The sequence below is a fragment of the Sphingobium sp. OAS761 genome, from assembly GCF_024168485.1.
Lineage (GTDB): Bacteria > Pseudomonadota > Alphaproteobacteria > Sphingomonadales > Sphingomonadaceae > Sphingobium.
The window spans coordinates 1-55,523 of sequence record NZ_JALJVY010000007.1 but is presented as its reverse complement, the minus strand read 5'-3'; the positions used below and the strand labels follow the sequence as shown (position 1 = coordinate 55,523).

The following is a 55,523-nucleotide window of genomic DNA, read 5'->3' as shown; positions in this document are numbered from 1 at the left end:
CCCGCTGCGGCCCCTGTTCCGGCGGAGATGGCGCAGGCAGAGCCGGTCGCGGAACTGCCCGTGGCGGATGCCGCGACGCAGCCTGAAGCATCTCCGGTGCAACTTGCCGCTGCGACGCCGCAACCGGTGGTTCAGGCCGTGCCCGCCAGCAAGCCGGCGCCGCGCGATTTCATCATCGAAGAACGGCCCGGCAAGCCCGTTGCCGCCAAGCCGGCGGCAAAGCTGGCTGCAAAGGCGCCGGTCAAGGCGACGCCCGTCGCCGCAGCGTCCGCCGCCAAGATGCAGCAGGTCGCCTTCATCAAGCCGGTCGGCAATCCCAGCCAATGGGTCGTCCAGCTCGGTGCTTATGATACGGCGGCGATTGCCAAGGAAAAGTGGATGGTGATGGCCGGCCGCGATGCCATGCTGTCCGCCTTTCCGGTGATGACCAGCCAGGCGACCGTCAACGGCAAGACCTATCATCGTCTGGCGATCAACGGCTTTGCGGGACGGGCCGATGCCATGACGGCGTGCAAACTCATCAAGTCGCGCAACGGCCAGTGCTTCGTGCGTGAGAGCGCGCCGGGCGCAACGCCGCAGCGCTGGGCTGTCGCCGGCCGGGGTCGCCAGTTCGCGTCGCGCTGATCTTCCCCCTCTCGAAAGGCGCGATGACAGGCGCGCGGAGCGGCTTCGCTCCGCGCGCCTTCCCTTTTGCCGGGCGGCGGGCGGCCAGTTTCTTGGCCAGTCGGGCGCCCTCATTCTGGCGACGGAACTCGGTCATGCCGCATGACATGAACAATGTTCCCGGCGGGATCGAGATGCTTGGCAAGACCTTGTGCCTTGGGCACATGGCTCCGCAGCGGCAGTTCAAGGCATATATTTACCCTGTATCACGGTCCGCCGGAAGCCAGGAGCACTGCCGGACGAGATGGGCAGTGTTGGAGCTTGTAGCACCTCCGGCCTCTTCACCTGATCCGGCATCGCCATGCAGCAACGCTATTTCGGGGCGTAAGCGGCAGGGCGCTGAAGTGCAGCATGTAGAGTGCGTTTCAAAGCGGAACTGCGGTGGTATATTTCACCTGCGACAGCGCGAAGTGGGATGAGCCGGTCGCGACGGAGGCGTGCCGCAGCACCGTCCGCATCAGGAAGCGGTTATAGTCTTCCACATCGGCAACGAGAATCCGCAACAGATAGTCCCAGTCCCCGGACATCGAATAGCATTCGATGATCTCGTCGCGTGAGGCGATGAAGCTTTCAAAAGCTTCCGTCGTTTCGATGGAATGGTTCTTGATCTTGATGTGACAGATCACGTTGACGCCGCGACCAAGCTGCGCAGCATTTACGAGCCGGACCTGGCGGCCGAGCACGCCATCGGCTTCCAGTGCACGCATGCGGCGCCAGCATGAGGCTGTCGACGTGCCGACACGTTCGGCGAGTTCGGCATGGCTGACCGACGCATCGCGTTGCAGTTCATATAACAGCTTGCGGTCGATCGCGTCGATCCTGCGTTCCACCGTCATGCGCTCGCTCCGTCGGCATCCGGCTGGCGTTCGGGCGCAGCGCGGGCAAATGCATCGATTTCGCCGCACCGGGCATCCACCGCAAGCAGTCCTGGAAAATCGGCCAGGTCGACATGGAAGCGGCGGGCGTTGTAGATCTGCGGAACGAGGCAACAATCCGCCATCGTCGGCGTGTCCCCGAAGCAGAAACCCCGTCCGTGGTTGCGGACCATGACCTCGAGCGCCGCAAAGCCGTCCCTGATCCAGCGGGCGATCCAATCCTGTACCGCCTGTTCGGATGCACCCAGTTCCCGCCGGAGGGCTTGCAATACCCTCAGGTTGTTGAGCGGATGAATGTCGCAGGCGATGGTCGAGGCCATGGAACGCACCGCGGCGCGCTCCATCAGCCCGGCGGGCAACAGCGGCGGGGAAGGGTGGGCTTCCTCGAGCCATTCGAGAATCGCCAGGCTTTGCGTCAGACTGCCGCCATCGACTTCGAGCGCAGGCACGAGGCCGAGAGGCGCCAGACGGTGCAGCGCTGGCATTCTTTGCTCGCCCCGTCTCAGGTCGTAGCTGACCTGGTCATAGGCCAGCCCCTTCAGGCTGGCGGCCAGGCGTACCCGGTACGAAGCCGATGAGCGCCAATAGCCATGAAGGGTCATTGTCATTGCTTCACCTTCCGCCGTCGTGATGAGTCGCTCACTGCGGACGCGACCGTCACATGCATGTACGAAATAGGTGATGAATTCAAATCTGATAACGGCATTTGTCGATATATATCATTCAAAATATAGCTAATATAGGCGATGCATGAAACGATTTTTCGCTGTGATCTGATAAATTGTCATCATGGCAAACATCGACCTATTGCCGCCCGGTGCGGCCCCCGACTGGACCATTCCGCAGGACTGGGGCTCGTACACGGCGCAAGAGCATGCGGTCTGGGACCGCCTCTTTGCGCGCCAGGCCGCGATGTTGCCGGCGCGCGTGGTTCCCGCTTTCATGGAGGGACTCGATGTCCTTCGCATGTCGAAGCCGGGCATTCCCGACTTCGATGAACTGAACGAACGGCTGCATCGCGCGACCGGGTGGCAGGTCGTCGCGGTGCCCGGTCTCGTGCCCGACGAAATGTTCTTCGAGCACCTTGCCAATCGACGCTTCGTTGCCGGCCGGTTCATCCGCGCGCCCGAGCAGCTCGATTACCTGCAGGAGCCGGACATCTTCCACGACGTGTTCGGGCATGTGCCGCTGCTCGTTCACCCGGTGTTCGCCGATTACATGCAGGCTTATGGCGAAGGTGGCCTCAGGGCGGCCAAGCTCGGCATGATCGAGGCGCTGGCGCGTCTTTATTGGTACACGGTCGAGTTCGGGCTGATCCGCGATGGCGGCGATCTCAAGCTGTATGGGGCGGGGATCGTCTCGTCCTATGGCGAAAGCCTGTTCGCGCTCGACGATCCGTCGCCCCACCGGATCGGGTTCGATCTGGAGCGGGTGATGCGTTCGCAATACCGGATCGACGATTACCAGCAGAATTATTTCGTCATTGAGAGCTTCGAAGACCTGCTGCGGCAAACGCGCGATGCGGACTTGGGGCCGATCTACGAGCGCCTGCGCAGCCATGAGCCGATCGAGGTCGGAGCGCTGCTGCCGACCGATCGCGTCCTCCATGCAGGAACCCAGTATTACGCACGCTCAGGGGCCGGAGCATGATGGTTTCTTGTGACGCATTAGCGGGGCTGAAGCGGCATAAGCCGGAGGCGCTGCGGGCACTGATCGCGCCGTACCGCGCGGCCTCGCGTGCCGACAAGTTCGACATCGGCGTGGGCGTCGACCGCACCGCCTGACACCAGTTTGCGAGAGGAAAAGAATATGCCCCTGTTCGACAACCCCATCGGTCTCGACGGCTTCGAGTTCGTGGAGTTCAGCGCACCCGAAAAGGGCCTGCTGGAACCGGTGTTCACGGCCATGGGCTTTTCCCTGATCGCCCGGCACCGCTCCAAGGACGTGCAGCTTTGGCGACAGGGCGGCATCAACCTGATCGCCAACTACGAGCCGCGCAGCCCTGCCGCCTATTTCGCCGCCGAACATGGCGCGTCCGCCTGCGGCATGGGATGGCGGGTCAAGGACGCAAAGAAGGCCTACGAACTCGCCATCGAGCGCGGCGCAGAGCCGGTCGAAGTGCGCACTGGCCCGATGGAACTGCGCCTGCCCGCCGTGCGCGGCATCGGCGGATCGATCATCTATCTGATCGACCGCTATGAGGACGAGAATGGCGGCCTGTCGATCTACGACATCGATTTCGTCTACGAGCCCGGTGTCGATCGGCGCCCGGAAGGCGCGGGCTTCAAGATCATCGATCACCTGACGCATAATGTCTATGGCGGGCGCATGGCCCATTGGGCGCGCTTCTACGAGCGCGTCTTCGGCTTCCGCGAAATCCGATATTTCGACATCAAGGGCGAATATACCGGTCTCACCAGCAAGGCGATGACCGCGCCCGACGGCAAGATCCGCATCCCCTTGAACGAGGAAGGCAAGGCGGGCGGCGGCCAGATCGAGGAGTTCCTGCGCGCTTACAACGGCGAGGGCATCCAGCATATCGCGTTGCTGTGCGATGACCTCATCGCTGCATGGGACCGTCTGAAGGCGCTGGGCGTGCCGCTGATGGCACCGCCGCCAGCCACCTATTACGAGATGCTCGACGAGCGCCTTCCCGGCCATGGCGAGCCGGTGGGCGAATTGCAGGCGCGGGGCATCCTGCTCGACGGATCGACGCAGGACGGCGATCCGCGCCTGCTGCTCCAGATCTTTGCCCAGCCGCAGATCGGCCCGGTTTTCTTCGAGTTCATCCAGCGCAAGAAGGACGAAGGCTTCGGCGAAGGCAATTTCACCGCCCTGTTCCAGAGCATCGAGCGCGACCAGTTGCAGCGCGGCGCGCTGAATGTCGGAGAGCCGGCATGAGCACGACCGCGCCGGCGCTCAAGCGCATCCACCATGTCGCCTATCGTTGCAACGACGCGAAGGAGACGGTGGAATGGTATCAACGCGTTCTGGGCATGACCTACACCACCGCCTTCGCCGAGGACAAGGTGCCCTCCACTGGAGAGGACGACCCCTATATGCACGTCTTCCTCGACTGCGGCGGGGGCAATGTGCTGGCCTTTTTCGAGCTGCCGAACCAGCCTGCGATGGGGCGCGACCCCAATACGCCGGCCTGGGTCCAGCATCTCGCCTTCGAGGTGGAGGATGAAGCCGCGCTGCTCGCCGCCAAGGCGCATGTCGAGGCGCAGGGGATCGACGTTCTCGGCCCCACCTTCCACGGTGTGTTCCGGTCGATCTATTTCTTCGACCCCAACGGTCATCGCGTCGAACTGGCCTGCAATATCGGCACCGACGCGCAATATGCTGAACTCAAGCGCGTCGCGCCGCTGATGCTGGACGAATGGAGCCGGACCAAGCGCGCGCCCCGCCACGCCGAATGGCTGCACAAGGACCCCAGCGCATGAAGCTCGCCAGTCTGAAGCATGGGCGTGACGGCCGCCTGATCGTCGTGTCGGACGATCTGTCCCACTATGTCGAGGCCGGGGCGATCGTCCCGACAATGCAGGCGGCGCTGGACGACTGGGCAGCCGCCGAGCCGAAGCTCAAGGCGCTTGCCGATGAACTGGCGAGCGGATCGGTCGCCGGGCAGCCGCTGGATTCCGCCAGGCTCGCCGCGCCGCTCCCCCGCGCTTATCAATGGGCCGATGGCTCGGCCTATGTGAACCATGTCGAACTGGTGCGACGTGCGCGCGGGGCGGAATTGCCCGAAAGCTTCTGGCATGACCCGCTCGTCTATCAGGGCGGATCGGACAGGTTCCTGGGGCCTTGCGATGCGATCCCGCTCGCCGACGAGGGCTGGGGCTGCGACATGGAGGCCGAGGTTGTCGTCGTCACTGGCGATGTCCCGCAGGGTGTGTCCCCAGAAGCCGCGCGCGGCTTGATCCGGCTCGTCGGCCTCGTCAACGACGTGTCGCTGCGCAACCTCATTCCCGGCGAACTCGCCAAGGGCTTCGGCTTCTACCAGTCCAAGCCTGCCAGCGCGCTGTCGCCCGTCTTCGTGACGACCGACGCGCTGGGCGACCGGTGGACGGACGGCAAGCTGCACGGGACGCTGCAAGTCGATCTCAACGGCCAGCCGTTCGGCCGCGCCGATGCCGGCGTCGACATGACCTTCGATTTCGGGACGCTGATCGCGCATCTCGCCAAGACCCGCTCGCTGGGCGCCGGCACGATCGTGGGTTCAGGCACCGTCTCCAATCGCGATGCGGACGGCGGCCCCGGTCGGCCTGTCGCCGATGGCGGCCTTGGCTACAGCTGCATCGCGGAGGTGCGGATGGTCGAGACGATCCGCGACGGCGCGCCGGCAACGCCTTTCCTCAACTATGGTGACAGGGTCCGGATCTGGATGGAGGATGGTGCCGGTCAACCGCTGTTCGGTGCGATCGACCAGGGCGTGAAGGCTATCTGATGCAACGATTGACCGAGCAGGAACGAACCCAGGCGCTCTCGTCGCTTCCGGAATGGACGCATGAACCGGATCGCGACGCGATCGTGCGGACGTTCCAGTTCCCCGATTTCGTGACCGCTTTCTCCTTCATGACGGCCGTGGCGCTGGAAGCGGAAAAAGCCGATCACCACCCGGAATGGTCGAACGTTTACGGGCGTGTTTCCGTCTTGCTGACGACCCATGATACCGATGGCCTGTCGGAGCGGGACATCAATTTGGCTCGGAAGGTGTCGGCGCTCTCGTTCTGTATTAGGTCGTGAACCCATGAAGGTTGTTGCCGCCGCTGCCTGATGGCAAACTCCTTGGGCGACGGAGAGGACCGATGGAAGCACCCTTTGTAGAACGCCGATTTGCGCTTGATGGTAACGACCTGGTTGTTCGCTTCTATACGCCTGCGAAGGCGCCGGGCGGCGAATTCCAGTGCCGCTATTCCATAGGGTGGCCCGAGCGGGAAGTTCGCCGATATGCATGCGGTGAAGACGGCGTCCAGGCGCTCATGCTGGCGATGCGAACCGTCCATTCTGACCTTGCTGAAAGCGAAGCCTATAAGGATGGACGGCTGACTTGGTGCGATCAGGCCGATCTTGATCTGCCGCCGACGTGGGGCGTTGGACCTCTTTATGATGTTCCACCTCCACCAGAGTCATTGCCATCTTAAGGCTTTCCCGCGCGTCCGGTTTCTGATTCAGCGTCGGCATGAGCCGCTATGACCTGACCGACTTCGAGTGGCGTGTGATCCAGCCGCTACTACCCAACAAGCCGCGAGGTGTGCCGCGCGTCGATGACCGGCGAGTGCTGAACGGCATCTTCTGGGTACTGCGATCTGGTGCGCCATGGCGCGATCTGCCCGAACGCTATGGTCCACGGACCACCTGCTACAACCTCTTCGTACGATGGCGGAAAGCAGGCGTGCGGGATCGGCTGATGGACACAATCACCGCCGCGCATGACGGCGACATCCAGATGATCGACAGTACTTCCATCAGGGCGCACCAACAGGCTGCGACGGCAAAAAGGGGGATCAAGATCATTGTCTCGGTCGCTCCCGAGGCGGGCTCACCACCAAAATCCACGCGGTTGTCGATGCGCAAGGCCTCCCGATCCGGCTCGGCCTGACCGCTGGGCAGGCACATGATGGCCAAGTCGCCGGCGATCTGCTCAATCACCTTGGGCCGCACATGATCGTGCTCGCCGACAAGGCCTACGATGCTGATCGCATCCGCACGCTGATCGAGGAGCAGGGCGCGACGCCCAACATCCCGGGCAAATCCAATCGAAAGTGGAAGCCTTGCTTCAGCAAACGGCTGTATCGCGAACGCAACCTGATCGAGCGCTTCTTCTCCAAACTCAAACACTTCCGCCGCGTCGCCACCCGCTATGACAAACTGGCCGACAACTTCCTTGCTATGGTCCAACTCGCCTCAATGCGGCTGTGGTTGCGCGCTTATGAGTCTACGGCCTAGTCATCTGGAACTGAAATAAGCTACATTGTATATTCATCCTGTCGATAGCAGGAGGCATGGATGGTTGGTCGTCAGGCGGACGTTTTGGCATTGAGTGCTGCTGATCGGACGTTCCTTGAATCGCAGGTGCGGCGTCACAAGGCACCGCGTTCGTTATCGGACCGCTGCCGGATGGTCCTGCTGTGCGCGGACGGGTTGCAGAGCAAGGAGGTTGCCGAGCGGCTCGGAGTTCACGAGCACACGGTCGGCAAATGGCGGCGTCGTTTTGCGCAAGCTGGCATTGAAGGGCTGACCGACGAGTATCGGGCGGGCCGGCCGCGCACGGTGAGCGATGCACAAGTCGCGCGGGTGATCGAGCGCACGCTGAACACCACGCCCAAGGACGCCACGCATTGGTCGATCCGTTCGATGGCGGCGGAGGCTGGGTTGTCGCACACGACGATCCGTCGGATCTGGGGTGCGTTCGGCTTGCAACCGCACCGCTCGGAGACGTTCAAGCTGTCCACTGATCCGCTCTTCGTCGACAAGGTTCAGGACATTGTCGGCCTTTACCTGTCGCCTCCGAACCGCGCGGTGGTGCTGTGCGTGGACGAGAAATCGCAGATTCAGGCACTCGATCGCGAGCAGCCGGTCCTGCCCATGGCGCCCGGCATGCCCGAGCGGCGTACCCATACCTACGTGCGCAACGGCACAACATTGCTGTTCGCCGCGCTCGACATCGCCACCGGCGCCGTGATCGGCAAATGCTACAAGCGGCACCGCGCGACCGAGTTCCTCGACTTTCTCAAGCAGATCGATGCGGCGATGCCCCAAGGCCCCGAAGTCCACCTGGTGATGGACAACTATGCCACCCACAAGACCCCCAGGATCAAGGCATGGCTCGCCCGTCGGCCGCACTGGCATGTGCACTTCACGCCAACGTCAGCATCGTGGATCAATCAGGTCGAACGCTGGTTTGCCGAGCTGACGCGCAAGCAGTTGCAGCGAGGCGTCCACCGATCAACCGCGGAACTCGAAGCCGATATCGCCGCCTTCATCGCCGCCCACAACGAGAAACCCAAGCCCTACAAGTGGGTCAAATCCGCCGACGATATCCTCGCATCCGTCAAGCGCTTCTGCCAAAAAACAATGAGCCGAACTTTGGATTCAGGTGAATAGCGGCTTCCGGCCGCCAGGACACGAGGCTGAACTCGCGCGCCTTCTCAATCCCCTTGCACCAGATCGGCTTGCGGGTCGGTAATTACTTCCCGACCCGCTTGCTTTTCATATGCTCAGCATGACCATTTCGCGGGCTTCCCGCGGCTTGGCATCTTTGCTTCGGGTAACGACGAAATGGTCCATGTTGGGCTGCTGCATGGCGTGCCAGACGGTGGAATTGTGGCGCGGTGTTGCGATGACGATCCGGCCGCTTTCGTCATGGCGGTAATAGCCGTGCGCCTTGCCCTTGCGATACCAGGCCGTGTCGTTCAGCTTTTCCTGCGTCCATTCATTGTAGGCGCGCGTCGCCTCAACGTCCGGCTCGACCGAGCTGATGTCCTCCTCGACCATCGTTTGCAGCATTTCGATGATGTAATGCACTTGTTGCTCGCCGATCACCGCCGCGTTTGCCGTCAGGTTGCAGTTAGGCCCGTGGGTGATGAACAGGTTAGGGAAGTCGGGCACCGTGATCCCTTCATAGGCGAAGGGGTAAGGTGTGAAGGTTTCCTTCAGCGTCTTCCCGCTGCGGCCGACAAAGTGCATCGTGCTGTACCAGTCGAGGTAAAAGCCGGTGGCGAGCGCCACCGCTTCGCACTCGATCCGCGTGCCGTCCTCAAGCAGGATCGCTTTCTCTTCGAACCCGGCCAGTGCGCCTTCGATCAGATCGACATGCGGCTTCTTCAGCGCATCATAATAGCCGCAATCGAGGATGGGGCGCTTGCCGAACAACGGATAGGGCGGGGTAAGCTTGCGCACCATCTCTGGGTCGTCGGGAAATTTGCTGGCCAGATAGTCAAGGCTCATCCTGGTCATGGCGTCGTTCATCGGACCGAAGCCGCCGGTCTTTTCGTGCCATTCATGGTCCATCGCCATCATTCCGCGCATGTCCATCAACTGGCTGGCCAGACTTTGAAGCCGCTTCCACTGCGTTACATAGGGGATTCGCTCCATCGCCAGCCGCTCAAGTTCGGGCACGGACGCCAGAGCCTGGGGATTGGGCATGATATAGTCCGGCTGGCGCTGGACGGTGGTTACATGCGCGGCCTGTTCCGAAAGGGCGCGAGTGAGTTGGACGCCGCTGCACCCGGTGCCGATGACGGCCACGCGCTTTCCGGTGAGATCGACCGACTCGTCCCACGCTGCCGAATGCAGGATCGGGCCCTGAAACTTGTCCTGGCCCTGCACATTCGGCCAGCGCGGACGCGAGAGCACGCCGACGCTGAGGATCACGGCGTTGGCTTCGTAGGTCACCTCCTCGCCGTCCCGAACCGCCTTGACGATCCAGAGCTGACGGTCCTCATTCCACTCCGCAGATTGCATCGTCGTGTTGAGGTGAATGTTGGGGCGGATGCGGTGCTTGTCAGCCACTCGCTCCAGATATTCCAGGAACTCGTCCTTCATGGGATAGAATTTCGTCCAGGACGGATTGGGATCGAACGAGTAGGAATATTGGACGCTCGGCGTGTCGACCGCCGCGCCGGGATAACGGTTGATCGACCAGGTGCCGCCAATTTCATGCCGGCTTTCCAGCACTGTGTAGGCGAAGCCTGCCTGCTTGAGCTTGATCGCCGCGTTGATGCCGTGCATCCCGCCCCCGATCACTACGACCTTGAAATCAGCAGGCGGCAACACTTCCTGCTTCCGGATGCGGGTGTCGGTCGCAAAGCCGCCATGGTGGCGGGCCGGCCCAATCGACGCTTCGGGAAGTTCCTGGCCGAGCGCGAGCTTCAGCATCTCGCGGAACAACGCCGGGTCCGGTTCACCCAGCAGCGGTTGTGGGTTGTCGTGCATCTCGGTCAACAGCATCGCGCGGATCTCAGCCACGATCGCCGGATCGGCGCGCTTGTGCTCGTGCTCGCCGGTATCAGAGAAGGCAGAGCGCTGCTGGTCCTGTGTGCCCTCCAGTAGCGGCCCGTAATGATGAAGGAGATGGCGATCGCCCGTGATGTGGATCAGGCTGAGCAGGACGATGATCGGATCCAGGTCGTTTACAATCGTTTCGAGCGAAACGGCTTCCTCGCGACGATCGGCGTGGCCGATGTTCATGTGCATCTATCTCTCCTTCCGATACCACCGCCAAACTGTGGGTCGCGCCGGTTCGATTTCATTACAACGTACGTTGCACGAATATGCCGGGCTCGGAGCGAAGGCAACGATTTTATGACTATGTGGTCAAAAATAAGAGCGGATGGATGTGTGTTAGTTTTGAGGGAGCGCCAGTTCCGAGAAAGGCAGGCTTTGTAACGGCGCGCCGATCAAGCTGCGGGACTGGCTAACCCCTTGTAGAAGAAGGTAAAGGGCAAACTCCCAACTCCCCGGTTCAATGCCCCGGGCCAACATGTCGATATATGGAGTGAGCGTATTCGCCTGTCGCGTCGGCAATTGGGAAAATGCCGCTTGCAGACCCTCTTGATAGCTACGCGCCTTCTTCTTCATGGCGCGGCGATGCTTGCTGCCCGCAGCTGCGCCTATAACGAGATGCGATACGGCTGAACGCAGGAGCAACGCCTCTTCACCCGAAAAGCCATGCCCCGACAAAACATCGACCCACATGATTACGGATCCGACATCGGCCACCGGTTGCGGGCTTCCCTCGATCCAGGCTTCCAGCAAGTCACCATCCGCCGTCAGAATATCGAAAACTGCAGCGGCATATTGCAGGATCCAGACCGCCCATGGTTGCCCTGTGTTTTCGGGCATCTCCACCTTCCGGCTGGCGCGAGCCTGGGCCATACGCACCAGTTCTTCGCGACTGGTCACATAATTGTACAGCAGCGGCTTTCCCACGCCCAAATGATCGGCGACCGATTGCATTGTCATCTTGTTGATGCCGATCGCGAGCGCAGCATCGACCACCTGTTCTATCGTCAACCTGCGAGGCCGGCCCGCGCGTCGCTTGGTACCAAGGGTTCGTTTTGTGTGAACGGTGTCATTCATGCAGGTTTGCTAGTTGGCCCGCACTGATCAAGCAAGTTGACGAGGTTGCAGTCCGGGCTTCAATTGACGGGACTCTGCCGCCGTCAATCTCCGGCGAGGCGACAAAAGGATGGTGCGCCGACCACGATATTTTGATCGGCTTTGGCTGGTCCTTCCACGACGATCTGTGGGGCGGTTGTGCACAGATGGGCAGTGCTCCCCGATTTCAGCCTGTTCTGCTCGATCGTCGCGATTTCGACCCGGTTGCCGGTGAGGGATCCTTCGCCTTTCCCAATTGCGAAGGCTCCCGCGACGGTGATCCCGGCCTTGCTCGTGCCGAAGATGTTCTTCCGGATCGCTACGCCTCGGACGATGTTGCTCTCTATCCCGGCTACGCCCTTGATCTCGCCCGCCATCAGCAAGCCGCCCGCGACCAGGATACCCGTCTCGCCTCCCGAAATATTGTTGCCTTCAAAGGTCAGTCCGTCGATCCAGTTGCCGGAACTGACGCCGGGAGCGCCGACATTATATACCGCCGCAGCCATCGCTCCGACCTTGCAGTTGTCGATAATGTTGCCGCTGATGACAATGTTGCTCAGGCTCAAACCTTTGGCGGGCGGACCGTTCATTTCAGGAAACGCAGGGATCGCCGTGATGCCGAATCCGCATTGCGACCGGGCCGAGATATGGTTGTCGAGGATGCGCACATTATCCATATGAATGTCGGTAGATGGCGTCGTTCCCCCCAGCAGCGCCTCGGCGCCGACTATGTAAACAATATGGCCGTTGCCCTGTATGCGATTGTTCTGGATGAGGACGTCGGACACCTTTGCCTTTGAAATCTGACCATTAACGGCCACGCCGCCCCATATGTAGATGGCGGGGTCGGGCGCGTCGGCATCCAGCGAGATATCATTGCCGGTGATCTTGAGGCCGGTCAGCCGCCCTCCGCTGTTCGGGGCGAAGAGTGTCTGAAGCGGCTGGGCCTGCACGCCGCCGGCAAATTCCTTTATCACATTATTTGTCACTTCGAGATTTTCGAGGACGACGTCGCCCTTGTCGGCCGTGCGCGCGGCTTGGCCACCGGCGCCGACGAAGGATATCGCATTGTGCAACTTGCTGGGATATTCGCCGCCGAAGACGCGTGGCCCTAGAAACTCGTTGCCGCTGACGATGACGTTGCGCAGCGCACTGCGTTCGCCGTTGGCGGTGATGCCGCTAAAGCTCACGCCGCCGCCATTGTGAAAGCGATTGTTTGACAGGCGGATATTCTCCAGCGACCCCGCGCCTGAGGCAGGCTGGAAGGAAATGCTGTGGATGAAGCGCTCGAAGGTGACGCCTTCGATCAGCATGTTCGAACTTTGCACGACAAGCGCGGTGCCGCCGAGCGGCGCGCCCTTTTCATGATCCGCACTATTGGCCGTGTCAGCGGCACCCTCGGTTCCATTGATGAATCGTATCCCCTTGCCGGAGATTGCGTCGCCGTCATTGCCTGTCAGCGCGGCGATTTTCGACGTTGATGAAAGTACCGCAAATTCCTGGCTCGGCTTCGTCTGGACCTGGAGCGGGAAACGAACCACGCCGCCCGGAACGTCGAAACGGATCTGGTCGTGGCTTGCAGGGCCGGGCGTTCCGGTGACGCTGCGCTTCTCTCCTTCCGACAGCCTTTCTGGCGCAAGGGTGCCGTTGGCAAGGCCGATCGCTTCTACCAAGGACAGCTTGCCATCGCCGACGGTCCCGGTCGCGTCATCGTCAGTGACGATCAGCGTTGCCGCATAGGGCGCGCGGTCCGCCCCTGCGCCCAGCGAGTGGGGGGGCGCACAGCCGCCCAAACCCATTAACGAAGTTCCGCCGAGCAGAATGGCTGCGATCCTCACATATTTGTCCTTTTTGATTGTGGTTGCACCCGGCCTAACCGGCTGGGTCGGAGGCGCCAAAGACAATCCCGAAATCATGATTTTAGCCGCGATGCCGCCCGGTTGAGGGGGAGGGCGAAGTCTCGCCCTCCGAACGCCCCCATCGACTGACGTTCCGAGGAGCTTCGCTTAAAAAGCCTTCGTGGCCTGGATGGTCCAGGTGCGCCCATAAATGCTATGTACCCGAGCATCGAAGCCCGCATTGCCGTAGAGGACGACAGGCGGATCTTTGTCCGTCAGATTGCGGATGTTGAGATTCAGGCGCAGCCCACCCGCGATGCTCCCCAGACTTTCGGGCACCGTATAGCCGATGCCGAGATCGGCGGTCGTCCAGGAACGGATACGTGTGACCGGCAGTGCAGGCAACGGCCCGGCGGGGCCGGTGGGCGTGATCGGCAGGTCATTTACATAGGACGGTGTGTAGTTGACCGACAGATTGGCGGTCCATGGCCCGTTGGACCAGCCAAGGCGAGCGTTCGCGCGAAAGTCGAGCGGCTGGAAGATACGGTTGAGCGGTTCGGGTGTCGTTGTCCGGCCCTTCACCACCTCTTCGTGGATGCTGAATATCTTGGTGACGGACACCCCGGCGGAAAGGTTGTTTTCGCCCATCGCCCAAGTGTAATCGATGCTGGCGTCCAGACCCTGTTGGACGACTTTCGAGGCGTTTGCCCACCGGCCATCGAGGATCACGGTCGCGCCGCAGACGCCGTCCAACCGTGGTTCCCGTGGCAAAATGGCTTGAATTTCCGGTGCCCAACTGGCCGGATTTTGCGGGTTGCATCCCGGCGGGTTGGGATTGGCGACCACTTGGATGAACTCGCGGTAGAGCGCGCCATTTTCCGGGCTGGATATGAACGCGCCGACCGGCAGAGCCTGAATCTTGTCCTTATAGGCGATGTGATAATAGGTGCCGCTGATCTTCAGTCCAGAAAGCGGCGTAAGGTCCGCGCCGATTGTGAAGTTCTTAGACTTTTCCGGCCCGAGATTGGGGTTGCCCCCGCCGACAATGACCGCCTGAATAGGTCCGGTCTGACCGAATTCCGGCCCCGCATTGTTCGCACCGGGCCCCACATAACCGATGAAATTCGCGGACATTTCGATGAGGTTGGGCGCGCGGAAGGCGGTGCCCCAGGTGCTGCGCAACCTGACCGCATCGTTCATTTCCCATACGACGCCAAAGCGCGGATTGAAGGTCTGGCCAAAGTCGGAATAATCCTCATACCTCCCGGCGATGCTGAGTTCGAACCGCTGGACCAGCGGGCGTGCATTATCCGCTCCGACAAAGGGCAATAGAATTTCCGCGAACGCCGCCTTCACGTTTCGGCTGGCGTGACCTGAGCGGTCGGGGTTCAGTACCGGCGTACTGGGCAGGCAATTGTCGGTCAACACCACGCCTACGCAGGTTTGCTGCCCCTGCTCGGCATAATAATAATTGTTGGAAAGGTCCTGATATTCAACGCCGAACGCACCTTTGATACTTCCGCCCGCGATATCGGCGATCGTGCCGTTCAGGCGCAGATTGGCGATCAGGCTCTTGCTATTGGAATAGCTGCCGCCCTGAACGTCTCCCTGATAGGTGGCGGCGGCGCGGGTCGCGTCATCCAGCCCAAGGAAAGGATTGAAACGCCCGCCCCGGATGAGGAAGTTCAATATGTCCTGATCAGGATAGCGGCTGTCGACACCCGCAACCTTGTTGCTGGACTTGGAGAAGCTGACATAGCCTTCGCTGGTCCAGTTGTCGCTCAGGTCGAGCTTTGCGCCGAACGTATGCGCCCAGTTACGCGTTCTAAGATGTGCCGTAGTGGCTACTCCGATGGGAACAGTCACGCTGTTGGCGATAACGGGCGCATCGGTCGGGAAGAACGCGGTTCCACGCTCGACGACCGTGTCAAGCACGTCGAAATTGCGGATGTCTTCGTTCCGCCAATAAAGGGAGCCCTGATAATAAAGCTCCAGGTCGGGGAGGATTTCCTGTCGCAGATAGATATTGGCCGAATGTGTTTTCTGCTTGCCGATATAATCGCGCAGAGCGTCCGTGTCAGCCAGACTGTTCACGGGGAGGCGTCCTGCCGGGATGCTGGCTGTGGGGACGCCGTTGCCATTTGCGGCCGTGACATCGAAATATTGATTGACCGTGCCCGGCGAGAAGTCGGGATTGAAACAGGTGCCGAAGATGATGAAAGCAGGCGGTGGGCAAGATTGTGCGACATAATAGCCAAGTCCAGTCGGGGCCGGTTGCTGGAAGCTGCTGTAGATGGCGTTGCCGCCGCCCAGCGGGGTCAGGTCGCTGCGGATATAGCGGCTGGCGTCGAAGGCGACATTCTGCCGCTGGCCATAGTCGTAGCTGACCATGATCCGACCGGAGCGGTCGCCCAATTTCCACGACTGCCCGACCACGAGCGATCCACCCCATTCGTCATAGAGCCGGTTCGTCGAATAGCGCCCGGAAAATTCCGCCCCGCTATAATCCTTGCGGGTGATGTAGTTGATGACGCCGCCGATGGCGTTGGAACCGTAAATGGCGGATGCGCCATCCGTCACCACCTCGATCCGCTCGATCGCGGCGAGGGGGAGGATGTTCGCCTCGCTGAAGGACGTGCCGGTGCCGCCTGCGACCTGTCTGCGGCCATCGACCAGCACCAGCGTGGCGTTGGGGCCAAGGCCGCGAATATCGACACTGGAGCCACGCGTTTCATTGTTGAACAGCGTGCCGCCGCCTGTGATCGTGCTGCCGACATAGGGGTTGGCCTGCGAAGGCTGGTCGTTTGAAAATGTTGAACTGCCCTGCGTCTGGGGAATGTTGCGCAGCACTTCGGCGGCATTGGTCGCACCGCTGCGGATGATGGCTTCTCTGTCGATCACCGTGGACGGCGAGGCGATGGACTTGACGCCCTTGATGCTGGTGCCCGTCACGACAATATCCGACTTGCGGACGTCGTCCTGCTTTTCTTGATCCTCGCCCGATGATTGCCCCCATGCGGGACATGAAACCACGCTGAGCAAGGCCGATGTGGCAAGGCAAAAAGTTTTGAAGTCGACAGAACGACGCATATCCCCCCCCTTATTTTCCTGTCCGCGAGGCCGCTTTTCTCCCGATGGAGAGCCTTTCGCGAATGTGTCCGAACTTTTGCGGCTGCGCGGCGCGCTGGCTATCCGCAAAAATGAAATCGCGATTTTTCCTGCGCGGCGATATGCTGGAGCGGCTAAGGCTTGTCGGGGGTTTGGAGCAGAATGACGGACAAGAAATCGGAATCCCTTGCACGAGTGGTGGAGGCGGCCATCCGCGCCTTTTCCACGCAGAAGTTCAGCGATGTGCATATCGGCCAGATCGGGCAGGAGGCACGCTGTTCGACCGCGACCATCTACGATGCGTTCGGTTCGAAAGAGGGATTGTTCAACTATGTGCGGGGACAACTGACCCGCAATTTGCCACGTCAGGCGCCATGGGAAAGTGACCTTAACGCTTCGCCGATGCTCGCCATCCTCGATTATCTGATGGAAGTGTTCACAGCTCTGACCAGCCCCACATTGTCCATTCTGCTGACGCCGCAAAATCCCGGTGAAGGATCAGGTTATGCGCCCTTTGAGCATAGCGGCCTGGATTTCGAAGCTGTGATGGCGGATGTGTCGGACTGCATGGATGCCGGTCTTCTCCGTCCTGCCGACCCGCGCGCCTGCACTTTTCTGATGTTTGCTGGTATCAGTTATGAGCCGATGCTCTATCTGGCGATGGCCCGGAAGACGGACGGGCAATGGCTCGATCCGGCAGCGATCCTCTGCAGTATCTTTCAGCCTTTGGCGACCGACGCTGGAGCCGGCATTGTGGAAAGTTACGTCGCTGGACTGGATAGAGGAGAGGTTGCGCCTGAGGCGCGGCCCAGGTTCCACGAACTGCTTCATCTCGGATCCTGTTCACCGGATCGACGGGAGCAGGTCATCACTGCGCTGGAACAATTGCGTGAACTGTCCAGAAGCTGGAATCTGGGAGTGGTTGCCGTGCCTACGCCGTAGACGCCGGGTCAGGAACGTAAAGGCATTGGGGCAAGCGGATGCGTTGCTTGGTGGCTTTCGATCCACTAAGCCGGTCGAGCCGTATGGTCGCCAACGTATCGGGTTGGAAATCTACAGCCCCAGCAAGCGGAACAGATTGGGTGATCCGGTGTGGATCGTGACGCCGCCATCCGCCACGATATTCTGCCCTGTGATGAAGGACGCGTCATCGGACGCGAGGAAGGCGACGACGGACGCGATTTCCTCCGCCTGGCCGTTCCTGCCCAGCGGCGCCGCCTCCGCCCACATCTGCCGAACGCTTTCGGGCGTGTTGTCCTGCATGGGCGTGATGATGAAGCCGGGGCTGACGCAGTTGACGCGAATTCCGGCGGCCGCCTGTTCAAGGGCGAGAGAACGGGTCAGGTTGATCACGCCGGCCTTCGCGGCATTGTAGGCATTGCTGCCATAGTCGCCCCGCACGCCAGAGAGGGATGAGATATTGACGATGCTGCCTTTACGCTGCGCCAGATGCGGAACCGCGGCGCGCGCGGTGTAGAAGATCGAATGGACGTTGATGTCGAACACTTTGTGCCAATATTCCGCGTCAATATCCGTGACCCGAGCCATGCGGTCGCCATAGCCCGCATTGTTGACGAGAATATCGAGTTGCCCAAAGGCTTCGACCGTGAAGGCGACCAGCTGCTCGACATCGGACTGAACGGATATGTCGGCGACATGCCAACGCACCTGCGATTGATCACCGATCGCCTCAGCCGTGGCCCGCAGTTTTGCCTCCGTTCGTCCAGCCAGGACGACGCGCGCCCCTTCCTTGGCGAGGCGTGCAGCCGTTGCGGCGCCGATACCCGATCCGCCGCCAGTGATGATTGCGACCTTGCCGTCAAAACGCTTCACGATAATGCCCCCAATTTCTTACACTTGCGCGCATCGCGCTATCGGCTTTTCAGCCCTTGCTCGTGTCAGGCGACACGTGCACCAAAATCTTGCCTCCGCCATTTGCGCCGGTGAGACAATCTGCAAGCGCTTGCGGCGCGGATTCCAGGCCGGGATAGAGTTGGTGCTCGTATATCAGCTTGCCTTCCTTCCAAAGGCGGGCGACGTCGCTTCGGAAAGCGGCATAATCCTCTTCATGGTCCAGGACGACGAACCCATGGATGCGCAGGCGCTTGGCGAGGATCATGCCGGTCGGCAATGTGCTGCTTTCCGCGCCATTATATTCCGCCGCCATGCCGCAGACGATAAGCCGCCCGAACGGCTTCAGCCGGTTGAATACCGGGAGCTGGGTACGCCCGGCGACATTGTCGAAATAGATATCCACCCCTTCGGGCAGCAGCCGGTCCAGCGCCTCGCCGACATCTTCGGCCGTTCGGTCGATGCAGGCGTCCGCGCCCAGCTTGTCGGTCACGAACCGGCATTTGTCAGCGCCGCTGACGATGCCGACGACGCGCAGGCCATCTGCTTTAGCCATCTGGACAACCAGCATGCCGACCGCGCCTGCGGCGGCAGAGACGACCATCGTTTCTCCGGCCTTGGCATCGCAGAAGCGACGATAGCCCACACAGCCGGTGAAAGATGATCGCCCGACTAGCGTCAGGTCTGCTTCGATCGGCAAATCGGCCGGGTCGAGTTTGAGGACGGCGGGCGCGTCGAGCACCTCATATTCCTGCCACAGCAGCCCGCCAAAGACATAATCGCCCGGCGCGAAACCCGCCGCGCGGGATTCGACCACCTGTCCCACGGCCCCGCCGGAATAAGCGGACATGGCCGGCACGATGCCCGAACGCATCCGTTCCCCCACGCGGATCTGCATGGGATTTGTCACATGATCCTTCGACGCGTCCTTGCGCCCCGTCGAAGAATCGCCTGCAACATCGGGCCGGTCGCTTGCATAGGGCAGCAGCGGACGGACGCCCGGCGCGATGCTGATATAGATGGTGCGAACGAGAAGCTGCCCCTCCGCTGGTCGAGGTGTATCCTCCTCGATCAGGCGGAAGTCATCCGGACCCGGGACGCCGCATATCGGGCGATCGACGAACCAGGCCCGGTGACGGGCTGGAGCCTCGATGTTGTGGGGGCCGTTATCCACGCTCTGTTCGCGCTTCACTCAAGCGGCCAGGCTGGGTTCGACCGGCTCGGGCGGATAGAATAGCGGCTTGCCCGGATCATAGACCCGCGTCAGAAGATCGACAAAGGTCGCATCCTTGATCGGATCGGTCGGCACCTCGAACCTCTCGCCGCGCGCTCGCAGGTCTGCCAGGAAAATATCGAAAACCTGTTCATGGGTCAGGTCATCGCTATGGTCGAGCGAGACCTTCAGTTCCTCATAATCCATGAAGATGTCCGCACCCCAGTGGATGAGGAAGCGCATTTCCTCGGCCGGAATCTGCTGGATCACATCGGCGTCGGTCGTGATTTGCCAGCCATCGGATTGAGGGTCCGCCTGCAGCTTCGAATGGAAGGCGAGACCCTTGGGATGCCGCAGCGCAGACGGTCCTGTCGCCTCTGCAGTGTGATACATCATCTCGTTTTCGACGACGACGGCGCGCCCCCACATCGGGGCCTTGATCTGTTTGGGTGCGGCCTGTGGGCCATCCGGCCAATAGGTGAAGCCGCCGCCGATCTTGCCCTTATAATACCAGCTGATGACCTGCGCCTTCTTCGCCTTCCAGCGGTTGAACAGGCCGGATTTCACCATGATGTTCATCAGCCACACGGGGGTGGTGTGCATGCTGATCCCACGGAAGCGCGCCGCATCGATATGGGCTGCGTCACCGCCCCGGCATGGGCCCTGAAGGTTGAAGAGCATGTTTTCCGGCCGGGCATATTCTGCGCCCCAATAGCCGCGGACGAGGTCCAGGAACTTCTGGTTGAAGAAGCAGTCCTCGATCTCCGGATGAAGGACGGTATGCCCCTTGGCGAGATAGCCCCGGAAAACGGGAGTGAGGAACATGTCCCAGCTCGGCTTCACGCCCTCTGGCAACTGTCCCGCGAGACTGGCGACCACTTCTTCCGGGGAGCTGAAATGCTGTGCGAGGATCGGCGCATAGGGGCCGGCCTCGCGAACGACATTCAGCAAACGCCGGTGCTGGTCCTCGGTAAAGGCGTTCTCGATCACCTGCGGCTCAGCGACAGGGCGCAATATCATGTTCTGCTTCGACATCTGTCCCTCCTGTTGGGCTTCAGTTCATTTCGACCACTTCTATCAGATGGCCTTCATTATCCTTCACAAACGCGACCTTGACCTTGTGCTCGGGCATGTCGCGAATGGGCCTTGCAAGCTCTCCGCCCGCAGCCTTCGCGCGGACCAGCAACGCGGCGAGATCGGGCGTGATGAATCCCATGACCGCTTCTCCAATGGGCGGCGCGGGCCGGTCCACCGTCTTCAACAGTGTCAGTGACGGCCCACCTGCCGCGGTTGACCGGAAGGTGATCTCGTCGATGGGGCCGCCTGTCGTTGCCGAATTATCATGGGCAACCCGCTTCCAGTCCGCCAAACCGAATACTGAGCGGTAGAAGGCGGCGGTTTTCTCGAGGTCGTTCACCCGCAATTTGCAGAAGCCGAAATGCGCCAATTCGGTTCCCGAAGGGGTCATCATGTCGCTCATACATTCATCCTCTTCCAAGCGCCCCGAAAGCTTGACGCTTTCAACGCTGCTCCGCTGCCGCGTCGGGAGATGCGTTATCTTGAAAGTCCGATCGCCTACAACATTTGTTGTCATTGGACCTATGCCAACAAACGCTGTAGGTCAAATTTTTGAAGCGTATCTTGAAACCGCCGTTGCTGAGAGGGCCGAGGCAAGCTCTGCCGCCGCTGCCGTCTCCTCCTTGGACATCATAGAATTCAGAATCGTTTGCACGCGTTTCTGGGCTACGCGGATCGCCGTGTACCGTACCTCGCGGGTTGCGTTGGTTCGCCAGGACCGGCTTTGGCCCAGCAAGGCCGCCTATTTGGCTTCTTCTGCCGCCAGCGCGGCGAGGGCAAGGTGCAGGCCGTCGCGGCGGCCTTGGTCATAGTCATGGGGTATCGAGTTGTTCCGACCGTGGTGGGCATTCGCTGTTTTTGGATGGCTGTTTCCCTTTGGATCATGGCGCGCGGCGAAGCGTCAGGCGGGTGAGTTCGGAAGGACGGCGCAGACGCAGCGCAAAGCCTGGCCAGATCCCGGTGCCGTTGTTGACGTACAGTGTCATGCCATCAACATCGTATGAACCAGAGACGAAGCCGGCATTTCCGCGCGCCACAAGCCGATCCAGGCCGGGCATCATCCCGCCATGGGTGTGTCCTGACAATTGGACAGCGACGCCACGGGCAGCGGCATGGCGTGCGGCGGCAGGCTGATGATCGAGCAATATTATGGGAACGCCGCCAGGCCCTCCGGCTAGAGCAGCGGCGAGGTCCGGCCGTGGCTGTCCGGTTGCCGGCGCTGACCGGTCGGTGACGCCGGCAAGCATGATGCGAGCGCCACCTCGGTCCAGGACCGCGTGGGCATTGGCAAGGATGCGCATCCCCATCTCCGAGAAATGCTTCATCCACTCGCGGTAGCCGAGGAAATATTCATGGTTTCCAGGGCTCATATAGGTCCCGTCTCTGGCTTTGAGCTCCGCAAGAGGCGCCACATCCATGCGCCGCATAGCAAGAGAACCATCGATCACGTCGCCCGTAACAACGATGAGATCGACGTCCAGCGCGTTGGCCCGCTCAACGACCTTGCGTGTCCATGTTGCAGGAAAGAGGCGACTGATATGGAGGTCTGTGAGCTGAAGGATCGTGTAGCCTTCATATTGCGAAGGCAGGTCTTGCATGTGAAGATCGACGTCCTTGAGCGGTGGAACGCGCACGGCGTTTACAACGCCTATGGCGCCAAGGAGACTGGCGGCGCCCGCCATCGCATAGCGGAGAGCGTCCGGCGCAATCGGAGCGTCTCCGGCGGCCGCCCGGATAGCCAGCAGCCCGGCATCGAGCAGCAATTGCATCAATGCGAGGAACAGGATGCTTCCGCTCGCCCAGTTGAACAGAATGACGATGCTGCGTGGAAATTCCGGCGCGAACACCGATCCGGAGGAGAGTTTGCTCCAGAAATGAAATTGCGACGCCGTGAGCAGGAGAGCCGCCGCCACGATTTTGGTCAGTAGCGTCAGGGCCATGGGCCACAACAACTGGCTGATGACCAACAGGGCGGGCAGCGCGAATATCAGGTGAAAGATGGGAGGGCTCCGGTAAGCAGACTGCGACCCGCGCGATCACGAGTTGCCGGACACAGGTGGGAACCGGGCGGGACGATGGCAATGGGAGCACATACCCCCGGCTCAACCGATCCGCTGCCGTGTGGCATCGTCGCGCTCGCCGGCAAACCAGCGCTCAATGGCTTCGTTGAAGATGGGAAGGGCTCTCGCCATCTCGAAGAGGGTGAGGGAGGATCGCAGCTTCATGTCGTCGATCGACCCGATGGCTGCGATGGGATCATTGCCTTCCAAGTGGTGCAACGCGTCGACACAGGCCAGATGACGCGCTCCGAGGACGGAATGGTCGAGATAAGCGCGCGCCTCGGCCAGCGCGCGATCCCGCACTGCCGGGCCATGGCGCTGTTCCCGAGGCCATATAGCTGCGGGAAGAGGAACCACATCCAGTGCGACCGCTTGGCGCCGGCCGCGATCTCCGCCAGGGGTGTTGTCGTATGCGCCAGCCTGAGTCGCGAGAACCGGCAGCGCCGATCGTAACCCGCCTATTCGAGTGGCTGCGGGCCGACATCGATCGCCTTCAGGGACGACTCGACAAGCTTTACGTAGACCATCTTGATGGACGTATATCCGGCGAGATGCATGACCGAATAACGGTAACGTGGCGCGAAGAGCGTGAGCGTTGCATGCGCCATCTCGATAGCCTGCATTGCGCGGAGGATGCGGTTATCGATGATGGCATCGCTTGGGTCGAAATGCCCACAGGATGTTTGGCATACAGCCGCCAAACGCCAGAAATGCGGTGTTTAATCTGTGAGTTTCGAACAGCTTTTGGGCAGGGGGGGCTGACGGTCGGGTTCATCGAACCATTTGGAATGCTTGAGAAAAGCTTCGGCTCGGATACCGGCGAAGTACCCCTAAACGGGGCAGAAATCTGCCTGATGCTATTTGGCTCCCCGAGTAGGATTCGAACCTACGGCCATTCGATTAACAGTCGAATGCTCTACCGCTGAGCTATCGGGGAGCAGCCCGGCTTCCGCTGGGCAGGCCGCGCCTATAGCAGCGGGATTCGCGCAATGGCAAGCGGCAATAGCAGGTTTTTTTGGTCGCGCGTCAGGCGATGAACTGTTCGGCCGCGATGCGATCGTCCAGCGTATGCTCGGGGTCGAACAGCAGGGTGAGGGGCGTAGCCCGGTCGATGCCGACCTCCACCTGGGCGACGTCGCGCACTTCGCGCTGGTCGGCAACGGCGCTGACGGGGCGCTTGACGGGGTCGAGCACGGTAAAGCGGATCGCGGTGCTTTCGGGAAGGATGGCCCCGCGCCAGCGCCGAGGGCGAAAAGGGCTGATCGGCGTCAGCGCGACGAGGCCGGAACCCAGCGGCAGGATGGGTCCGTGGGCCGACAGATTATACGCGGTCGACCCGGCTGGCGTGGCCACCAGAACGCCGTCGCACACCAGTTCGGGCAGCACCGCCCTTGCGTTCACCTGCACTTCCAGCTTCGCGGTCTGGCGGGTTTCGCGCAGCAGCGACACTTCATTGATTGCGGGAATGGAGAAGCGTTCGCCATCGACCGTGTCGACGGTCATGCGGAGCGGATGGACCTTGAAACTCTTGGCCTTTTCCAGGCGCTGTTCCAGCCTTTCCAGCCGCCATTCATTCATCAGGAAGCCGACAGTGCCCAGGTTCATCCCGAATACCGGCAGTATCCGCCGGCTTTCCAGCATGGCGTGCAGGGTCTGGAGCATGAAGCCGTCGCCGCCCAGCGCGATGATCATCTCCGCCTCCTCCACGGGTGCAAAATCATAGGTGGCGCGAAGCCTTTCTTCCGCCGCGCGGGCCGCCTGCGTGGGGGACGCGACCAGGGCGCGCCGGACATCGAGGCTCATCCGCCGGTGACGCTCATGTGACGACGGGTTGCAGCACCCAGCCCGGCGCCGATCCGGAAGTCATGGGCGGCGGGCTTGAGGCGCAATGCTTGATCGACGAGCGGCTGGACCGCATCGACCCCGCCTTCGCGGAGCGCGGACTTGAAATCGACATGGTCCTCATGGCCTAGGCACATGAAGATCTTGCCTTCGCAAGTCAGCCGGATGCGATTGCAATCGGCGCAGAAATTATTGGTGAGCGGCGAAATCAATCCCAGCCGCGCGCGCATCCCGTCGACGGCATGATAGCGCGACGGGCCGCCGGTTCGGTGCGCTATCGGGGCCAGGCGATGCCGCGTCTCGATCTGCTGCACCACGTGCGTCAGCGGGAGATAATGACTGGTACGATCGTCGCCGGTGTCGCCGAGCGGCATTGTCTCGATCAGGCTGAGGTCGAAGCCCTGGTCATCGCACCAGCGCAACATCGAAAGGATTTCATCCTCGTTGATGCCGCGCAATGCCACCATGTTGATCTTGATAGCCAAACCTGCGCAGCGCGCAGCCTCTATCCCGCGCAGCACCGCGGCCAGATCGCCGCCGCGCGTTACATGGGCGAAACGATCCGGATCGCGCGTGTCCAGGCTGATGTTCACACGCCGCACACCCGCGTCGACCAGAGCCATGGCGTGATCGGCAAGCCTTGTTGCGTTGGTCGTCAGGGTCAGTTCGTCCAGGCCATTGCCCAGATGCCGGCCGATCCGGCGGGCGAGGTCCATGAAATCCCGCCGCACCAGCGGTTCTCCGCCGGTCAGACGGATCTTGCGGATGCCCCGCTGCACGAACAGATCGGCGAGCAGCGCGATCTCCTCCAGCGTAAGTACCTGGTTCTTCGGTAGGAACTGCATCCGTTCCGCCATGCAATAGCGGCAGCGCAGGTCGCAGCGATCGGTCACCGAAATCCGCAAATAGCTGATCCGGCGGCCCAGGCCGTCAATAAGCGGTGCGGAAGCTGTGGCGGCGGTGACCATGGCGTATAGCTAGGCGATGGGTCATGGGCGTGCAAGCACCGCTGTTGCGGTCGGGCCAACAGGTCGGTAACCCCTTGATGCTAGGACGGCGCGATGAACGGCGTCGATGGAGATAAAAACGTGAGCGGGGACGCCGCGCCTGATGGGCAGCGCAGTCTATTCATCCTTTCGCCGGCGGACCGCGATGGCCTGGCGCACATGGCACGCGACGCGGGCTGGCGCGTGATCGGCGCGCGGCGGCCGCGCGATGCCGCGCAACGTTTCCTGCGCAGCGAGGCGCAGGTGGCATTGGTCGATCTGCGCGGCCATGGCGGCGTCGACAAGCTGTTGCGGCCTCTCACGCCTGCGGTGGAGGCGGGCGGTGGCGCGCTCGTGGTCCTGATCGACCAGGCGGGGGAGGCGGATGTGGAAAGCCTGCTCGATGCGGGTGCGACCCATTACCTCCTGTCGTCCTTCACGGCGACAAGCTTGCAGGCCACACTGGCATCGGCCCACCGGCTGGTCGAGCGGCTTGGCGGCGGTGCGCGGCACAGTCGTCGTGCCCAGCGGATCCGGCGCGGCGATGCCTTTTTTTGGGAACTGTTGGAAGGGGGCAGGGTGCGGCTGAGCGACAATCTGACGCGGCAACTGTCTCTGCCGGCCTCGGTGGTCGCGGTTGCCCGTCTGTTGCGCTGCATCCCCCGTAACGAGCGCCGCGCGGCGCTTGCGGCGCTTCGCGCGATGATGCGAACGGGACGACCGTCCGCCATCGCGCACGGACTGCCGGGCCGGCCGGGAGACCGGCTGGTGCATCATCTGCGCACCGATCAGGGCATTATCGCCGCAGATGTCGAATGGTTGTCGGACGGTCATGAAAGCGACAGCGCCAGCCGTGATTATCTGACCGGCCTACGGTCGCGCCAGGCGGCGCTCATATGGCTCGAACAGCGTCATGGCCTGCCCACGACACTATTGCTGCTGTCCATCAGCCAGTTCGAACGCATGAATGTGGCCTATGGACAGGTGGTCGGCGACGCCCTGCTCGGTCGCATTGCGCGCCGGATCGAACGCATCGCGGACGAGGTTGCACTAGGTGCCATGGTGGCGCGGATCGCCGGCACGGAATTTCTGGTCGCATTGACCGGAGAAACCGCTGCGGTGGATCGCGCAACATTCCTTGCGCGGGAGCTTATCGGCGCGATCGGGCGGCCGTTCAGCGCGGGGGACCACCTCATCCGGCTGACCGCGCGATGCGGTATTGCGCAGTCGCGCGCGGATGACGACGCGACCAACATGCTGCGCCGGGCGGGCACCGCCCTGGCCGATGCACGACAGGCAGGTGGCGAAGGCATTCGGATTCTCTCGGCCGAAAAGCACAGCCGTCAGGTCGACGCCGACCGGCTGGAAACAGATCTGCGGCTGGCGCTCGATCGGGGGGAGATCGGCATCGTCTTCCAGCCGCAATATCCTGCCCATTCGGAGGAAGTAAGCGGGGTCGAAGCACTGGCGCGCTGGAACCATCCGCATTATGGCCCGCTCGGCGCGGGGCTGCTGTTCGCTACGGCCGAACGGTCGGACTATATGCTGCCATTATCGGCTCATATTCAGGCGGAAGCCCTGCGGCAGGCGGCTACATGGCCACGCGCGCTGTCCCATCTGCGTCTGTCGATCAACGTCACCGCCGACGACATAGCCCAGCCCCGCTTCATGGCGGACCTGCTGGGACTGGTGGATCGCAGCGGTTTCCCGCGCGCGCGCTTGACTGTGGAGATCACCGAGAGCGGCTTGATCGCCGATGTCGGCACGGCGGCGGCGCTGCTGCGTGCTTTGCGGGCGGAAGGGCTGGCGGTTGCGATCGACGATTTCGGCACCGGCTATTCCAGCCTTGCCTATCTCAAGAGCCTGCCGCTTGACTACCTCAAGATCGACAGCGGACTGGCGCAGGACATCGCGGGCACGGCGCGCGACCGGATCGTCGTGCGCAGCGTGATCCACCTTGCCAAGTCACTGGGGCTACAGGTGATCGCGGAAGGTGTCGAAACGCAGCAACAGCTCGACCTGCTTGCCCATGAAGGCTGCGATTTCTATCAGGGTTTCCTGCGCTCGCCCGCCATATCGTCGGCCGATCTCGTCAGCCTGGTCCTGCGCTGACGCGAAAAGGGACGCGGAATGCCCGCGCCCCTCGTCTTGTCGATGGCCGTGCTGTCAGAGCGCGGCCTTGAGCTTTTCTACCAGGTCGGTTCGCTCCCAGGGGAAGAAATCGCCCTCGGGGCGGCGACCGAAATGGCCGTAGGCGGCGGTCGGCTGATAGATGGGCTTGTTAAGGCCCAGATGCACGCGGATGCCACGCGGGGTCAGGCCGCCCAGATCCGGAATGGCCTTGATCGCGTCCTCGATCTTCGCATCGTCCACAGTACCGGTGCCGTGCGTGTCGACATAGAGCGAGAGGGGTTCCGAAACGCCGATAGCGTATGCGATCTGGATGGTGCAGCGGCTGGCAAGGCCCGCAGCGACGACATTTTTGGCCAGATAGCGGGTGATGTAGGCCGCCGACCGGTCGACCTTGGTCGGGTCCTTCCCGCTGAACGCGCCGCCGCCATGGGGCGATGCACCGCCATAGGTGTCGACGATGATCTTGCGCCCGGTCAGGCCCGCGTCGCCGTCCGGCCCGCCAATCTCGAACGTGCCGGTCGGATTGATGTGATAGACCGTCTGGTCCGACAACAGCTCGGCCGGCAGGGTGTCGGCAATTACGCCCTTCACATAGGCCTTTAGCTGGGCTTCCTTCTCACCGGTGTCATAGCCCGGTGCGTGCTGGGTCGATACGACGATGGCGGTCGCGGCGGCGGGCTTGCCCTCGACGAACCGCAGCGTCACCTGGCTCTTGGCATCGGGCTCAAGGAAGGGCGCCGCCCCGCTGTGCCGGTCGGCCGCCATCCGCGCCAGGATCTTGTGGCTGTAATCCAGCGTGGCGGGCATGAGGTCGGGGGTCTCGTCGCAGGCGAAACCGAACATGATGCCCTGGTCTCCGGCGCCCTCATCCTTGTTGCCGCTGGCGTCGACGCCCTGCGCGATGTGCGCGGACTGGGCATGCAGGTTATTTTCGAAGCGGAAGCTTTCCCAGTGGAAGCCGTCCTGCTCGTAACCGATGCGCTTGACCGTTTCGCGGACGGTGCGCTCGATTTCCTCTTCCGCGCCCGGCGCCCATTGCCCGTTTTCATAGACGCCCTTGCATCGTATTTCCCCGGCCAGCACGACCAACTGTGTCGTCGTCAATGTTTCACAGGCGATGCGGGCTTCGGAATCCTTGGACAGGAACAGGTCGACGATCGCGTCGGAAATCTGGTCCGCGACCTTGTCGGGATGGCCTTCGGAAACGGATTCCGAGGTGAAGAGATAGTTGCTACGCATGAGACTCCCGTAAGACGCTTGGGCGAATGACGATATAAAGAAATGTTTATGTGGCTATTAGCTTTTGCCTCTTCGCATGGCAATGGCCAGTCCGAGCAACATCAGCAGGAAGGCAAGGGGTGCCCAGTTGCCCAGCCGCGCGAAGACTGTCGGCGGCAGCGCAGGGGGAAGCCCGGAATCGAGAAAACCGGCGCGGTTGAGGCCGAGTGCATGGACGACATGCCCGCGCGCATCGATGATCGCGGAGACGCCGGTCGGGGTGGAGCGGATGATCGGCATCCCTTCTTCCAGCGCGCGCAGCCGCGCCTGCGCCAGATGCTGCACCGGTCCCCAACTGCCGAACCAGGCATCGTTGGACGGGTTGAAGAGGAAGGCAGGGCGATGCGCGCGATCAATCACCTGGCCGGAAAAGATGATCTCGTAGCAGACCTGCACGCCCATGGAGAGGGCCGGTCGGCCGGTTGCGGCCGGCAGGGTCAGGCTCCGGGGGCCGGGGCCAGGCCAGAAATCCGCATCTCCGGGGACCAGGCGGGACAGGCCGATCGGTTCGAGGATATTCCGCATCGGCAGATATTCGCCATAGGGCACCAGATGCGCCTTTGAATAGCGTCCGGCGATGGTGCCCCGGGGCGTTACGATCCAGACACTGTTGTTCGCTCCGGCCAGCTTGTCGACCGGTATGCCATTGTCCTCGACCTGCTTGAAATAGACCTTGTCGCCGCCGGTCATCAGCAGGTCGCCCGGGCCCAGCAATCGCGACAGGCGCAGGCGCCAGTCGGGCTCCATGTCCAGATAGGCGGGGATGGCCGCTTCGGGCCAGAAGATCAGGCGCGGGGCGGGGCGGGGCTGTCCCGAAAGCCCGGCCAGCTTGCGAAAATTGCGAAACTCCGCCTCGACCGAATATTTTTCGTCCTGGCCGATGTTGGGCTGCACCACCCTGACGAGCGGAGCGCCGGGCGGGGCCGGCGGCGCCGCGGCGATCCAGCCCCAGATGGCGAGGGCAAGCTGAGGCAGGAGGATGGCGGCGGCAGGCCGCCATTGCCGCCGGACCGCGAGCAGGAACCCACCGGCCATCAGTACAACCAGCGCGCCAAGCCCGTAGGTGCCGATCAGTGTCGCGGCGATCGCGATCCCGGCCGGCAGCAGTGTCACGCCCAGCGGATTCCAGGCAAAGCCGGTGAACAGCGTGGCGCGAAGATATTCGGTCGCGATCCAGCAAGCGGCGAGCAGCACGGGCAGGATCATGCTTGGTCCGCCAAGGCGGCGATGGAGCCACCACGCGCCCAAGGTCGCCAGCGCGGGGTAGACGGACAGATAGAGGGACAGAAGGATCACCGCGCCATAGCCGAACCAGTGCGGCATCGCGTCCTGAAAGCTGAACGCGTGAGCGATCCAGTTAAGGCCGACTGCAAAGTGCCCCACCCCGAACAGCCAGCCGCGCAGGGTGGCGGCGCGGCGATCCGGCGCGCCTTCGACCAGAAGGATCAGTGCTATGAGGCAGGCGAGCGTTACGGGCCAGAGATTGAGCGGCGCGAAGCCGGTCGCGGACGCCAGGCCAGCCAGCAACGCCGCGATCTTCGGATGACGGGCGAGCGCGGCGATCATCGCGGCGCTCAGCGCAGGTCCGTCATGGTAGCGTGGCTGCACTTGTCGCTTGCCTGTCCGCCCCCGCTCAGCATGGATGCGGCGACGAAGCCGCCGACGATCAGGACGAGGAACAGGGCCGACAGCCAGGCCAGATATTTCTCGATGAATATTTTGATCGGACTGCCGAATTTCCAGAACAGAAAACCGACCAGCATGAACTGGAAGGCCCGGCTGAGCGCGCTGGCCCAGATGAATGTCACGAGCGACAGGCCGACGAAACCGGCCGTGATGGTGATCAGCTTGAAGGGGATGGGCGTCGCACCCTTGACCAGGATGATCTCGGCCCCGTATTCGCGCAGATAGCAGGCAGCGACCGGGAATTTCCCGGAGAGGCCCAATGCCGCCAATATCTGCTGGCCTACCGCTTCATACAGGAAATGTCCGATCGCGTATCCGAACAGGCCGCCCAGTACCGACGCGATGGTGCAGATCAGGCCGAAGCGGATGGCGCGTTCCGGCCGGGCGAGGCACATGAGGCCCAGCAGCGGGTGCGGCGGAATGGGAAAAAAGCTCGATTCCATGAAGGATATGGCGAACAGCCAACGCTCGGCATGGGCATGCGCGGCCTTGGCCAGGGTCCATTGATAGAGCCGGGTGAGCATCGCGCGCGGCCCTAGCCGAGATCGCCCGCGCCCGCCAGCGATTTTGCCAGGACGATCATGGCCAGCGGCGGATCGAGCGGGATGGGGAAGGCGCGCTTCTCTCCCGTGGCCGCGTAACCGCGCCGCTCATAATAAGCGATGAGTTCGCTGCGGCTGTCGATTACCGTCATTTCCATCTGCGAGGCGGAAAAGAGCAGGATCGCCTGATGCTCCGCTTCGGCGATCAGCCGGCGGCCCAGCCCGGCGGCCTGAAGATGTGGATCGATGCAGAGCAGCCCCAGATAGGTGATGCCCTCGCCCCTGTCGGTGATCTGCACGCAGCCAAGCGGCGCACCGCTCTTGTCCGTGGCGACCAGCAACAGGTCTGCATCGCTATCCACGATTGCGGCCAGGGTCTCCGCGTCGGTGCGCGGCCCGCTCAGCAGGTCGGATTCGAACGTCCATCCGGCGCGCGCGGTGTCACCGCGATAGGCCCGCTCTATCACGGCATGCAGGGCGGAAATGTCGGCAAGCGTGGCGGGGCGGATGTTCATGTGCGGCGCCATAGCCGGGCCGCACGGTCGCGAACAGAGGCAACGGACAGACTTGATCGACCCGGAGGAGCGCTTAAGGATCGGACATAGAGGAGATTGCGATGCAAGGCATGGGTGAGGGCAGTTGCCCGTTCAGCTTCAACACCGATCCGGCGACATTCAAGGTGGGCGATTCCGTCAGCTATCGGGTCACGGGCAGCCTGGCCGGTTTCCCGTTCGCCGGCGTGTTGCTGGAAGTGCATGACGATCATGTGGTGGTGGCCGGGGACCCCGACGACCCCGCGAGCCGGATGCGCGCGAGCCGGGAAAGCCGCCCGCTGGTCCGTGAAGAGGATGTGTGTTGACGCGACGGCGTTGACGCGGGCGTGCCGTCTGGGCATGACCATCCAAATCCTGCGTGGTCTGCACATTTGACGTTGTCTTCCATTTCCTGGGCCAGAGTAAGGCAGCGCGCAGGCGGCATGGCCTTTGCGCTGGTGCTGAACCTGCTGCTGCTTCTGGCCCTGTTCACCCTGTCTCCGCGGTTCGATCCGCCAAAGCAGGACGATCGCCTGCCCGTGACCTTCGATGTGGAGGCCGGTCCGAAAGCGGACCAGCAGCAGGCTCGCGCCGAAAAGGCGGAAAAGCGCGAACAGGACAAGGCGCGCCCGCAAAAGAGCGCAGAGCCGGTGGTCCGGCCGCCTGTCCCGGTCGAAACGCCGGCTGAGCAGCCGCCATCGCCCTTTCCATTTCTGACCCTGAACCGCGAACAGATGGCGTCGGCCGACATCGGCAACATACCCCGGCGCGCTCAAGGCGCGAACGCCTCCGGACAGGGTGACAGCGCCGCCGTCGCCGGACCGGGTGAAGGTCCGGGCGGTGTCCAGTTGTTCGATGCGGAATGGTATCGGCGCCCGACCCATGCCGAACTGGGTGCTTATATTCCGGCCTCCGCGCCCCCGGACGGCTGGGGTCTCGTCGCCTGCAAGACGATCGATCATTATCATGTCGAAAATTGCCAGGTGATGGGGGAATCGCCCATGGGTTCCGGCTTCGGTCGGGCGGTCCGGCTGGCGGCCTGGCAGTTTCTGGTGCTGCCGCCGCGCGTCAACGGCAAGGTGATGGTCGGAAGCTGGGTACGTATCCGGATCGATTATAGCCGCAAGGTGGTCGACGCGGGCACGGGAAGATAGCGATCAGCGCCCCGTCATCGCGCGCGCGTTGGTCAGAAAGGTGCGGCCGATGCGGATTTCCTCGCCATCGATCAGCGCCGCGAACCAGACCCCGCTGCCGTCGTGGCGCAGCCGGGCGATATGATCCCGGCGCACGATGTGGGATCGGTGCAGGCGCACGAATTGCTGGGGGTCGAGCCGTTCTTCCAGCGAACTGATCGTCTGGTGCAGCAGATAGCTGTGCGTGCCGACATGCAGGCGCATATAATCGCGCTCCGCCTCGATCCGGTCGATCTGGTCGGCGGCGATACGAATGAGTTCCGACCGGTGCGGAACCCAGAATTCCTCCGCCCATTCGGGTTGCGGATCGGCTCGCGGCGCGACATCCGCGGAACCGCGATTGCGCAGCGCCAGTTCGACCCGGTCGATGGCTCTCGCCAGCCGCTCATGAGCGACCGGTTTAAGCATGTAATCGACCGCGGCGAGGTCGAATGCCTCGACCGCGAAACCTTCGAACGCGGTCACGAATATCACCGCAGGCCGAATGCCCAGCCTGCCAATCGCCCGTGCGACGCCAATCCCGTCGAGCAGCGGCATGGCGATATCCAGCATCACGACGTCTGGTTGCAGCGCTTCGATCAGGCGCAACGCGGCCTCGCCGTCGGTGGCGGTTCCGACAAGGGCAATGCGCGGTTCCCGCGCGCACAGCATTTGCAGCCGTTCGATCGCAAGCGGTTCGTCGTCGACGATCATGGTGCGAATGGACATGATGGTTCAGCAGCCCCGACGTGTGATGGGAAGAGAAAGGCGAACGGAAAACCCTCCCTGTTCGCGTGGACCATAGGCGATCTGGCCCATATCGCCAAAACGGGCAGCCAGCCGGTCGCGCACATTGGCAAGGCCGATACCGCTGCCCCCGTCGCTCGCGCTCGGCTGCTTGTCACCATTGTCGGTCACCGTCAGGTGAAGCATACCTTCTTCCCCGCGCGCGCGGATGACGATGGTCACCGGGCTGGAGGTGCGGGACACGCCATATTTGATCGCATTTTCCACCAGCGGCTGAAGAATGAGGCCGGGCACGCACGCGCTCATCAGCGAATCGGGCACATCGATCACCGTGGTTAACCGTTCGGGAAAGCGTACGGCCTCAATATCCAGATAGAGTTTCTGCAGATGCACTTCCTCCGCCAGCGGCATGTCTTCCAACGGGTCGCCGGTCAGGCTGGTGCGATAGAAATTGGATAGCGACATGATCATCTGCTCGGCTTCGTCACGGCGATCCTTCATGACCAGAGAGGAGAGGGAATTGAGCGTATTGAAAAGGAAATGCGGGTTCACCTGATATCGCAGCGATCGAAGTTCGGCCTGCTGCGCGGCGCGTTCCAGCCGGGCTGCACGGCGTTCCGTGCGGTGCGCTTCGCTCGCATAGGACAGGGCGAGGTAGAGGCCGGCCCAAGCCGACAGGAAGAAATAGCGGCTGATCGCGTCTTCCAATATGCCGATGATAATATAGTCGTTCCCGCTCGCCTGCTTCTGCATTTCGGCGTCGGAAAACAGCGTCACCGGATCATAGACGTTGAACATGTAATAATTGGCCACGGCCATCGCGAGCGCGAATGGGGCGGCCAGCGAGAAGGCGGCCACGATGCGGACGAGCAACGGGCGGGTGTCAAACCGCCGAAGCGCCAGATAGAGTATCCATGTGACGATGATCCCGATGATCGCCACGACCATGCGCCGCGCGGCCAGTTCGCCCTGTGCATCAAAACCGATGACGGCGGCGCGCAGGCTGATAAGGGCCGTGTAGAACAACCAGAAACCGAGGATGGAATATAGCGCGATCGCCGGGGACACGCCGCGATCGCCGTCTTCGGAGTTATTTATCATACGTCCTTGTCTACCTATCCCCGTGGGGATTGTCGCCTCGTCTGACGGTAGCTGGTCGAACCGGCCTGCTTGTTGGTCGAACGGACAGCAAGGGAACCGGCCTGTTCGCCGGCCGTTGATCGGGCGATGCGCGAGAAAGACACCATGCGCAAGGAGGATGATATGGACGATAAGACCGCGATTCGCCCGAACAGCCGCGAAGAGGCTGGTGACGAACGGGAAACGGACGATCAGGATCATGCCCTCAGTCGCGACGAAAGCCTGGACGAGGGGCTGAAGGACTCGATGGATGCCTCGGATCCCCCCGCCGCGACCAAGCCTGGCGACAATGGCGATCCGGTGCCTTCTTCGGGATATAAAGAGGACCGGGAATGATGGCCCGTCCCTCAATTTCATGTTAGCTTCGTTATAAACGGAAGAGATAATCACCCGCCGGTTCGAGAGGAGCGCGATACGATGCCGACATCCATTACCCCTGCCGTGGAACGGATCGCGCGCGTCCTCGCCGGACGCTGCATCAGCACCAATGGCGGCGGCGACAATCCGCACGCGGCCAATGCCGTGGACGCTGCCTGGCCCGATCATCTGGATGATGCCTATGCGATACTTCATACTCTGCGCGAACCTGACGCGCAGATGGCCGGCGCGGGCGATGTGACGGTCTGGCGCGCGATGATCGGTGCCGCTCTCGGCGCCGGCGCCGGGGCCTGATCCACTTTACGTCTCGGCGAATGCGGGACGGCGTGGCGTGTCGGAGCGGCTTGCCGGCCGCTATTGAGCCTTGTCATCGATCCGTCGCATTGATCGTAAATTCATGTTGCGCTGCACAACAAATTCTGGTCCGTTGTGAACGGCGATAGAACAGGCGCTTAAGCCTTCGGTAACCATGGCGGGCGCATATTCTGTCGTACGACTTGAAGTCGGAGGGCAAGGATATGGGCACGAGTGCAAGACCGGCTGATGGAGCCGTAACCCTGGCGGAACTGCGGGAGTTCGCGAGTTTTCCGTCGGCCACGCAACGCTACATTCGCCGATCGCTGGACATCGGGCTGCATCGCCGCGATGCGATGAAATTATGGTCGCGCGACATGGTGGAGGAGGCCTCGATACGCGCGCAATCGCGCATCTACGGGCGTCTTGAGGAAATCAAGGCGTGTGTGCCTGACGACAGCGGTCTGGAGCAGGTCGAACCGTTCATGGCGCCGCTGGTCACCATTTCGGCTTTCGACCTGGGGCAGGACCGGCTTGGCAGCTTTTCCGCCTATCGCTTTCTTTATGAGCGACTGCTGGGTGCGGGTGCGCGGCCTTGGCTGCCCGGCGCGTTTTGCGCAGCTGCCAGCCTGCCGCATTTGCATCCCGACAAGCGCCGTGCGCTTCTTCAGTCGATCAGTGAAGCGGCGGCCACGGCGGTCGGATGGTCCAACCGCGAACCGACCTTCTATCCCGAATGGGTCGAGAAGGTCGACATGAGCAAGGCCAACTGAGCCGGCAAAAGGCCGGTCCCTGTGGATATGGCACTAATGGGAAAAGGGCGCGCTGGCTGATTGCCACCGCGCCCTTTTCCATGCCGTTCATCAGGACGGAGCGACACCCGCTGCTTTGGCGCGATCGTGAAAGGCGCGCGAAAGTCCGTGGTACAAACGGTCGCGACAAATGCGCTGCGCCGCGCCGTCGGCGACCAGCGCCGCACCGAGCAGCGGCAGCATGAAGCCGCGGCTGCCCGTTGTTTCGGAAATGATGATGACGGCCGTAAGCGGCGCGCGCACGACTCCGGTAAAATATGCGACCATGCCCAGCAGCACGACTGCGCTCGCCTGCTGTTCGGGGAACATCCAGCGCAGCAAATTCCCGAAGCCGGCCCCGGTCGCCAGCGACGGAGCAAAGATGCCGCCCGGTATGCCCGATATGCTCGTGGCGAGCGTGCTGACGAATTTCGCGGGGGCGAACCACAGGGGCTCCTGCCCGCCGGTAATCAGATGGCGCGCCGGCGCATAGCTGGTGCCCCAGGTCATGCCCGATATAACCCCTATCACCGCGACCAGCATCCCGCAGGCGGCGGCGAATTGGATGGGATGCGCGCGGCTCCAGTCGGTCAGCCGGTTCCTGCTCGTCGCGGCGGCCAGGGCGAGCCTGGCGAAAAGTCCGCCCGATAACCCGCCCAGCACGCCCGCGAACAGGGCGACGACCATGGCCGATCCAAGGGGGAGATGCGCCGCGACCGCGCCGAAATAGACATAGTCGCCTGCCAGGCCCAGGCTGACCATGCCGGAAATGATAACCGCCGTGATCACCAGCAGCGTCATGCGCTGTTCATAGGCGGATGCCAGTTCCTCGATCGCGAAGCTGATTCCGGCAAGCGGTGTGTTGAAGGCGGCGGCGACCCCTGCGGCGCCGCCGGCGATCATGACGGACGTCCGTAAGGGTACTTGCAATATCGCGTGAAACCGCGCCAATATGGCCGCGGAAATCTGCACTGTCGGCCCTTCGCGACCGACAGACGCGCCGACCAGCAGCCCCCCGACGGTCAGCACGACCTTCAGCAGCGCGGTGCGCAGGTCGACCAGCCGCGTACCGATTTGTTCGGGCAGTCGGGTTGCGGCGATCACCTGCGGAATGCCTGAACCGCCCGCATAGGGGGCGTAGGTGCGCGTTACCCATGCGATGCCGGCGAAGCCCGCAGGAGTCAGCAACAGCGGTAGCCACCAGATCGCCTCGACCAGCCGGTCGAAGGCTTCTGATGCCTGATCCGCCGCCGACGCGAAAATGAGCGCGGCGAGACCGACCAGGATCGCGCCGCCCATCAGGGCGAGGCGACGGCGAAAAATGAGCGAGGTTGGCCCGCTGTGGCGGACCAGCGCGCGCACCCGGCGCATCGTCCAGCGGCGGTTACGCCTGCTCATGCAGCAGGCGCCATGTCGTCACGCCGGCGATAGCGGAAGTACCAGACCTTAAGCGCAAACGTTCCATATCTAATTGATATCACAATATAATAACTCGAATAAAGCAGATCTTGGACTGCGAGAGTAAGTACCGGGTAAGCACCGCATAGACGCGGTTGTCGCGAGACGATCCTAGGTCGTGTCAACCGAACGGACAATGGGTTCTCGCTAGGCCGCGATGGAAGCCCTGGCTAAATTTCGACGGCGCGGCGCCTGCGGCCCGGTAGAAACTGCCGTGACCTGCTGCGGCAATCGCGTACCGAAGCTGTCTGACATTAAACGCCATGTGCAGACGGGCTCACGGACGTACCCAAAGTCGGATCAGGTGGCCGGGTATGGAGCAAGTGTGCTGCGGTTCTCATCCACGGCACCGGCTCGGCCAATTCACAAAGAATAGCTGCGGAGAGCGTGAGGGGCGGCCACACGTTCTGCAACCGGGGCCGATCGTCGTGGCTACCGTAGGGTCTCTTAGATCAAGGCTCCTTAGGCACATAGAACTGCCTTAACCCATCCGGCGCCGTCATCCGATGCGGAATAGCATAGCCTCTTATGATTCCGATCCGATGCGCCCTGCCAGAATTCTGCCGACCGCGGAGCCACCGCCATGACTTTCCATGCGCTCAGTACATGGTGGGGGTTCTTGTCAAACAATGACTGCGCATCATGAAGCCGATCCGCCAATTCGGCCGGATGGAGGGGCTGGCTTTGCATGGAGGCCATCGCGATGACCCTTGCACTCATCGGGCGTTCCAGGAAGTCCGCGGCGCACTCCCGGTCGGGCAGCGGAACGGCACGCCCCCGGATGCGCACCTGCCTGCCCAGTTGCGCCCAGTAGAAAGTGAGGGCGCTCTCCGGATTGGCAAGAAGCTGCCGGCCTTTCGGGCTGTCGATATGCGTTGCGAAATGCCAGCCGCGTTCGTCGACATTCTTGAGGATGAGCATTCGAGCGTCCGCCCGACCGTCCGCGTCAACGGTTGAAAGCGTCATCGCATGGGGTTCCTTGATCCCGCCGGCAATCGCGTCCCCCAGCCAATCCAGAAACGCCTGCTGCGGCGTATCCGGGAAGGTGCTGAAATCGACCGGCGGAAAGGGACCCTTCAGGCTCGGGAGGCTGCGAAGCATGTCCCGCACGTGACCATTTGCGTCCGGCGTCATGCGACGCGGCGCCCACAGACATGGGTTTCCACCGGGACCGGCTGTCCGTTGATCATCGTCACCCGCACGAAATCCGCCCGTAGGCCCGGAGCGACGGCGCCGCGATCCGTCAGGCCGACCCTCTGTGCGGGTGAAAGGGAGATGGTCCGTACCGCACGGGGCAGATCCCACCCCTCGATTCCGGCCAGAGTGAAAGCCCCGAGGAGCAGGCTGGCCGGCACATAGTCCGACGAAAGGATGTCGAGGCAGCCGGCCTCTGCCAGTTCGAGCGCCGATACATTGCCGGAATGTGATCCGCCCCGGACGACATTGGGGCCGCCCATGATGGTCGAGATCCCACGCTCATGCGCGGCGCGAGCGGCAGCGAGCGTCGTTGGAAATTCCGAAAGGGCGATGCCTTCGATCACGGCCTGCTCGACATGATCGATATCCGTGTCATCATGGCTGGCGACCGCAATCCCCAGCGTAGCGCAACGCTCCACGATCGCCTGCCTATGAGGGGTAGAAAATCTCTCTTGCTCCTCGCGCATTTCCACCAGCACGGTCTCGATCTGAGCATCGGCGATCTTCCCGTGCCGTTCATGATAGCGCCGCCATTGCGCATGATTGCGCCATTGCCGTTGCCCGGGCGTATGATCCATGACCGAGGCCAACTGTAATCGGGGGTGGCTCGCTAGGGCGTCGAAAGCATCGACCACATCGGCCGCGGCCACCTCGCATCTCAGGTGAAGATAGTGGTCGGCCCGCAAATGCCCGGCCAGTTGCTCCAGCACTTTCGCGCAGGCCCCTTGCACCTCCCGGCCGCGCACGCCCTGGTCGCGGCTGCCGACGGCGAGCGCGTCGAACACCGTTGTAATACCGGCGGCGGCGACATCGACGTCATGCATTACGAGGGCTGCCTGGGCGTTCCAGAGGACGCCCGGACGCGGCATCAGGTGCTTTTCGAGGTTGTCGGTGTGCAGTTCGACAAAGCCCGGCAGCAGATAGTCGCCGCCCCAGTCCATCGCATCCGGAGCCGTGCTGGAGCCGGTCGAAATATCTGAAATCCGGCCGCCATCACATTGTAGTGTTCCAATGAAGACCTCGTCAGGTGTGACAATTTTAGCATTGGTGATCAACATCGATAGCCTCGTCGCAATGAGGTGAAGACAAGACAAGCAGCGTTCAGGCCGCTTGCAGTGGGAACAGCCGGGTGGCGACGCGATCCCGCGTTTCCTCGTCGTGGAAAATGCCCATGATCGCGGTCCCCTTGTTCCGCCGCTCCAGGATCAACTCGCTGACGATCGCGCTGTTAGCGGCGTCCAGCGAAGCTGTGGGCTCATCGAGTAGGAGGATGGGGTGATCGGCGATCAGGCCGCGGGCGATATTGATTCGCTGCTGCTCGCCGCCGGAAAAGGTAGCGGGAGGTAGAGCCCAGAGTTTTTGCGGGATGGCGAGGCGCTCCAGCAATTCGGCGGCGCGGCGCAGGGCCACCGCTTCTTTCACCCCCAGCTCGACAAGCGGGCTCGCGACCAATGCTTGCGCCCCCACGCGCGGGATCGCCCGCAGGAATTGGCTGACGTAGCCGATCGTGTCTTTTCGCAGGGCGATGATTTCGCGCGGGTCGGCTCCCGTGACGGTCACGGTGCCTCGTTTCTGGTCGCGGATTGAGACAGTGCCGCAGGTGGCCAGATAATTGCCGTAGATGCAGCGTAGCAATGTGCTCTTGCCTGCCCCGGACGGGCCGGTCAGCGCGACGCACTCGCCGGCGCGCAGTTGAAACGACACCGCGCGCAGTGCCGTGATCCGCGTCGCGGATTGGGCATGGATGGTGAAACTCTTGGACAGGCCGGAAACGTCTATCATGACGTCCGGAGCCAATCTGTTTCCGGCCGTCTCCGCGACATCGAATTGCATGGTCAACATAGGATTCCTCACACGGGAAGGACGGAGGAAACAAGCATCTGCGTATAGGGCTGCTGGGGATCGTCCAGCACCTGGTCGGTCAGGCCAGTTTCAATGATGCGCCCCCGACGCATGACGAGAAGGCGATGGGCCAGCAGCCTCGCCACGCCGATGTCGTGCGTGACGATCAGGATGGCGATGCCCAATTGAGACGTCAGCGTCCGCAGGAGATCGAGCAGCCTCGCCTGGACCGACACGTCCAGACCCGCCGTCGGCTCGTCCATGAACAGCAGCCGGGGACCCGTCACCAGATTACGCGCGATCTGAAGGCGCTGCTGCATACCGCCGGAAAAATCGCGCGGCAGATCGTCTACACGGCCATGGTCGAGTTCAACCTTTCGCATCCAGTCGATGGCCGTATCGCGCAATGCTCCATAATGACGCGCGCCGTTCGCCATCAACCGTTCACTGATGTTCGCGCCCGCCGACACATCGCGGAGCAGGCCGTCGCGGGGATTCTGTCGCACGAACCCCCATTCCGTCCGCATCAGACGGCGGCGATCAATTTCGGAGGCAAGTCCCAGGTCGATCCGCGCGCCGTCGTCCGTCCGATAGTACAAACTCCCTGCATCCGGCCGCAATTGCAGAGATAGCAGGTTGAGCAGGGTGGTCTTCCCCGAGCCCGATTCCCCCACGATGCAAGTCACTTCGCCGGGATGGAGATCGATGTCGATCTGAGCGCAACCATTCTTGCCGTCGAACATTCTGGTCAACCCGCGACCGCTGAGAAGGGCGGTCATGGCATGGCCTCCTGATGCCGGACGTGAGCGGGCTGGGTCGCCCGCCGCTGCGCGCAATAGTCGCTGTCAGAGCAGATATGTTGCCGGTTGCCACGGTCATCAACGGTCATCTCCTCCAGGAAGCTGTCCGGCGCGCCGCACAGCGCGCAGGATTCGTCCCACGGCTGAATCGTGAACGGATGATCGTCGAAATCCAGGCTGCGAACGGAAGTGAAGGGCGGAATGGCGTAGATGCGCCGCTCCCGCCCGGCGCCGAACAATTGCAAGGCTGGATTCATATGGAGTTTCGGATTGTCGAACTTGGGGATGGGGGAAGGCGACGCCAGATAACGACCGTTCACGATCACCGGATAGTCGAACGCCATCGCCACGCTGCCATGCTGGGCGATGTCTTCGTACAGCTTGACGTTGATAAGCCCATAGTCGCCGAAGGCATGCATATTGGCGCGCTCGGTTCCGCGCGGCTCCAGCCGGGAGACCGGATCGGGCAGCGGCACCTGATAGATCAGGATCTGGTCCGCGCGAAGCGGCGTTTCGGGGATACGATGGCGCGTCTGGATCAGCGTCGCCTCCTGAACCAAAGTGGTCGTGGCCACATCGGTCATTCTTTCGAAGAAGCTGCGGATGTTGACCGCATTCGTCGTGTCGTCGGCCCCCTGATCGATCACCTTCAGGACATCCCGCGGTCCGATTAGGGCGGCGGTCAGCTGAATGCCCCCGGTGCCCCAGCCGTAGGGAAGCGGCATCTCCCGCGCCGCGAACGGCACCTGATAGCCGGGTATCGCCACCGCCTTCAGTAGGGCGCGGCGGATCATCCGCTTGGTCTGTTCATCCAGATAGGCGAAATTATAGTCGCCATTGCGGAAGACGGCGTCATTCTTGGATGGCAAGGTCACGGTCTCGTTCCACTGGCAAGGGGATTTCATCGGTCGCGTCGGCGCGATGAGCGTTTGCTTGAAAGCGTCGCAGCAATTCGACCTCCACCTGGAAATCGACATAGTGGGGCAGTTTGAGGTGCTGAACGAAACCGGACGCTTCGACATTGTCACTATGCAGCAGCATGAATTCGGGATCCTGCGCAGGCGATGTGATCGTCTCGCCCAGCTCCTCCGAACACAGCGCCCGGTCGACCAGCGCCATAGCGATCGCCTTGCGTTCCGAATGGCCGAAGGCAAGGCCATAGCCCTGCGTGAAGGCCAGTGGATGATCGGGGCTGCTGTGAAACTGGTTGATGGTCTGGCATTCGGTGACAGCGAGGTCTCCGATATCGATGACAGCGCCGTCCAGTTCGTCGACGCTAACCTCCACGCTCACCGTGCCGAAGCGCAGTTCGCCGGTGAAGGGGTGGTTGCCGCCATAGCCGCGCTGGGTGGCATAGGCCATCGCGAGCAGAAAGCCTTCATCCCCACGGGCGAGGTTCTGCAGGCGCGTGGGGCGTTCGGCAGGCAGATGTAAGGGCTCGAGCGCGAGGTCGACCGGATCGGGCGCGTCGGCCGGTGCCTCCTCCTGCGCGATCAGGCCGCGTTGCTCCAGCAGGTCGTACACGCGGGCCAGTCGGGCCGGGGACAGCGAGATGGCATCATCATCACCCCCGGCTATCGCCGGTAGCACCGTATCGCCACCATCGGCCAGCAGGGAGAAATCCAGCAGCCTTTGCGTGAAATCATGAGTCGCCCCCAGAAACTGGCCGCCCGGAACGTCCTTGAAGATCGCGGATATCCGCCGTTGGACCGCCATCGCGCCGACATCCAACGGTGCGGAATAGCCGAAGCGCGGCAACGTTGTGCGATAGGCGCGCAGCAGGAAGATCGCCTCGACCAGATCGCCCGCGGCCTGCTTGATCGCCAGCGCTGCCAGTTCCTCGTCATAGAGCGATCCTTCGGTCATCACTCGCGCCACCGCCAGACGCAATTGCTCGCGAATCTGGGAGACGGACAGTTCGGCGAGCCGGCTGTCGCCGCGCCGTTGCTTCTCAAGCAGACGCCGGGACGCCTCGATGGCTTTTTCGCCGCCTTTTACCGCAACATACATCAGATCTTCTCCGCGACGGTAGTGCGTGGCAGCCCCATGAGCTGCGAACCGCAGGTGAGGTAACAATCGACGCCGCGAGGAAAGAGCGATGCGATAGCCGCGCGCTGCGTCCAGAAATCATCGGGCAGGCCGGAAGGCGCGATCAAAATGCTGTTGTCGATGCCGGGGCCGCTGAGCCGATATTCCGCGCCATCCGAAAAGGCGGAAACCGAAAGGAAGAGCGTCACCGCCTGCTCGGGCGAGTGGACGCTGCCGAGTGGACAGTCCGTGAGGCCCGGCGCATCCCGCCAATCGCCGATATAGGCGAATGCCGCATGGTCGGGATGGTCGAGTATCGGCGAACCGGTATGGAAACGAAGCGATGAAGCCAGCGCTTCGTTCGCCGCGGGCAGGAAAATCGGAGTCCCATGGTCGGCCAGAGCGAGGAATGCGGCATAGGCCGCAAGGTCGGTCGCGGGCGGGACGCATAGGCCCATTTCCGGCAGGTCCTGAACCAGGCCGGGCCGCGCCAAGGCGAAGAGCAGGCAGCGGGAAACTCGCTGCGCATCCAGCACGGGATTGGCGAACCCCGGCATCACGGCGGCCATGTCGATCGTGGAGTGCATTTATTCGCCTCGCGTCATGACGGAAAATTCGACCCGCGTTGCCGCTGTATCCGCCGCAGCTTCGGCGCGGCGTGCCGCCTGTGCCCGCTGGAGCGGAGCAATATGCTCTTCGTAGAGGCGCTCATGTAGCGTTGGCAGTTGCAGCAGCGCATCCAGCAGGGCAACGATCTCCGCCCGGTCCCGGTCGCGCCCTAGGATGCGCGCTATGCCGATGATGGGGCCGCCGCCGCATTCCAGCCGCAGGGTAGCGCGGCTCACGGTCACATCACCAAGGTTGAAAGCGCGCCCGGTGGAGCCGATGCGTCCGCGCACCGTCACCAGCCCGGTTTCCGGCGTGCGGAGAAATTCATAGGAATAGGCGAGCCGGCTTATCATCTCATCCCGCAGGACGACCTCCATTTCGTCCTGCGAAGCTCGCGCAAGCACCGAGAGACATGTGCCTCGCCGGTCGGCCGCTCTTTCGGCACAAAATTGCATCTTAGCTCCATCTCTCTGCCCAGGGGGTGCTGCTTCAATATGAGATAGACATCTATACGAGTAGATGATGATTGACTAGAGGGAAAATTCACTTCATCAGGATGCAAACGAAAAACAGGTGCGTATTGATGGCGATCGGGGATCAGAACGAAAGGCAGGAACTGCTGGAACGCGGCGGTGGGATCGCCGTATGGCGGCAGATCGAAGAGGCGCTGGCAAAGGATATAAAGGACAAGCGTTTTGCGGGCGGTGAACGGTTGCCCAGCGAGACGGAGTTGGCGGAGCGGTTCGACGTCAATCGCCACACGGTCCGCCGCGCCATGCTTGGCCTGGCCGCCACCGGGCTGGTCAGGGTGGAGCAGGGACGCGGCACTTTCGTGCAATCGGGCGTTATTGATTATGCTATCGGCAAGCGGACTCGCTTTACCGAGAATCTGAACCAACAAGATCAGACTGCAGTTGGCATTACCTTGCGGGCACATAGCCTCAAGGCAGAACCGGACATCGCTGCCCATCTTGAATTGCCCCGCGGCGCTTTGGTCTATCAGATGGAAGTGCTGAACAAGGTCGATGATGTGGCCCTTGCCTATGCCGTCAACTACTATCCCGCCGCCCGCTTCCCCGACCTGCCGGTGATGATCGAGCGTGCGGGCGGCTTCACCGCGGCTATGAAAAACTACGGGGTGGAGGATTATTATCGCAAATGGAGCCGGATCGGCGGCGAACTTGCCGATTCCGTGGCGGTGCGGCATCTTTCGATGAATAAACAGCAGGCCATATTGCGCGTCGAGAATCTCGACGTCGATTTTGAAGGGGTGCCGATCAAATATGGCACCACCTATTTCGCCGCCGATCGCGTTCAGCTTCTGGTCGAAAATGACGATGCGCCCACCAAGTCCGGCTGACTGTGGCGAGCGGGATGTGAGCCGCGCGCGCTTTGCTCTATATTATGCGCCGCCTAGTACATCCGCATGGTGGGCGGCCGGCTGCTCCTGGCTGGGGCGTGATCCTGAAACGGGTGAGCCCGTTTCCCCGCCGGAGGGAGTCGAGGTTGCCCGGATCACGGGCATGGCGGCCCGTTACGGGTGGCACGGCACGATCTGTCCGCCATTCCAGCTGGGGGAAGGGTTGACGCCCGCGCACCTGCTGACAACCGTGCAGCTGCTTGCGAACAGCATCGCGCCTTTCGATCTTGCAGTTGCACCGACCTGGTTCCGGGGCTTCATCGCCCTTCGCCCTGCTCTCGGTGATGGCGACGATTGGATGGGGACCATCGCGTCCCAGGCGTTGCAGAGATTGTTCCCGCTGCGCAGGCCGCTGTCTCCGTCAGAAACGGAGCGCCGCCGGACGCCGGAGCTGACTAAACGACAAGGCGAATTGCTGACACGCTGGGGCTACCCCTATGTGCTGGACGAGTTTCTGTTCCACATGACATTGACCGACCCCGTTGCCGACCCCGAGGAGGTGCGGGCGCTGATCGGCTGGTGGCAGAAGCAATGTGATCGCCTGGGACCGGTGCCTTTCGACAATCTGGCGCTGTTCGTTGAACGCGAGCCGGATGAGCCGTTTATGCTCTGGACTCGTATTCCGTTGCTCGCGGGCGTGAGTGCGTGATGGCCGGGACGCTTTTCTACGTCATCGGGCCGTCGGGATCAGGCAAGGATTCGCTGATCAATTACGCTCGCCGGAAAAATATCGACGGACGTATCCTTTTCGCCCACCGATATATCACGCGCCCCACCGGCGGCCATGAAAACCATGTGGTGCTAAGCGATGCCGAATTTGCGCGACGTTCCGCGCTGGGTTTCTTCGCGCTGGAATGGGCGAGCCATTCACTCCATTACGGCATCGGCGTCGAAATAGACTTATGGCTCGCCACTGGCAGTTCCGTGGTAGTCAACGGTTCGCGCAGCTACCTAGCGACTGCATTGAAGCGATATCCGGAGCTGCGGATCATCGTGATCGACACCGATCCCGCGATCCTGAAAGCTCGCCTGACCGCGCGCGGCCGTGAAGGCTCGTCCGAGATCGAGAAGCGCATCACAATCAATCGCTCATGGCGTCCGCCCGCGGGTGCCCACCTCGTCACGATCGACAATTCCGGCGATTTGCCCGCTGCCGGAGAGCGGATTTTGAGAGCTTTTCAATAATCTCACCCGGCATTGCGTCCCCGAGGTCGCAATGCCGGGGCAAGGCCATCCTAAAACCTCACGTTGATCTCGCCGCCGAACATGCGCGGATCGTTGAAGAAGCCGCTGGTGCCGGACGAGACTGTGAGCGCGCGATAAAATGCATGTTGCTCGTTGAAGAGGTTGCGCACCCACAGCGCAGCGGTCAGCGTCGCGCCGGAATCGCGCATCGCTATGTCCGCGATGGCCAGCCGGGCATTGACGATGAAGGATTTCTCGCCCTTGGGTTGCATGACGTTGCGGGCATCGCCCGGGCCATAGTATAGTGGATTTACGAAGGCGGCATAGAAGCCGGAGTCGTAATTGGCGTCGATGTGGAAGCGCGTGGTGGCGTCGCCCAACCGATGTTCATAGTCCACGGCCCCGCTGATGGCATGTTTGGGCGTATAGACGGAATAGATCTGTACGGGCGTGGTAATAATCGTGCCGGACGACCCTTGGGGAAACGGGTTCACCGTCGGCGGGATGTGCGGGTCGGTATAGGCATAGCTGCCCGAAAGCGTCAGTCCCCTCACCGGCGCCAGGGTCAGGTCCGCTTCCACCCCCCGTACACGGCCGGTCCCCGGCGCGTTGATCGTCTCTATCGTGGTACGCGTCGTATATACCCGCTGGCCGTTGATGATCTGCTCATAATTGGCCTGGAAATCCACCTGGATGTCCTTGTAGGCCCCGGCATAGGCCGCCAGGTTCAACCGGCCGCGCCGGTCCCAGAACTCGGTCTTTGCGCCGATCTCGAACACTGAAAGCGACTCCGGATCGAATGCGAGATAGGGCAGCGACCGCGAATTGGCGCCGCCCGATTTATAGCCCGTGCTCCACTTCGCATAGAGATGCACGTCGTCCGTTGCATCATAGGCAAGGGTGACCATCGGATCGACCCGCGACCATGCCGCATCCAGAACGCGCGGCGCGGTAACGCCGTTCACTGTGGGCGTCTTGCCGTTCACGATGAACAATTCGCCCTTCTTCTCATCCCGGGTCCAGCGCAACCCTCCTGTCAGGTGCAGCCTTTCGTCCAGCATGGACGGCGTGTAGGTCGCCTGGCCGAACAGGCCGATGCTGGTGGTGGTAACGTGACTCGCCCGGTCGAGGGGCTGTGCATCCAGATCGTAGGGCAGGATCGTGTAGCTGCTGCCGCTTGCGTCCAGAAATTTGTTGGTGGGCAGGGTCTGCGCATTATCCTGCACCTTTTCCCGATACCACATGGCCCCGGCGACATATTTCAGCCCCGGAATCTCGCCGATCAGGTCGATTTCCTGGCTGGCCTGCTTCTGATGGACCTGGGCGAGGCTGTAGCGGCTGAATGTCATGTCGCTGAACCTGCCGCCATTGTTGCTCATCGTGATCGCGGCTGACCCATTGTCATATTGGCTCTGGCGCAAGTCGCGATAGGCGCTGATCGACTTGAGGGTCAGCACGGTCGCCAACTGCCATTCCAAGGTCAGGCGATAGCCGTTGGTCTTGCCGATGCTCGGCTGTTGGGGAACGCCGACGTTGGCCGTGTCCGCGCGGCTTGGCTGGACCGTGCCCAGCGCTGCCTGGATGTTCGATCCCGGAGCCAGCAATTGCTGGTACAGCGGGGTAGATGCGTCATAGGAATGATCGAAGGCGGCATCGACAGTGAGACCAGGGGCCGCCCGCCACAGCGCTTCGACGTGCACGCCGCGCTTGTCGTAGAAGTTGAAGCCATAAGCGCCGTCCAGGGGATTCTTCACCACAGCGTCGCGATGGGCGATGACACCGTCCAGCTTCAGGCTGATATTATGGAACGCCGGCAGATCGATATGAGCTTCGGTCTTGTAACTGCCGTAATTGCCTATTCCGGCAGTGCCGTTGACGTGGAACTCGCCACTAGGCTTCTTGGTGGTGATGTTCACCGCGCCGCCTTCGGTGTTGCGTCCGAACAGTGTGCCCTGCGGGCCCTTGAGCACCTCGATATTCTCGATGTCGAACAGGGCAGTGCCTAATCCCTGAGCGCGGCCCATGTAGACGCCATCGACATAGATGCCCACGCCTTGGTCACGTGCAGGCTGGTTGACGTCGAAAAGCACCCCCACGCCGCGAATATTCACGATCAGCGCCGAACTTCGTGAATAGAAAGGCGCGATCCGCAGCGACGGGACCGAGCCGTCCGTCAGGTCCTGGAGCGAAGTGATATGGCGACTGGCCAGGTCCGCCCCCGACAGGACCGAAATCGCCGTCGGCGTGGCCTGAAGGTTTTGCGGTCGCTTCTCGCCGGTAACGATAATGTCGCCCAGCGCCTCGCCGTCCCTGTTGGCAGGGGCGGGCGCCGACTCGGCCGCCAACGCCGGCGCGGTCGCGACAGCCAGCGCTGCGAAACCGGAAAAGATTGTACCTCTCAGATATCGCCGGGAAGCGATCGTGTGCCGTCTGTGCATTGTCTAGGCCCCGTTTGACTGTCTGGTGGAGGCGGTGGCTCCCGCCGTGCCCGCCTCTAAGGATGGAACATTACACAGATGTGACGACGTCTAGATGTTTATCCATTATGAATATTATTATACAGACGTCTATACAATGACATCAAAGTGTCACGATTTGGGCCTACGAGTCTCCTATGTGGGCCAAGTCCTCTTTGCCCGCGCCTTTTCATCGATTGGCAAGTTCGTGATGGACGCGATACATATTGAGAATCTGAACAAAACCGTGGCCCGCGGCCGTAAGTTGCTGGACGGAATCGATCTGCGGGTCGCGCCCGGCGAAATGGTTGCGATCATCGGCGCCTCAGGCAGCGGCAAATCGACGCTGCTGCGGCATATAGCGGGATTCGTCACCGGCGACGCAGGATCCAACGTGCGGGTTTATCGGCAATCGGTCCAAATCGACGGCCGGATAGCCCGCAACGTGCGGAGCATAAGGCGAGACGTCGGTTTTGTGTTCCAGCAGTTCAACCTGGTCGGTCGTTTGTCGCTGGAAACCAATGTCCTGCTGGGCTGTCTTGCCAGATTGCCCTTGTGGCGGCGACTGCTCGGCCTCTTTCCGGAGCGCGAGCGGGCATTGGCCGTGACGGCGATGACGGAGGTGGGGATGGCGACCCATGCGGCCCAGCGCGCCGATGACCTGTCCGGCGGGCAGCAGCAGCGCGCTGCGATCGCGCGCGTGCTAGTTCAGCAGGCGCGGTTGCTGCTGGCGGACGAGCCAATCGCATCGCTCGACCCAAGGTCGGCTGTGCGGGTGCTGGAACTTATGCGCCAATTGAACACCGCTCATGATATGACCGTTCTGGTGTCGCTTCACCAGATCGACATGGCGCGGCAATTCTGCCCCCGAATCGTCGCACTCAGTCAGGGCAGAATCGTTTATGACGGTCCTGGGTCGGGCCTTTCAGACGATGATCTGACCGCGCTCTACGAGGGGCGGGCCATTTCGGTTGCGAAGGCCGCAGCGTGAAACGGACCATCCTCCTGATTCTAAGCCTAGTCCTTGCAAGCTGCTCGTCGGAGCCGCAGCAGCAGATCAATATCGGCATCATGTCCACGGACTCCTCCCTCGTCCTCAAGGAAAGATGGGAGCCGGTCTTTGCTGACCTACGCCGCCGGACCGGGCTGAAGGTCGATGCCTTTTACGCGCCCAATTACGCGGGCATCGTGCAGGCCATGCGCTTCAACAAGGTGCAAGTTGCGTTTCTGGGCGGCATGTCGGCGCTGGAAGCCACCCAGCGCGCCGATGGCGAAGTTTTCGCCAAAGTAGTCGAAGCGGATGGCCGTGCGGGCTACAATGCGGTCCTCATCACCCGAGCCGGCAACAGGCTCCGTTCGGCCGATGATGTCCTGCGGCAGGCGCGCAATCTGACTTTCGCCATCGGTGACGCCAATTCCACTTCTGGCACGCTGGCGCCGGTCCATTATCTGTTCTCGAGCCCGGGCCAGGATTACAGGGGCCGGTTCAAGCTGCTGGTCAGCGCCGGTCATCAAGCCAATATCCTGGCCGTCGTCAATCGCCAGGTCGATGTTGCGACGAGCAGCACCCAGATGCTGTCCGTCCTGCGCACCTCCCATCCTGATCAGTTCAGGAAGATCAAGGTGATCTGGACCTCGCCCCTCATCCCCTCGGCCATGATGGTTTACCGTCGGGATTTGCCGGAAGCTACCAAGGCTTCGCTGCGCACTTTTTTCCTCAGCTATGGCGAATCCGATCCCCATGAAAAGAAGGTGCTGGCGGGGCTGGTCACGATAACCGGCTTCACGAAGCCAGCGAGCGGGGACCTGGATTTCATCAAAAACCTGTCCACCGGGCGCCGCTAGGAAGAGTAGAACATGTCCGAACTCCGTTCTTCTGAAGCAGTTTTGGCCCATAGGCGCCACTCCCTTTACACTCTTCTACCCGTGCTGATCATCCTTTCCCTTCTCGCCGCGACCTGGCGAGGAGCGGACATTCGGCCGATGGACCTGTTCCAGGGGCAGGACGGCATGCGGGAATTCGCTCGCGGGTTCTTTCCACCCGACTATTCCGAATGGCGGCAGTATGTCCATGAAATGTACATCACGCTTTCGATCGCCTTGTGGGGCACTCTCCTGGCGATATTGGCGGCCATTCCGCTCGGCCTGTTGTCCGCACAGAATGTCGCTCCCGCCTGGGTGGTCCAGCCCGTCCGGCGCCTGATGGACACTTTGCGGGCGATCAACGAGATGGTCTTTGCAATGCTGTTCATCGTCGCGGTTGGCCTTGGCCCCTTTGCCGGGGTGCTGGCGCTATGGGTCCATACCTCCGGCGTGCTGGCTAAATTATTTGCCGAGTCCGTGGAGGCGATCGACCCCAGGCCAAGGGAAGGCATCCGAGCCACCGGCGCGGCGCAGATTGATGAAATTCGCTACGCGATCATCCCGCAGGTGTTGTCGCTGTGGATATCGTTTGCGATCTATCGCTTCGAATCGAACGTCCGGTCTGCCATGGTCGTGGGGATGGTGGGAGCAGGCGGAATCGGTGTCATGCTCCATGAATCGATACAGTCCTTCAACTTCGCCCAATCCGCCGCCATCCTACTCATCATCGTTTTGACCAGCAGTTTTCTGGATATCTGCTCCTCATTTCTACGAAATGGGATCAGCTAGAGCGGTTTCCGTTCATTCTGGCTCATAGCAGCACGACTACAACTCTCACCGGCCCTACTCGGGCCTGGACAACATGACCCCCGCCGAGATGGCGGCCAAAGCAGTCGGCAAACCGGGTTGGGGGTTAACCCCCAACCCGGTTGTCATCACGCCCAAGCACAGGCACAATCATGCAGCATCGACTAAGGCACCTTGCGGAGAGAAAGCGTCATGGCTGTTCTCCCGCTGGAACCCGATCCAGGAAACCGATCACCCGGATGATCGCGCCAGCATGGTCCAGTTCGACGACATCGGTTCCTGCAATCGGTGCGTCGCCCGTTGCCGGACCCAATTCCCAGGAAAACCGAGCGCATTCGCCGGACGTGTCGCTCGACCCAACACGCCGAAACCGAAATTCGGGAAACCGGGCCTGAACACCGGCGACAAGCCCCGAGAGTTCAGGTCGGCCCTTGGCCTGCATCAAGGGATCACGATACTCTATTTCGGCGCTCCACGACCGCCGGAGCATAGCCTGGCGCTGGGCCTTATCGGTTTCGTTCCAGAGGTCGATATAGGTGTCGGCGATTGTCTCACTATCCATCTTCGTCATCTCCGTTTTTGAGATGAACAAAGATGGCAAGGACTGCGCCGCAATGCGATTACGTCGGGGGTAATAGTTTTGTCGGTGCAACCGGTGTAGTTTTACGCCATGCAGGAAACCCGATCCTTTGGGGAACTCGTCCGGTTTTGGCGCAAAGCCAGGAACCTCAGCCAATTGCACCTCGCCGCGGACGCGGAAATCGCGCAGCGCCATCTGAGCTTTCTCGAAAGCGGGCGCTCCAACCCGTCCAAATCAATGGTGCTGCGGCTCGTAGAGCAACTGCAACTGCCTCTGCGTGACCGCAATACAATGCTGCTGGCAGCAGGTTTTGCGCCGGTCTACGACGAGTTCGACTGGAACGATGGCGAGGTACAGCCAGTTCGCGACCTCATCGAACAATTTCTGGAGCGCCATGCTCCATTCCCGTCTCTGGCATTTGACAGGCACTGGAACATCCAGTTCGCAAACAGCGCAGTCCAACCCTTGCTTGCGGGTGTTTCCAGGAACTTGTTGCGATCACCCATCAACATCATCGAACTGAGCCTGTCACCGGACGGTCTGGCGCCGGGAATCGTGAACTTCGCCGAATGGTCGGGCCACCTGCTAAGGCGGCTCGAAGTTCAGATGCAGCGCACGCAGGACCCCAAAATTGCAGAACTGATCCGGCGCGCACGGGCTTTTGGCGCGCGAAGCATGAATGGCTCTGCCTCCGGGCCCGAACTCATCCTTCCCTTGCGGTTGCGCGTTGGAGACCGGACACTGTCCCTTTTCTCCACGACCACGATTTTCGGCAGCGCAGGAGAAGTCCTGTTGTCAGAACTTACGATCGAGGCTTTCGTGCCGGCGGATCAGGAGACCGCTGCCCTGCTGCTGGCCCAGAGGCCGGTGTCGGGCGCGCAAGGCAATTGCAGGAACCGCGCCCACTCGGGTGCGCATTCTGGAGGATAGCTGCGCGAAGTGGAAAAGCCACGTCAAGCCGGAAACAGGCTCACGCAGGATGAGAGCGGCCACGTTGATGTGGCAACAGTCAATCGGCGCCGGCGTCCGAAGTATCGCATTTGCGGCCTCACCAAAGGCGCATGCTGCGGTAGCGGCCAGGAGTATGGTTATCGCAGGGTGGTAATCGGCGGGTCTGGAATGTCAGTATCGCGAGTGTCGCAACACATCGCGAGCGTCAGGCACCTCCTTGATCCAACGTTGCCGCGTTTGAAGTTTCCGAATAGGTCGCGAGCTCCGTTAGCGCCGCAGTTATTGACCAGCGCTCGGCAGTCCGGTAGCCTATATTTTATGTTCGAGATTGTGAAAACCGCCTGACGTCCCGGCTTGATCGGGCTCGCTGACAACCACTCTGATTTCATCGGGGTGAAGTTTGTCGTGTGCGCGTTTCTCTTCCACGAGCTTATCTATGAACATTTCCAGAGCCGAGCAGCGCGTGCTTCACGCGCTCGCACAGGGTGGCTGTATTAGTCGTCTGTACGACGGTCGAGGCCGGATCGCTGAGGTGCTGTGTTTCACGCGCGATGGCCATGTCCTCTCTGACTGCGACCTTGCCGTCTTCAACAAGTTGCGGCGCAAGCGGCTGATCGAGTCGAAAGCCTCCAGCCCCTATCGCATCTCCCACGCCGGGCGCCGGTCAGTGCGTTCACAATTAGACAACAGGTAGAAAAGATCATGTTGATACGAGAAGAACTACCGCAAGAGCACGCCGCCATCGCTGATGTGACGGCAAAAGCCTTCGCCAACATGGAACATAGTGACCAGACTGAGCCCGCGATCATTGCAAAGTTGCGGAAGGCCGGAGCGCTGTCACTATCTCTGGTCAGCATCGACGGAGGCGATGTCGTAGGGCATGCCGCTTTCTCATCAGTTACAATCGACGAGGCAGACCACGGGTGGTTTGGGCTGGGCCCGGTGTCGGTTCGGCCTGAACGGCAAGGCCAAGGTATCGGCGGTTTGCTCATCCGGCAGGGTCTGAGTGAATTGCGTGCGAGAGGCGCGGGCGGGTGCGTCGTCCTGGGTGATCCGGCCTACTATCAACGGTTCGGCTTTGAGAACGACGAAGCACTGCATTATGTTGATGCACCGTCGCAGTTCTTCATGCGCGTAAGTTTCGTCGATAAAGTGCCAGCAGGTCGGGTGCGATATCATCCTGCATTCGGAGGCGGCAGTGGGCAGTGAGCATTGTCCCACTACACACCCTAGGTAGTCCGTTCAGCAACCCTAGGCGTCCCTACCGGAATACCTTTCACCAACTTCGAACGGCAGGGCGGCAGTGCATAGGCCGCCGGCGACGTTCTATTGAACAGTCCACTCGGACAGACGGCGGTCGCAGTTAATGTCACATCGTTGTAAGCAAGCACAGAATTTCCCGTCTATGGACGTTCTGGCAATTCGTTCTATTGTGGGCGGAATGAATCTGACCTTCCGCCGCGCAAGTCCGGATGATGCGCCCGCCTTGACCGCATTGATGCATAGCTCAGCCGCCTACCAGGGCGACTATGCGCGTATTCTTGACGGCTATGCGGTCACGCCGACACAAATCGCGACTGACATCGTGATGCTGGTCGAGGCGGAAGGGGTGACGGTTGGTTTCTATAGCCTTGTCACTGGCGTTGATTCTGAACTCGATCTGATGTTCGTGGCCGATACCGCACAGGGCATCGGGCTGGGGCGGAGACTGTTCGACCATATGCGGCAGGTCGCAGCGGAGCGGGGAATCGCGGCTATCAAGATCGTCTCGCATCCACCTTCGGTCGGATTTTATCTGCGCATGGGAGCGAAGGCAGTAGGGATGAAGCCAGCTGAAGGCGACAAGATTACTTGGGATCGGCCGGTGTTGCGGCTGCCAATCAGCTAATGCAAGTTTGGCGAACCATACGGCATTGGTCACCTAGGCTCAGGACTCATTGATCGAGCCAGAAGATGACGGTTGCGGCGATGCAGATAGCGGACATGAAGGTGTGCGCGCAGCGATCGTAGCGGGTG

At 61.8% G+C, this 55,523-nt stretch carries 57 protein-coding genes, 1 tRNA gene and 1 pseudogene (1 of these 59 running past the window's edge); 27 read left to right on the top strand and 32 right to left on the bottom strand.

Annotated features, from left to right (window positions below):
* Positions 1–624, top strand: partial view of an SPOR domain-containing protein gene (locus J3E64_RS10770; RefSeq protein ID WP_253342752.1) — the end only. Its footprint begins 738 nt before the window's first position; the window shows 624 of its 1,362 coding nt (coding positions 739–1,362); its start codon lies off the left edge, out of view; it ends in the stop codon at positions 622–624.
* Positions 625–1,028: 404 nt separating this feature from the next.
* Here the strand turns inward: J3E64_RS10770 and J3E64_RS10765 are convergent, their stop codons facing one another.
* Together J3E64_RS10765 and maiA are read right to left on the bottom strand one after the other, a co-directional pair.
* Positions 1,029–1,499, bottom strand: a complete 471-nt coding sequence (locus tag J3E64_RS10765) for an Lrp/AsnC family transcriptional regulator (RefSeq protein ID WP_253342751.1) — start codon at positions 1,497–1,499, stop codon at positions 1,029–1,031.
* Positions 1,496–2,146, bottom strand: a complete 651-nt coding sequence (gene maiA / locus J3E64_RS10760) for a maleylacetoacetate isomerase (protein WP_253342750.1) — start codon at positions 2,144–2,146, stop codon at positions 1,496–1,498. The genes J3E64_RS10765 and maiA overlap by 4 nt, the downstream gene beginning before the upstream one ends.
* Positions 2,147–2,327: 181 nt before the next feature.
* Between maiA and phhA the strand changes: the two genes are divergently transcribed.
* The 9 genes from phhA (at position 2,328) to J3E64_RS10715 (ending at position 8,648) form a co-directional block, all read left to right on the top strand.
* Positions 2,328–3,188 (top strand): phenylalanine 4-monooxygenase, encoded by an 861-nt coding sequence (gene phhA, locus J3E64_RS10755; protein WP_253342749.1) that lies wholly within the window; start codon positions 2,328–2,330, stop codon positions 3,186–3,188.
* Complete coding sequence (locus tag J3E64_RS10750; RefSeq protein WP_253342748.1) at positions 3,185–3,322, top strand: hypothetical protein; 138 nt, start codon at positions 3,185–3,187, stop codon at positions 3,320–3,322. Before phhA ends, J3E64_RS10750 begins: the two co-directional genes overlap by 4 nt.
* 25 nt (positions 3,323–3,347) lie before the next feature.
* Complete coding sequence (gene hppD, locus J3E64_RS10745; RefSeq protein ID WP_253342747.1) at positions 3,348–4,439, top strand: 4-hydroxyphenylpyruvate dioxygenase; 1,092 nt, start codon at positions 3,348–3,350, stop codon at positions 4,437–4,439.
* On the top strand, positions 4,436–4,984 hold the full coding sequence (locus J3E64_RS10740; protein ID WP_253342746.1) for a VOC family protein: 549 nt from the start codon (positions 4,436–4,438) through the stop codon (positions 4,982–4,984). The genes hppD and J3E64_RS10740 overlap by 4 nt, the downstream gene beginning before the upstream one ends.
* Positions 4,981–5,988: a fumarylacetoacetate hydrolase family protein gene (locus J3E64_RS10735; protein ID WP_253342745.1), complete on the top strand. Its 1,008-nt coding sequence runs from the start codon at positions 4,981–4,983 to the stop codon at positions 5,986–5,988. Before J3E64_RS10740 ends, J3E64_RS10735 begins: the two co-directional genes overlap by 4 nt.
* The gene (locus tag J3E64_RS10730; RefSeq protein WP_253342744.1) at positions 5,988–6,287 is read left to right on the top strand and encodes a 4a-hydroxytetrahydrobiopterin dehydratase; all 300 of its coding nucleotides are present in this window, start codon (positions 5,988–5,990) and stop codon (positions 6,285–6,287) included. The genes J3E64_RS10735 and J3E64_RS10730 overlap by 1 nt, the downstream gene beginning before the upstream one ends.
* 62 nt (positions 6,288–6,349) lie before the next feature.
* Positions 6,350–6,685: a hypothetical protein gene (locus tag J3E64_RS10725; protein WP_253342743.1), complete on the top strand. Its 336-nt coding sequence runs from the start codon at positions 6,350–6,352 to the stop codon at positions 6,683–6,685.
* Between the two features lie 38 nt (positions 6,686–6,723).
* Positions 6,724–7,490, top strand: a protein-coding gene (locus tag J3E64_RS10720) for an IS5 family transposase (RefSeq protein ID WP_253342742.1) whose coding sequence is annotated in 2 segments (ribosomal slippage) — positions 6,724–7,036 and positions 7,036–7,490 — 768 coding nt in all. Because the reading frame shifts where the segments join, the coding sequence is not laid out codon by codon here.
* Between the two features lie 60 nt (positions 7,491–7,550).
* Complete coding sequence (locus J3E64_RS10715; protein WP_253342741.1) at positions 7,551–8,648, top strand: IS630 family transposase; 1,098 nt, start codon at positions 7,551–7,553, stop codon at positions 8,646–8,648.
* 105 nt (positions 8,649–8,753) lie between these two features.
* Here the strand turns inward: J3E64_RS10715 and J3E64_RS10710 are convergent, their stop codons facing one another.
* From J3E64_RS10710 to J3E64_RS10695, 4 genes are all read right to left on the bottom strand, one after another.
* Positions 8,754–10,739: an NAD(P)/FAD-dependent oxidoreductase gene (locus J3E64_RS10710; RefSeq protein ID WP_253342740.1), complete on the bottom strand. Its 1,986-nt coding sequence runs from the start codon at positions 10,737–10,739 to the stop codon at positions 8,754–8,756.
* 147 nt (positions 10,740–10,886) lie between these two features.
* The gene (locus J3E64_RS10705) at positions 10,887–11,624 is read right to left on the bottom strand and encodes a TetR/AcrR family transcriptional regulator (RefSeq protein ID WP_253342739.1); all 738 of its coding nucleotides are present in this window, start codon (positions 11,622–11,624) and stop codon (positions 10,887–10,889) included.
* A gap of 83 nt (positions 11,625–11,707) precedes the next feature.
* Complete coding sequence (locus J3E64_RS10700) at positions 11,708–13,480, bottom strand: hypothetical protein (RefSeq protein ID WP_253342738.1); 1,773 nt, start codon at positions 13,478–13,480, stop codon at positions 11,708–11,710.
* 168 nt (positions 13,481–13,648) lie between these two features.
* Entirely contained in the window at positions 13,649–16,570 is a 2,922-nt protein-coding gene (locus J3E64_RS10695; RefSeq protein ID WP_301287242.1) for a TonB-dependent receptor, read from the bottom strand.
* Between the two features lie 180 nt (positions 16,571–16,750).
* On the opposite strand from J3E64_RS10695, the gene J3E64_RS10680 reads away from it, so the two are divergent.
* The gene (locus J3E64_RS10680; RefSeq protein WP_253342737.1) at positions 16,751–17,530 is read left to right on the top strand and encodes a TetR/AcrR family transcriptional regulator; all 780 of its coding nucleotides are present in this window, start codon (positions 16,751–16,753) and stop codon (positions 17,528–17,530) included.
* A 111-nt stretch (positions 17,531–17,641) separates the two neighbouring features.
* Here J3E64_RS10680 and J3E64_RS10675 read toward each other — a convergent pair whose 3' ends face one another.
* The 9 genes and pseudogenes from J3E64_RS10675 to moaA all read right to left on the bottom strand — a co-directional run bounded on the left by J3E64_RS10675 (position 17,642) and on the right by moaA (position 25,599).
* Entirely contained in the window at positions 17,642–18,421 is a 780-nt protein-coding gene (locus J3E64_RS10675; protein ID WP_253342736.1) for an SDR family oxidoreductase, read from the bottom strand.
* A 49-nt stretch (positions 18,422–18,470) separates the two neighbouring features.
* Positions 18,471–19,631 carry an NADP-dependent oxidoreductase gene (locus tag J3E64_RS20830; protein WP_253342735.1) on the bottom strand — a complete coding sequence of 387 codons (1,161 nt, stop codon included), beginning with the start codon at positions 19,629–19,631 and terminating at the stop codon, positions 18,471–18,473.
* On the bottom strand, positions 19,632–20,687 hold the full coding sequence (locus J3E64_RS10665) for a hypothetical protein (protein WP_253342734.1): 1,056 nt from the start codon (positions 20,685–20,687) through the stop codon (positions 19,632–19,634).
* Between the two features lie 19 nt (positions 20,688–20,706).
* Positions 20,707–21,132, bottom strand: coding sequence for a VOC family protein (locus J3E64_RS10660; protein ID WP_253342733.1), 426 nt, complete (start codon positions 21,130–21,132; stop codon positions 20,707–20,709).
* A 478-nt stretch (positions 21,133–21,610) separates the two neighbouring features.
* Positions 21,611–22,669, bottom strand: coding sequence for a metallophosphoesterase (locus tag J3E64_RS10655; protein WP_253342732.1), 1,059 nt, complete (start codon positions 22,667–22,669; stop codon positions 21,611–21,613).
* Between the two features lie 162 nt (positions 22,670–22,831).
* Positions 22,832–23,148, bottom strand: a pseudogene (locus J3E64_RS10650) (DUF1810 family protein).
* Positions 23,149–23,651: 503 nt separating this feature from the next.
* Positions 23,652–23,726, bottom strand: a tRNA-Asn gene (locus tag J3E64_RS10645).
* Positions 23,727–23,815: 89 nt separating this feature from the next.
* A complete protein-coding gene (locus tag J3E64_RS10640; RefSeq protein WP_253342731.1) occupies positions 23,816–24,592 on the bottom strand; it encodes an NAD kinase in 777 nt (258 codons plus the stop codon).
* Positions 24,589–25,599, bottom strand: a complete 1,011-nt coding sequence (gene moaA / locus J3E64_RS10635; RefSeq protein WP_253342730.1) for a GTP 3',8-cyclase MoaA — start codon at positions 25,597–25,599, stop codon at positions 24,589–24,591. The genes J3E64_RS10640 and moaA overlap by 4 nt, the downstream gene beginning before the upstream one ends.
* Positions 25,600–25,719: 120 nt before the next feature.
* Here moaA and J3E64_RS10630 point away from each other — a divergent pair, with 120 nt between their 5' ends.
* Positions 25,720–27,729, top strand: a complete 2,010-nt coding sequence (locus J3E64_RS10630) for an EAL domain-containing protein (protein WP_253342729.1) — start codon at positions 25,720–25,722, stop codon at positions 27,727–27,729.
* A gap of 54 nt (positions 27,730–27,783) precedes the next feature.
* Here the strand turns inward: J3E64_RS10630 and metK are convergent, their stop codons facing one another.
* From metK to J3E64_RS10610, 4 genes are read right to left on the bottom strand one after another with little or no spacing between them, the layout of a single operon-like run.
* Positions 27,784–28,989 carry a methionine adenosyltransferase gene (metK, locus tag J3E64_RS10625; protein ID WP_253342728.1) on the bottom strand — a complete coding sequence of 402 codons (1,206 nt, stop codon included), beginning with the start codon at positions 28,987–28,989 and terminating at the stop codon, positions 27,784–27,786.
* A gap of 57 nt (positions 28,990–29,046) precedes the next feature.
* On the bottom strand, positions 29,047–30,594 hold the full coding sequence (lnt, locus tag J3E64_RS10620; RefSeq protein ID WP_253343000.1) for an apolipoprotein N-acyltransferase: 1,548 nt from the start codon (positions 30,592–30,594) through the stop codon (positions 29,047–29,049).
* Positions 30,595–30,602: 8 nt separating this feature from the next.
* Positions 30,603–31,238 carry a YqaA family protein gene (locus tag J3E64_RS10615; RefSeq protein WP_253342727.1) on the bottom strand — a complete coding sequence of 212 codons (636 nt, stop codon included), beginning with the start codon at positions 31,236–31,238 and terminating at the stop codon, positions 30,603–30,605.
* A gap of 11 nt (positions 31,239–31,249) precedes the next feature.
* A complete protein-coding gene (locus J3E64_RS10610) occupies positions 31,250–31,771 on the bottom strand; it encodes a GNAT family N-acetyltransferase (protein ID WP_253342726.1) in 522 nt (173 codons plus the stop codon).
* 101 nt (positions 31,772–31,872) lie between these two features.
* On the opposite strand from J3E64_RS10610, the gene J3E64_RS10605 reads away from it, so the two are divergent.
* On the top strand, positions 31,873–32,115 hold the full coding sequence (locus J3E64_RS10605) for a hypothetical protein (protein WP_253342725.1): 243 nt from the start codon (positions 31,873–31,875) through the stop codon (positions 32,113–32,115).
* Between the two features lie 117 nt (positions 32,116–32,232).
* On the top strand, positions 32,233–32,943 hold the full coding sequence (locus tag J3E64_RS10600) for a hypothetical protein (RefSeq protein ID WP_253342724.1): 711 nt from the start codon (positions 32,233–32,235) through the stop codon (positions 32,941–32,943).
* A 3-nt stretch (positions 32,944–32,946) separates the two neighbouring features.
* Here the strand turns inward: J3E64_RS10600 and J3E64_RS10595 are convergent, their stop codons facing one another.
* The gene (locus J3E64_RS10595) at positions 32,947–33,690 is read right to left on the bottom strand and encodes a LytTR family DNA-binding domain-containing protein (protein ID WP_253342723.1); all 744 of its coding nucleotides are present in this window, start codon (positions 33,688–33,690) and stop codon (positions 32,947–32,949) included.
* Between the two features lie 6 nt (positions 33,691–33,696).
* Positions 33,697–34,809, bottom strand: coding sequence for a sensor histidine kinase (locus tag J3E64_RS10590; protein ID WP_253342722.1), 1,113 nt, complete (start codon positions 34,807–34,809; stop codon positions 33,697–33,699).
* 162 nt (positions 34,810–34,971) lie between these two features.
* Here J3E64_RS10590 and J3E64_RS10585 point away from each other — a divergent pair, with 162 nt between their 5' ends.
* The 3 genes from J3E64_RS10585 to J3E64_RS10575 all read left to right on the top strand — a co-directional run bounded on the left by J3E64_RS10585 (position 34,972) and on the right by J3E64_RS10575 (position 36,293).
* Positions 34,972–35,184: a hypothetical protein gene (locus tag J3E64_RS10585; protein WP_253342721.1), complete on the top strand. Its 213-nt coding sequence runs from the start codon at positions 34,972–34,974 to the stop codon at positions 35,182–35,184.
* 81 nt (positions 35,185–35,265) lie between these two features.
* A complete protein-coding gene (locus tag J3E64_RS10580) occupies positions 35,266–35,520 on the top strand; it encodes a hypothetical protein (protein ID WP_253342720.1) in 255 nt (84 codons plus the stop codon).
* A gap of 224 nt (positions 35,521–35,744) precedes the next feature.
* Positions 35,745–36,293, top strand: a complete 549-nt coding sequence (locus J3E64_RS10575) for a hypothetical protein (RefSeq protein WP_253342719.1) — start codon at positions 35,745–35,747, stop codon at positions 36,291–36,293.
* A 90-nt stretch (positions 36,294–36,383) separates the two neighbouring features.
* Here J3E64_RS10575 and J3E64_RS10570 read toward each other — a convergent pair whose 3' ends face one another.
* The 9 genes from J3E64_RS10570 to phnG form a co-directional block, all read right to left on the bottom strand.
* Positions 36,384–37,709 (bottom strand): chloride channel protein, encoded by a 1,326-nt coding sequence (locus J3E64_RS10570; protein ID WP_253342718.1) that lies wholly within the window; start codon positions 37,707–37,709, stop codon positions 36,384–36,386.
* A gap of 522 nt (positions 37,710–38,231) precedes the next feature.
* Positions 38,232–38,870, bottom strand: coding sequence for a pyridoxal 5'-phosphate synthase (locus J3E64_RS10565; RefSeq protein ID WP_253342717.1), 639 nt, complete (start codon positions 38,868–38,870; stop codon positions 38,232–38,234).
* A 29-nt stretch (positions 38,871–38,899) separates the two neighbouring features.
* Positions 38,900–40,024: an alpha-D-ribose 1-methylphosphonate 5-triphosphate diphosphatase gene (locus tag J3E64_RS10560; RefSeq protein ID WP_253342716.1), complete on the bottom strand. Its 1,125-nt coding sequence runs from the start codon at positions 40,022–40,024 to the stop codon at positions 38,900–38,902.
* Positions 40,025–40,067: 43 nt separating this feature from the next.
* Complete coding sequence (gene phnL / locus J3E64_RS10555; RefSeq protein WP_253342715.1) at positions 40,068–40,799, bottom strand: phosphonate C-P lyase system protein PhnL; 732 nt, start codon at positions 40,797–40,799, stop codon at positions 40,068–40,070.
* 17 nt (positions 40,800–40,816) lie between these two features.
* Positions 40,817–41,587: a phosphonate C-P lyase system protein PhnK gene (phnK, locus tag J3E64_RS10550; RefSeq protein WP_253342714.1), complete on the bottom strand. Its 771-nt coding sequence runs from the start codon at positions 41,585–41,587 to the stop codon at positions 40,817–40,819.
* Complete coding sequence (locus J3E64_RS10545; RefSeq protein WP_367398624.1) at positions 41,584–42,483, bottom strand: alpha-D-ribose 1-methylphosphonate 5-phosphate C-P-lyase PhnJ; 900 nt, start codon at positions 42,481–42,483, stop codon at positions 41,584–41,586. Before J3E64_RS10545 ends, phnK begins: the two co-directional genes overlap by 4 nt.
* The gene (locus tag J3E64_RS10540) at positions 42,461–43,618 is read right to left on the bottom strand and encodes a carbon-phosphorus lyase complex subunit PhnI (RefSeq protein WP_253342713.1); all 1,158 of its coding nucleotides are present in this window, start codon (positions 43,616–43,618) and stop codon (positions 42,461–42,463) included. The genes J3E64_RS10545 and J3E64_RS10540 overlap by 23 nt, the downstream gene beginning before the upstream one ends.
* Positions 43,618–44,223 carry a phosphonate C-P lyase system protein PhnH gene (gene phnH, locus J3E64_RS10535; RefSeq protein ID WP_253342712.1) on the bottom strand — a complete coding sequence of 202 codons (606 nt, stop codon included), beginning with the start codon at positions 44,221–44,223 and terminating at the stop codon, positions 43,618–43,620. The genes J3E64_RS10540 and phnH overlap by 1 nt, the downstream gene beginning before the upstream one ends.
* The gene (phnG, locus tag J3E64_RS10530) at positions 44,224–44,700 is read right to left on the bottom strand and encodes a phosphonate C-P lyase system protein PhnG (RefSeq protein WP_301287240.1); all 477 of its coding nucleotides are present in this window, start codon (positions 44,698–44,700) and stop codon (positions 44,224–44,226) included. It lies immediately after the preceding gene.
* Between the two features lie 128 nt (positions 44,701–44,828).
* Here phnG and phnF point away from each other — a divergent pair, with 128 nt between their 5' ends.
* From phnF to phnN, 3 genes are all read left to right on the top strand, one after another.
* A complete protein-coding gene (gene phnF, locus J3E64_RS10525) occupies positions 44,829–45,605 on the top strand; it encodes a phosphonate metabolism transcriptional regulator PhnF (protein ID WP_253342710.1) in 777 nt (258 codons plus the stop codon).
* Between the two features lie 163 nt (positions 45,606–45,768).
* The gene (locus tag J3E64_RS10520) at positions 45,769–46,314 is read left to right on the top strand and encodes a DUF1045 domain-containing protein (protein WP_253342709.1); all 546 of its coding nucleotides are present in this window, start codon (positions 45,769–45,771) and stop codon (positions 46,312–46,314) included.
* A complete protein-coding gene (gene phnN / locus J3E64_RS10515) occupies positions 46,314–46,850 on the top strand; it encodes a phosphonate metabolism protein/1,5-bisphosphokinase (PRPP-forming) PhnN (protein ID WP_253342708.1) in 537 nt (178 codons plus the stop codon). The genes J3E64_RS10520 and phnN overlap by 1 nt, the downstream gene beginning before the upstream one ends.
* Before the next feature lie 50 nt (positions 46,851–46,900).
* Here phnN and J3E64_RS10510 read toward each other — a convergent pair whose 3' ends face one another.
* Complete coding sequence (locus tag J3E64_RS10510; protein WP_253342707.1) at positions 46,901–49,288, bottom strand: TonB-dependent receptor; 2,388 nt, start codon at positions 49,286–49,288, stop codon at positions 46,901–46,903.
* 229 nt (positions 49,289–49,517) lie between these two features.
* On the opposite strand from J3E64_RS10510, the gene phnC reads away from it, so the two are divergent.
* Genes phnC through phnE form a run of 3 tightly spaced genes read left to right on the top strand, consistent with a single transcriptional unit; the run spans position 49,518 to position 51,958 of the window.
* On the top strand, positions 49,518–50,297 hold the full coding sequence (phnC, locus tag J3E64_RS10505) for a phosphonate ABC transporter ATP-binding protein (protein WP_253342706.1): 780 nt from the start codon (positions 49,518–49,520) through the stop codon (positions 50,295–50,297).
* Positions 50,294–51,151, top strand: coding sequence for a phosphate/phosphite/phosphonate ABC transporter substrate-binding protein (gene phnD, locus J3E64_RS10500; RefSeq protein WP_253342705.1), 858 nt, complete (start codon positions 50,294–50,296; stop codon positions 51,149–51,151). The genes phnC and phnD overlap by 4 nt, the downstream gene beginning before the upstream one ends.
* 12 nt (positions 51,152–51,163) lie before the next feature.
* Entirely contained in the window at positions 51,164–51,958 is a 795-nt protein-coding gene (gene phnE / locus J3E64_RS10495) for a phosphonate ABC transporter, permease protein PhnE (protein WP_253342704.1), read from the top strand.
* 208 nt (positions 51,959–52,166) lie between these two features.
* Here phnE and J3E64_RS10490 read toward each other — a convergent pair whose 3' ends face one another.
* Positions 52,167–52,751, bottom strand: a complete 585-nt coding sequence (locus J3E64_RS10490; RefSeq protein ID WP_253342703.1) for a nuclear transport factor 2 family protein — start codon at positions 52,749–52,751, stop codon at positions 52,167–52,169.
* Between J3E64_RS10490 and J3E64_RS10485 the strand changes: the two genes are divergently transcribed.
* From J3E64_RS10485 to J3E64_RS10470, 4 genes are all read left to right on the top strand, one after another.
* Positions 52,713–53,486: a helix-turn-helix transcriptional regulator gene (locus tag J3E64_RS10485; protein WP_253342702.1), complete on the top strand. Its 774-nt coding sequence runs from the start codon at positions 52,713–52,715 to the stop codon at positions 53,484–53,486. The two genes, J3E64_RS10490 and J3E64_RS10485, sit on opposite strands and share 39 nt — an antisense overlap.
* Positions 53,487–53,943: 457 nt before the next feature.
* Positions 53,944–54,201, top strand: coding sequence for a YjhX family toxin (locus J3E64_RS10480; protein WP_253342701.1), 258 nt, complete (start codon positions 53,944–53,946; stop codon positions 54,199–54,201).
* Between the two features lie 8 nt (positions 54,202–54,209).
* Positions 54,210–54,716 carry a GNAT family N-acetyltransferase gene (locus tag J3E64_RS10475; RefSeq protein WP_253342700.1) on the top strand — a complete coding sequence of 169 codons (507 nt, stop codon included), beginning with the start codon at positions 54,210–54,212 and terminating at the stop codon, positions 54,714–54,716.
* Between the two features lie 196 nt (positions 54,717–54,912).
* Complete coding sequence (locus tag J3E64_RS10470; RefSeq protein WP_253342699.1) at positions 54,913–55,395, top strand: GNAT family N-acetyltransferase; 483 nt, start codon at positions 54,913–54,915, stop codon at positions 55,393–55,395.
* Positions 55,396–55,523: the final 128 nt, after the last annotated feature.

What these genes read in the sequence shown, in the direction of transcription:
- J3E64_RS10480 (WP_253342701.1), top strand. Translation starts at nt 53,944, where the DNA reads ATGAACATTTCCAGAGCCGAGCAGCGCGTGCTTCACGCGCTCGCACAG.
- J3E64_RS10655 (WP_253342732.1), bottom strand. Translation starts at nt 22,669, where the DNA reads ATGGCCCTGACGCTACTGACCAAAATCGTGGCGGCGGCTCTCCTGCTC.
- phnH (WP_253342712.1), bottom strand. Translation starts at nt 44,223, where the DNA reads ATGCACTCCACGATCGACATGGCCGCCGTGATGCCGGGGTTCGCCAAT.
- J3E64_RS10615 (WP_253342727.1), bottom strand. Translation starts at nt 31,238, where the DNA reads ATGCTCACCCGGCTCTATCAATGGACCCTGGCCAAGGCCGCGCATGCC.
- J3E64_RS10590 (WP_253342722.1), bottom strand. Translation starts at nt 34,809, where the DNA reads ATGATAAATAACTCCGAAGACGGCGATCGCGGCGTGTCCCCGGCGATC.
- J3E64_RS10715 (WP_253342741.1), top strand. Translation starts at nt 7,551, where the DNA reads ATGGTTGGTCGTCAGGCGGACGTTTTGGCATTGAGTGCTGCTGATCGG.
- hppD (WP_253342747.1), top strand. Translation starts at nt 3,348, where the DNA reads ATGCCCCTGTTCGACAACCCCATCGGTCTCGACGGCTTCGAGTTCGTG.
- moaA (WP_253342730.1), bottom strand. Translation starts at nt 25,599, where the DNA reads ATGGTCACCGCCGCCACAGCTTCCGCACCGCTTATTGACGGCCTGGGC.
- metK (WP_253342728.1), bottom strand. Translation starts at nt 28,989, where the DNA reads ATGCGTAGCAACTATCTCTTCACCTCGGAATCCGTTTCCGAAGGCCAT.
- J3E64_RS10725 (WP_253342743.1), top strand. Translation starts at nt 6,350, where the DNA reads ATGGAAGCACCCTTTGTAGAACGCCGATTTGCGCTTGATGGTAACGAC.
- J3E64_RS10605 (WP_253342725.1), top strand. Translation starts at nt 31,873, where the DNA reads ATGCAAGGCATGGGTGAGGGCAGTTGCCCGTTCAGCTTCAACACCGAT.
- J3E64_RS10560 (WP_253342716.1), bottom strand. Translation starts at nt 40,024, where the DNA reads ATGTTGATCACCAATGCTAAAATTGTCACACCTGACGAGGTCTTCATT.
- J3E64_RS10750 (WP_253342748.1), top strand. Translation starts at nt 3,185, where the DNA reads ATGATGGTTTCTTGTGACGCATTAGCGGGGCTGAAGCGGCATAAGCCG.
- J3E64_RS10490 (WP_253342703.1), bottom strand. Translation starts at nt 52,751, where the DNA reads ATGGCGCTGCGCGATTTCCGCGTCCGCGGCGAGGTGCAATTGGCTGAG.
- J3E64_RS10520 (WP_253342709.1), top strand. Translation starts at nt 45,769, where the DNA reads ATGGCGGCCCGTTACGGGTGGCACGGCACGATCTGTCCGCCATTCCAG.
- J3E64_RS10565 (WP_253342717.1), bottom strand. Translation starts at nt 38,870, where the DNA reads ATGCTTCGCAGCCTCCCGAGCCTGAAGGGTCCCTTTCCGCCGGTCGAT.
- J3E64_RS10695 (WP_301287242.1), bottom strand. Translation starts at nt 16,570, where the DNA reads ATGCGTCGTTCTGTCGACTTCAAAACTTTTTGCCTTGCCACATCGGCC.
- J3E64_RS10595 (WP_253342723.1), bottom strand. Translation starts at nt 33,690, where the DNA reads ATGTCCATTCGCACCATGATCGTCGACGACGAACCGCTTGCGATCGAA.
- J3E64_RS10665 (WP_253342734.1), bottom strand. Translation starts at nt 20,687, where the DNA reads ATGTCGAAGCAGAACATGATATTGCGCCCTGTCGCTGAGCCGCAGGTG.
- lnt (WP_253343000.1), bottom strand. Translation starts at nt 30,594, where the DNA reads ATGATCGCCGCGCTCGCCCGTCATCCGAAGATCGCGGCGTTGCTGGCT.
- J3E64_RS10705 (WP_253342739.1), bottom strand. Translation starts at nt 11,624, where the DNA reads ATGAATGACACCGTTCACACAAAACGAACCCTTGGTACCAAGCGACGC.
- phnN (WP_253342708.1), top strand. Translation starts at nt 46,314, where the DNA reads ATGGCCGGGACGCTTTTCTACGTCATCGGGCCGTCGGGATCAGGCAAG.
- J3E64_RS10575 (WP_253342719.1), top strand. Translation starts at nt 35,745, where the DNA reads ATGGGCACGAGTGCAAGACCGGCTGATGGAGCCGTAACCCTGGCGGAA.
- J3E64_RS10540 (WP_253342713.1), bottom strand. Translation starts at nt 43,618, where the DNA reads ATGTATGTTGCGGTAAAAGGCGGCGAAAAAGCCATCGAGGCGTCCCGG.
- phnE (WP_253342704.1), top strand. Translation starts at nt 51,164, where the DNA reads ATGTCCGAACTCCGTTCTTCTGAAGCAGTTTTGGCCCATAGGCGCCAC.
- J3E64_RS10680 (WP_253342737.1), top strand. Translation starts at nt 16,751, where the DNA reads ATGACGGACAAGAAATCGGAATCCCTTGCACGAGTGGTGGAGGCGGCC.
- J3E64_RS10730 (WP_253342744.1), top strand. Translation starts at nt 5,988, where the DNA reads ATGCAACGATTGACCGAGCAGGAACGAACCCAGGCGCTCTCGTCGCTT.
- phnG (WP_301287240.1), bottom strand. Translation starts at nt 44,700, where the DNA reads ATGCAATTTTGTGCCGAAAGAGCGGCCGACCGGCGAGGCACATGTCTC.
- J3E64_RS10510 (WP_253342707.1), bottom strand. Translation starts at nt 49,288, where the DNA reads ATGCACAGACGGCACACGATCGCTTCCCGGCGATATCTGAGAGGTACA.
- J3E64_RS10735 (WP_253342745.1), top strand. Translation starts at nt 4,981, where the DNA reads ATGAAGCTCGCCAGTCTGAAGCATGGGCGTGACGGCCGCCTGATCGTC.
- J3E64_RS10660 (WP_253342733.1), bottom strand. Translation starts at nt 21,132, where the DNA reads ATGAGCGACATGATGACCCCTTCGGGAACCGAATTGGCGCATTTCGGC.
- J3E64_RS10475 (WP_253342700.1), top strand. Translation starts at nt 54,210, where the DNA reads ATGTTGATACGAGAAGAACTACCGCAAGAGCACGCCGCCATCGCTGAT.
- maiA (WP_253342750.1), bottom strand. Translation starts at nt 2,146, where the DNA reads ATGACAATGACCCTTCATGGCTATTGGCGCTCATCGGCTTCGTACCGG.
- J3E64_RS10640 (WP_253342731.1), bottom strand. Translation starts at nt 24,592, where the DNA reads ATGAGCCTCGATGTCCGGCGCGCCCTGGTCGCGTCCCCCACGCAGGCG.
- J3E64_RS10610 (WP_253342726.1), bottom strand. Translation starts at nt 31,771, where the DNA reads ATGAACATCCGCCCCGCCACGCTTGCCGACATTTCCGCCCTGCATGCC.
- phnL (WP_253342715.1), bottom strand. Translation starts at nt 40,799, where the DNA reads ATGCAATTCGATGTCGCGGAGACGGCCGGAAACAGATTGGCTCCGGAC.
- J3E64_RS10580 (WP_253342720.1), top strand. Translation starts at nt 35,266, where the DNA reads ATGCCGACATCCATTACCCCTGCCGTGGAACGGATCGCGCGCGTCCTC.
- phnK (WP_253342714.1), bottom strand. Translation starts at nt 41,587, where the DNA reads ATGACCGCCCTTCTCAGCGGTCGCGGGTTGACCAGAATGTTCGACGGC.
- phnF (WP_253342710.1), top strand. Translation starts at nt 44,829, where the DNA reads ATGGCGATCGGGGATCAGAACGAAAGGCAGGAACTGCTGGAACGCGGC.
- J3E64_RS10765 (WP_253342751.1), bottom strand. Translation starts at nt 1,499, where the DNA reads ATGACGGTGGAACGCAGGATCGACGCGATCGACCGCAAGCTGTTATAT.
- J3E64_RS10740 (WP_253342746.1), top strand. Translation starts at nt 4,436, where the DNA reads ATGAGCACGACCGCGCCGGCGCTCAAGCGCATCCACCATGTCGCCTAT.
- phhA (WP_253342749.1), top strand. Translation starts at nt 2,328, where the DNA reads ATGGCAAACATCGACCTATTGCCGCCCGGTGCGGCCCCCGACTGGACC.
- J3E64_RS10710 (WP_253342740.1), bottom strand. Translation starts at nt 10,739, where the DNA reads ATGCACATGAACATCGGCCACGCCGATCGTCGCGAGGAAGCCGTTTCG.
- J3E64_RS10585 (WP_253342721.1), top strand. Translation starts at nt 34,972, where the DNA reads ATGGACGATAAGACCGCGATTCGCCCGAACAGCCGCGAAGAGGCTGGT.
- J3E64_RS10600 (WP_253342724.1), top strand. Translation starts at nt 32,233, where the DNA reads ATGGCCTTTGCGCTGGTGCTGAACCTGCTGCTGCTTCTGGCCCTGTTC.
- J3E64_RS10570 (WP_253342718.1), bottom strand. Translation starts at nt 37,709, where the DNA reads ATGAGCAGGCGTAACCGCCGCTGGACGATGCGCCGGGTGCGCGCGCTG.
- phnC (WP_253342706.1), top strand. Translation starts at nt 49,518, where the DNA reads ATGGACGCGATACATATTGAGAATCTGAACAAAACCGTGGCCCGCGGC.
- J3E64_RS10470 (WP_253342699.1), top strand. Translation starts at nt 54,913, where the DNA reads ATGGACGTTCTGGCAATTCGTTCTATTGTGGGCGGAATGAATCTGACC.